At 65.1% G+C, this 57,501-nt stretch carries 52 protein-coding genes (2 of these 52 cut by a window edge); 29 read left to right on the top strand and 23 right to left on the bottom strand.

All coding sequences use genetic code 11. The annotated features are described in order from the left end of the window. Nucleotides 1-29: the beginning of a phosphopentomutase gene (locus tag NX782_RS14880; protein ID WP_258846256.1), read on the bottom strand. It extends 1,165 nt beyond the left edge of the window; the window shows 29 of its 1,194 coding nt (coding positions 1-29); it begins with the start codon at nt 27-29; its stop codon lies beyond the left edge, outside the window. A gap of 109 nt (nt 30-138) precedes the next feature. After that, nucleotides 139-975: a xanthosine phosphorylase gene (xapA, locus tag NX782_RS14885; RefSeq protein WP_258846257.1), complete on the bottom strand. Its 837-nt coding sequence runs from the start codon at nt 973-975 to the stop codon at nt 139-141. Nucleotides 976-1,287: 312 nt separating this feature from the next. Between xapA and NX782_RS14890 the strand changes: the two genes are divergently transcribed. The 3 genes from NX782_RS14890 to NX782_RS14900 are packed head-to-tail and all read left to right on the top strand — an operon-like array spanning nt 1,288 to nt 4,225. Beyond that, complete coding sequence (locus NX782_RS14890) at nt 1,288-2,400, top strand: carbohydrate kinase (RefSeq protein ID WP_258846258.1); 1,113 nt, start codon at nt 1,288-1,290, stop codon at nt 2,398-2,400. Nucleotides 2,401-2,403: 3 nt separating this feature from the next. After that, nucleotides 2,404-3,315: a pseudouridine-5'-phosphate glycosidase gene (locus NX782_RS14895; RefSeq protein WP_258846259.1), complete on the top strand. Its 912-nt coding sequence runs from the start codon at nt 2,404-2,406 to the stop codon at nt 3,313-3,315. 7 nt (nt 3,316-3,322) lie between these two features. After that, nucleotides 3,323-4,225 carry a LysR family transcriptional regulator gene (locus tag NX782_RS14900; RefSeq protein ID WP_258846260.1) on the top strand — a complete coding sequence of 301 codons (903 nt, stop codon included), beginning with the start codon at nt 3,323-3,325 and terminating at the stop codon, nt 4,223-4,225. A 2-nt stretch (nt 4,226-4,227) separates the two neighbouring features. Here the strand turns inward: NX782_RS14900 and NX782_RS14905 are convergent, their stop codons facing one another. Continuing rightward, nucleotides 4,228-4,650 carry a PACE efflux transporter gene (locus NX782_RS14905; RefSeq protein WP_258846261.1) on the bottom strand — a complete coding sequence of 141 codons (423 nt, stop codon included), beginning with the start codon at nt 4,648-4,650 and terminating at the stop codon, nt 4,228-4,230. An 86-nt stretch (nt 4,651-4,736) separates the two neighbouring features. Between NX782_RS14905 and NX782_RS14910 the strand changes: the two genes are divergently transcribed. From NX782_RS14910 to NX782_RS14920, 3 genes are all read left to right on the top strand, one after another. Further along, the gene (locus tag NX782_RS14910; protein WP_258846262.1) at nt 4,737-5,630 is read left to right on the top strand and encodes a LysR family transcriptional regulator; all 894 of its coding nucleotides are present in this window, start codon (nt 4,737-4,739) and stop codon (nt 5,628-5,630) included. A 98-nt stretch (nt 5,631-5,728) separates the two neighbouring features. Further along, nucleotides 5,729-6,316 carry a hypothetical protein gene (locus tag NX782_RS14915; protein ID WP_258846263.1) on the top strand — a complete coding sequence of 196 codons (588 nt, stop codon included), beginning with the start codon at nt 5,729-5,731 and terminating at the stop codon, nt 6,314-6,316. After that, nucleotides 6,313-6,576 (top strand): hypothetical protein, encoded by a 264-nt coding sequence (locus tag NX782_RS14920; RefSeq protein ID WP_258846264.1) that lies wholly within the window; start codon nt 6,313-6,315, stop codon nt 6,574-6,576. The genes NX782_RS14915 and NX782_RS14920 overlap by 4 nt, the downstream gene beginning before the upstream one ends. 3 nt (nt 6,577-6,579) lie before the next feature. Here NX782_RS14920 and pcp read toward each other — a convergent pair whose 3' ends face one another. Genes pcp through NX782_RS14935 form a run of 3 tightly spaced genes read right to left on the bottom strand, consistent with a single transcriptional unit; the run spans nt 6,580 to nt 8,916 of the window. Beyond that, nucleotides 6,580-7,245 (bottom strand): pyroglutamyl-peptidase I, encoded by a 666-nt coding sequence (gene pcp, locus NX782_RS14925; RefSeq protein ID WP_258846265.1) that lies wholly within the window; start codon nt 7,243-7,245, stop codon nt 6,580-6,582. A gap of 4 nt (nt 7,246-7,249) precedes the next feature. Next, nucleotides 7,250-8,206, bottom strand: coding sequence for a DUF979 domain-containing protein (locus NX782_RS14930; protein ID WP_258846266.1), 957 nt, complete (start codon nt 8,204-8,206; stop codon nt 7,250-7,252). Next, complete coding sequence (locus tag NX782_RS14935; protein WP_258846267.1) at nt 8,203-8,916, bottom strand: DUF969 domain-containing protein; 714 nt, start codon at nt 8,914-8,916, stop codon at nt 8,203-8,205. The genes NX782_RS14930 and NX782_RS14935 overlap by 4 nt, the downstream gene beginning before the upstream one ends. 215 nt (nt 8,917-9,131) lie before the next feature. Here NX782_RS14935 and NX782_RS14940 point away from each other — a divergent pair, with 215 nt between their 5' ends. Then, nucleotides 9,132-10,283 carry an NHL repeat-containing protein gene (locus NX782_RS14940; protein WP_258846268.1) on the top strand — a complete coding sequence of 384 codons (1,152 nt, stop codon included), beginning with the start codon at nt 9,132-9,134 and terminating at the stop codon, nt 10,281-10,283. A gap of 22 nt (nt 10,284-10,305) precedes the next feature. Here the strand turns inward: NX782_RS14940 and NX782_RS14945 are convergent, their stop codons facing one another. After that, nucleotides 10,306-10,608 (bottom strand): YciI-like protein, encoded by a 303-nt coding sequence (locus NX782_RS14945; RefSeq protein ID WP_258846269.1) that lies wholly within the window; start codon nt 10,606-10,608, stop codon nt 10,306-10,308. A 66-nt stretch (nt 10,609-10,674) separates the two neighbouring features. Here NX782_RS14945 and NX782_RS14950 point away from each other — a divergent pair, with 66 nt between their 5' ends. The 7 genes from NX782_RS14950 (at nt 10,675) to NX782_RS14980 (ending at nt 17,988) form a co-directional block, all read left to right on the top strand. Beyond that, nucleotides 10,675-10,974 carry a PAAR domain-containing protein gene (locus NX782_RS14950; RefSeq protein WP_258846270.1) on the top strand — a complete coding sequence of 100 codons (300 nt, stop codon included), beginning with the start codon at nt 10,675-10,677 and terminating at the stop codon, nt 10,972-10,974. Nucleotides 10,975-11,087: 113 nt separating this feature from the next. Next, nucleotides 11,088-11,636, top strand: a complete 549-nt coding sequence (locus NX782_RS14955) for a DUF2231 domain-containing protein (RefSeq protein ID WP_258846271.1) — start codon at nt 11,088-11,090, stop codon at nt 11,634-11,636. Between the two features lie 172 nt (nt 11,637-11,808). Then, nucleotides 11,809-12,828, top strand: coding sequence for an alpha/beta hydrolase (locus NX782_RS14960; protein ID WP_258846272.1), 1,020 nt, complete (start codon nt 11,809-11,811; stop codon nt 12,826-12,828). Nucleotides 12,829-13,176: 348 nt separating this feature from the next. Continuing rightward, complete coding sequence (locus NX782_RS14965) at nt 13,177-14,178, top strand: BMP family lipoprotein (RefSeq protein ID WP_258846273.1); 1,002 nt, start codon at nt 13,177-13,179, stop codon at nt 14,176-14,178. Between the two features lie 226 nt (nt 14,179-14,404). Continuing rightward, on the top strand, nt 14,405-15,934 hold the full coding sequence (locus NX782_RS14970; protein ID WP_258846274.1) for an ABC transporter ATP-binding protein: 1,530 nt from the start codon (nt 14,405-14,407) through the stop codon (nt 15,932-15,934). Nucleotide 15,935: 1 nt separating this feature from the next. Then, the gene (locus NX782_RS14975) at nt 15,936-17,021 is read left to right on the top strand and encodes an ABC transporter permease (RefSeq protein ID WP_258846275.1); all 1,086 of its coding nucleotides are present in this window, start codon (nt 15,936-15,938) and stop codon (nt 17,019-17,021) included. Nucleotide 17,022: 1 nt separating this feature from the next. Then, a complete protein-coding gene (locus tag NX782_RS14980) occupies nt 17,023-17,988 on the top strand; it encodes an ABC transporter permease (protein WP_258846276.1) in 966 nt (321 codons plus the stop codon). A 69-nt stretch (nt 17,989-18,057) separates the two neighbouring features. On the opposite strand, the gene NX782_RS14985 is transcribed toward NX782_RS14980, so the two are convergent. The 10 genes from NX782_RS14985 to puuE form a co-directional block, all read right to left on the bottom strand. Then, the gene (locus tag NX782_RS14985) at nt 18,058-18,918 is read right to left on the bottom strand and encodes a MipA/OmpV family protein (protein WP_258846277.1); all 861 of its coding nucleotides are present in this window, start codon (nt 18,916-18,918) and stop codon (nt 18,058-18,060) included. 127 nt (nt 18,919-19,045) lie between these two features. Then, entirely contained in the window at nt 19,046-20,107 is a 1,062-nt protein-coding gene (locus NX782_RS14990) for a S1/P1 nuclease (protein WP_258846278.1), read from the bottom strand. Nucleotides 20,108-20,140: 33 nt separating this feature from the next. Further along, nucleotides 20,141-21,841 carry a bifunctional metallophosphatase/5'-nucleotidase gene (locus NX782_RS14995; protein ID WP_258846280.1) on the bottom strand — a complete coding sequence of 567 codons (1,701 nt, stop codon included), beginning with the start codon at nt 21,839-21,841 and terminating at the stop codon, nt 20,141-20,143. 149 nt (nt 21,842-21,990) lie between these two features. Next, a complete protein-coding gene (locus NX782_RS15000; RefSeq protein WP_258846282.1) occupies nt 21,991-25,395 on the bottom strand; it encodes a TonB-dependent receptor in 3,405 nt (1,134 codons plus the stop codon). Nucleotides 25,396-25,978: 583 nt separating this feature from the next. Next, nucleotides 25,979-27,472, bottom strand: a complete 1,494-nt coding sequence (locus tag NX782_RS15005) for an adenosine deaminase family protein (protein ID WP_258846283.1) — start codon at nt 27,470-27,472, stop codon at nt 25,979-25,981. Nucleotides 27,473-27,503: 31 nt separating this feature from the next. Next, nucleotides 27,504-28,814, bottom strand: a complete 1,311-nt coding sequence (gene guaD / locus NX782_RS15010; RefSeq protein ID WP_258846284.1) for a guanine deaminase — start codon at nt 28,812-28,814, stop codon at nt 27,504-27,506. Then, a complete protein-coding gene (gene xdhC, locus NX782_RS15015; RefSeq protein ID WP_258846285.1) occupies nt 28,815-29,846 on the bottom strand; it encodes a xanthine dehydrogenase accessory protein XdhC in 1,032 nt (343 codons plus the stop codon). It abuts the gene before it with no gap. A 1-nt stretch (nt 29,847) separates the two neighbouring features. Then, nucleotides 29,848-32,187 (bottom strand): xanthine dehydrogenase molybdopterin binding subunit, encoded by a 2,340-nt coding sequence (gene xdhB / locus NX782_RS15020; RefSeq protein ID WP_258846286.1) that lies wholly within the window; start codon nt 32,185-32,187, stop codon nt 29,848-29,850. Between the two features lie 12 nt (nt 32,188-32,199). Further along, on the bottom strand, nt 32,200-33,678 hold the full coding sequence (gene xdhA, locus NX782_RS15025; RefSeq protein ID WP_258846287.1) for a xanthine dehydrogenase small subunit: 1,479 nt from the start codon (nt 33,676-33,678) through the stop codon (nt 32,200-32,202). A 145-nt stretch (nt 33,679-33,823) separates the two neighbouring features. Next, the gene (gene puuE, locus NX782_RS15030) at nt 33,824-34,777 is read right to left on the bottom strand and encodes an allantoinase PuuE (protein WP_258846288.1); all 954 of its coding nucleotides are present in this window, start codon (nt 34,775-34,777) and stop codon (nt 33,824-33,826) included. 120 nt (nt 34,778-34,897) lie between these two features. Here puuE and uraH point away from each other — a divergent pair, with 120 nt between their 5' ends. The 9 genes from uraH to NX782_RS15075 all read left to right on the top strand — a co-directional run bounded on the left by uraH (nt 34,898) and on the right by NX782_RS15075 (nt 46,377). Beyond that, on the top strand, nt 34,898-35,251 hold the full coding sequence (gene uraH / locus NX782_RS15035; protein ID WP_258846289.1) for a hydroxyisourate hydrolase: 354 nt from the start codon (nt 34,898-34,900) through the stop codon (nt 35,249-35,251). Nucleotides 35,252-35,276: 25 nt separating this feature from the next. Then, nucleotides 35,277-35,834, top strand: a complete 558-nt coding sequence (locus NX782_RS15040) for an ATP-dependent Clp protease proteolytic subunit (protein ID WP_258846290.1) — start codon at nt 35,277-35,279, stop codon at nt 35,832-35,834. A 239-nt stretch (nt 35,835-36,073) separates the two neighbouring features. Beyond that, complete coding sequence (locus tag NX782_RS15045; protein ID WP_258846291.1) at nt 36,074-37,318, top strand: hypothetical protein; 1,245 nt, start codon at nt 36,074-36,076, stop codon at nt 37,316-37,318. Between the two features lie 18 nt (nt 37,319-37,336). Beyond that, nucleotides 37,337-37,756 carry a hypothetical protein gene (locus tag NX782_RS15050; RefSeq protein WP_258846292.1) on the top strand — a complete coding sequence of 140 codons (420 nt, stop codon included), beginning with the start codon at nt 37,337-37,339 and terminating at the stop codon, nt 37,754-37,756. 90 nt (nt 37,757-37,846) lie between these two features. Then, a complete protein-coding gene (locus tag NX782_RS15055) occupies nt 37,847-39,424 on the top strand; it encodes a methyl-accepting chemotaxis protein (protein WP_258846293.1) in 1,578 nt (525 codons plus the stop codon). A gap of 179 nt (nt 39,425-39,603) precedes the next feature. Continuing rightward, nucleotides 39,604-40,917 carry an HlyC/CorC family transporter gene (locus NX782_RS15060; protein ID WP_258846294.1) on the top strand — a complete coding sequence of 438 codons (1,314 nt, stop codon included), beginning with the start codon at nt 39,604-39,606 and terminating at the stop codon, nt 40,915-40,917. Nucleotides 40,918-41,186: 269 nt separating this feature from the next. Further along, nucleotides 41,187-42,920: a type IV-A pilus assembly ATPase PilB gene (gene pilB / locus NX782_RS15065; RefSeq protein WP_258846295.1), complete on the top strand. Its 1,734-nt coding sequence runs from the start codon at nt 41,187-41,189 to the stop codon at nt 42,918-42,920. Nucleotides 42,921-42,939: 19 nt separating this feature from the next. Beyond that, complete coding sequence (locus NX782_RS15070; protein WP_258846296.1) at nt 42,940-44,175, top strand: type II secretion system F family protein; 1,236 nt, start codon at nt 42,940-42,942, stop codon at nt 44,173-44,175. Nucleotides 44,176-44,385: 210 nt separating this feature from the next. Continuing rightward, nucleotides 44,386-46,377, top strand: a complete 1,992-nt coding sequence (locus NX782_RS15075; protein WP_258846297.1) for an acyltransferase family protein — start codon at nt 44,386-44,388, stop codon at nt 46,375-46,377. Here the strand turns inward: NX782_RS15075 and NX782_RS15080 are convergent. Continuing rightward, nucleotides 46,322-49,072 (bottom strand): bifunctional diguanylate cyclase/phosphodiesterase, encoded by a 2,751-nt coding sequence (locus NX782_RS15080; protein WP_258846298.1) that lies wholly within the window; start codon nt 49,070-49,072, stop codon nt 46,322-46,324. The two genes, NX782_RS15075 and NX782_RS15080, sit on opposite strands and share 56 nt — an antisense overlap. Nucleotides 49,073-49,278: 206 nt before the next feature. Between NX782_RS15080 and NX782_RS15085 the strand changes: the two genes are divergently transcribed. The 6 genes from NX782_RS15085 (at nt 49,279) to NX782_RS15110 (ending at nt 53,268) form a co-directional block, all read left to right on the top strand. Continuing rightward, entirely contained in the window at nt 49,279-50,151 is an 873-nt protein-coding gene (locus NX782_RS15085) for a prepilin peptidase (protein WP_308632966.1), read from the top strand. Next, nucleotides 50,152-50,802 (top strand): dephospho-CoA kinase, encoded by a 651-nt coding sequence (gene coaE / locus NX782_RS15090; RefSeq protein WP_258846299.1) that lies wholly within the window; start codon nt 50,152-50,154, stop codon nt 50,800-50,802. It begins immediately after the preceding gene. 62 nt (nt 50,803-50,864) lie between these two features. Beyond that, complete coding sequence (gene zapD / locus NX782_RS15095; RefSeq protein WP_258846300.1) at nt 50,865-51,620, top strand: cell division protein ZapD; 756 nt, start codon at nt 50,865-50,867, stop codon at nt 51,618-51,620. 8 nt (nt 51,621-51,628) lie between these two features. Continuing rightward, nucleotides 51,629-51,811, top strand: coding sequence for a DNA gyrase inhibitor YacG (yacG, locus tag NX782_RS15100; RefSeq protein ID WP_258846301.1), 183 nt, complete (start codon nt 51,629-51,631; stop codon nt 51,809-51,811). 22 nt (nt 51,812-51,833) lie between these two features. Next, nucleotides 51,834-52,214: a tautomerase family protein gene (locus tag NX782_RS15105; RefSeq protein WP_258846302.1), complete on the top strand. Its 381-nt coding sequence runs from the start codon at nt 51,834-51,836 to the stop codon at nt 52,212-52,214. Between the two features lie 64 nt (nt 52,215-52,278). Beyond that, nucleotides 52,279-53,268 (top strand): aldo/keto reductase, encoded by a 990-nt coding sequence (locus NX782_RS15110; RefSeq protein ID WP_258846303.1) that lies wholly within the window; start codon nt 52,279-52,281, stop codon nt 53,266-53,268. Nucleotides 53,269-53,284: 16 nt separating this feature from the next. Here NX782_RS15110 and NX782_RS15115 read toward each other — a convergent pair whose 3' ends face one another. From NX782_RS15115 to NX782_RS15135, 5 genes are all read right to left on the bottom strand, one after another. Beyond that, entirely contained in the window at nt 53,285-54,307 is a 1,023-nt protein-coding gene (locus tag NX782_RS15115) for a S41 family peptidase (RefSeq protein ID WP_258846304.1), read from the bottom strand. Between the two features lie 78 nt (nt 54,308-54,385). Further along, the gene (locus NX782_RS15120) at nt 54,386-54,799 is read right to left on the bottom strand and encodes an NUDIX domain-containing protein (protein WP_258846305.1); all 414 of its coding nucleotides are present in this window, start codon (nt 54,797-54,799) and stop codon (nt 54,386-54,388) included. A gap of 79 nt (nt 54,800-54,878) precedes the next feature. Further along, nucleotides 54,879-55,454, bottom strand: a complete 576-nt coding sequence (locus NX782_RS15125) for an invasion associated locus B family protein (protein ID WP_258846306.1) — start codon at nt 55,452-55,454, stop codon at nt 54,879-54,881. After that, nucleotides 55,451-56,644 (bottom strand): nidogen-like domain-containing protein, encoded by a 1,194-nt coding sequence (locus NX782_RS15130; RefSeq protein WP_258846307.1) that lies wholly within the window; start codon nt 56,642-56,644, stop codon nt 55,451-55,453. Before NX782_RS15130 ends, NX782_RS15125 begins: the two co-directional genes overlap by 4 nt. Before the next feature lie 195 nt (nt 56,645-56,839). After that, on the bottom strand, nt 56,840-57,501 hold the 3' portion of the coding sequence (locus NX782_RS15135) for an ATP-binding protein (RefSeq protein ID WP_258846308.1). 250 nt of this gene lie beyond the right edge of the window; the window shows 662 of its 912 coding nt (coding positions 251-912); the start codon falls outside the window, past its right edge; its stop codon occupies nt 56,840-56,842.

Raw genomic sequence — 57,501 nt, forward strand, 5'->3', positions numbered from 1 at the left:
TCAAGCAGGAGGATGAATGCGCGTGACATATAAATAATCTCTCTTTCTGCCGTCGTTCCCGCGAAGGCGGGAACCCAAGTTCGTAGAGCAGTCGAAACGCACGCAAACTTGGGTCCCCGCCTTCGCGGGGACGACGTATTAGACGTTAATGGTCGTACCCAGGCGCTCAATAAATGCATGCATCAGCGCGACCAGGTCCTTGGCCGCGATGGCCGCGTACTTCAGGGTCTGCTCGTGCGACAGCGGGAACGGGGTCAGGCCTTCGGCCAGGTTGGTGATGGCGGACATGCCGGCGACCTTCAGGCCGCAGTGGCGGGCGGCGATCACTTCCGGCACCACCGACATACCGACCATGTCGGCGCCCATGGTACGGAAAGCGCGGATCTCGGCCGCGGTTTCGAAGTGCGGACCCGGGGTCGACAGGTAGACGCCTTCGTGCACGGTGATGCCCTTCTCGGCGGCCACGGATTTCACCAGTTCGCGGGTTTCCGCGTCATAGGCGTTGGCCATGCTGAAGAAGCGCGGGCCGAAGCGGTCGTCGTTCGGGCCGGCCATCGGGCTGCCCGGCAGCAGGTTGATATGGTCGGCCAGCACGACGATGCTGCCGGCGTCGACTTCCGGACGCAGCGAACCGGCGGCATTGGTGACGAACAGCAGTTCGCAGCCGATCAGCTTCAGGGTACGGACCGCGGACGTCATCACGCTGGCGCCGTAGCCTTCATAGAAGTGGCCGCGGCCCTTCATGCAGGCGACCGGCACGCCGGCCAGGGTGCCCAGCACCAGTTCGCCGGCGTGGCCGTGCACGGTGCTGATCGGGAAGCCAGGCAGGTCGGCGTAGCTGATCGCCACCGCGTCCGTCATCTGCTCGGCCAGCACGCCGAGACCGGAGCCGAGGATGAGCGCCACACGCGGCGTGAAACCGGGCTTGCGGGCACGGATGACGTCGGCGGCTTCGAATGGGGTGTTGCTGAGCATGAATGGCTTCCTTGTGAATTGCTGGATTGAGGTGTCTTGCTGGATGGACCGGAGAGGAACTAGCTGCAGGTGTTGCACGGAAAGCGGGAGTCCGGTGCACCAAATTAGTCAAACTATGCATTATCGTGGATTGGTATGGCAAATACCAAATTTTTGCTCGATTTATATGGAGAAGGTATAAATAAGCTATCCTGAATATTCGCTTGCAGATACATCGTGCAGCAGTCTCAGCGAAAGAGCGAAATGCTTGCATTGACGCTCCACAAACAAGTGTTTAACATCACAAACAATTGTTTAAACCCCTTCCCTACCGTGACCGAGCACTCAAAAAAACAACAGCTGCTTGAGCTGATCCGCGCGAATCCCTTCATTTCGCAGCAGGAGCTGGCAACCAGCCTGGGCTTGTCGCGCTCGGCCGTCGCCGGCTATATCGCCGGCCTGATCCGCGAGCGCAAGCTGCTCGGGCGCGCCTATGTGCTGCCCGATCGCCGTCCCGTGACCTGCATCGGCGCGGCCAACCTCGACCGCAAGCTGCGCTCGCTGGCCGGCATCGCCCTGCACACCTCGAACCCGGCCAGCCAGAGCGAATCCTTCGGCGGCGTCGCGCGCAACATCGCCGAGAACCTCGCGCGCCTGGGCACGCCTGTTGCTTTATTAACTGCAACTGGCAAGGACAGCTCGGGCGCCGCCCTGCTCGCGCATGCGCAGAGCCTGGGCATCGATACCGGCGGCACGCTGCAACTGCCCGACCTGGCCAGCGGCACCTACACGGCGGTGCTGGACCAGGATGGCGAGATGGTGGTGGCGCTGGCCGACATGGCCCTGTACGACCGCCTCGACCCGGCCTTCATCGCTAGCAGCCAGACCCGGATCGCGACCAGCGCGCTGGTGGTGGCGGACCTCAACCTGCCGCTGGACACGGTGGATGCCGTGGTCGCGCAGGCGCGCCGCGCGGAAGTGCCGCTGGTGCTGGTGGCGGTGTCGGAGCCGAAGATGGCGCGCCTGCCGCAGGATCTGTCCGGCGTGCGCCTGCTGATCCTGAACCGCGGCGAACTCGCGGCGCGGGTCGGGCGCGAGCTGGCCAGCGAGACGGCGCTGGACGCGGCGATCGCCGAAGTGCGGGCCCAGGGCGCGCGCGACCTGATCGTCACGCGCGGCGCCGAGGGGGTGATGTACACGCGCGGCGGCGCCGGCGAGGACCAGATCGTGCGCCTGTACGCGCACGGCGCGGAGGTGGTCGACGTCACCGGCGCCGGCGATGCCTTCGCGGCGGCCGTGTGCTGGTCGCTGATGCAGGATGGCGATGACCTCGAACTGGCCTGCCGGCGCGGGCTGAAACTCTCGGCGCTGACGCTCGGCGTGCCGGAAACCGTGCACCCGCGGCTCGCCCCGGACACACTCATGAACACGAACACCCAGGACTGAACCATGCAAAGCTTCCTCCAGTTTTCCCCCGAAGTACAGGCCGCCCGCGCCGCCGGCAAGCCGATCGTCGCGCTCGAGTCGACCATCATCTCGCACGGCATGCCCTACCCGCAGAACGTGCAGACCGCGCGCGAAGTCGAGCAGGTGATCCGCGATGCCGGCGCGGTGCCGGCCACCATCGCCATCATCGACGGCCGCATCTGCATCGGTCTGGCCGACGAACAGCTCGAGCTGCTGGGCCAGTCGAAGGACGCGATCAAGGTCAGCCGCCGCGACCTGGCCTACGTGCTGTCGCAAAAGAAGCTCGGCGCCACGACGGTGGCCGCCACCATGATCTGCGCGAAGCTGGCCGGCATCGAAGTCTTCGTCACCGGCGGCATCGGCGGCGTGCACCGCGGCGCCGAGACCAGCTTCGACATCTCGGCCGACCTGCAGGAACTGGCGCAGACCGGCGTCGCCGTCGTCTGCGCCGGCGTGAAATCGATCCTCGACATCGGCCTGACGCTCGAATACCTCGAGACCCACGGCGTGCCGGTGGTGAGCGTGGGCCAGGCCGCCTTCCCCGCCTTTTTCACGCGCGACAGCGGTTTCAAGGCCGACTTCCAGCTCGACACCCCGGAAGAGCAGGCACGCTTCATCCGCACCAAGTGGCAGCTCGGCCTGGAGGGCGGCGTGGTGGTCAGCAACCCGGTGCCGGAAGCATCCGCGATGCAGAGCGAAGAGATCGACGCCATCATCGCCCAGGCCCTGGGCGAAGCCGACGCACAGGGCGTGAAGGGCAAGCTGGTCACACCCTTCCTGCTGGCGCGCATCAAGGAACTGACGGGCGGGCGCAGCCTCGTGACCAACATCGCGCTGGTCAAGCACAACGCCCTGGTCGGCGCCAGGCTGGCCGTGGCACTCAACGCTGAATGACACGCCCATGTCGATCGACCTGAAGCAGCTCAAATACTTCCTCGCGGTGGCCGAAGAAAAAAGCTTCAGCCGTGCCGCCGAGCGCCTGCACATCTCGCAGCCGCCGCTGTCGCAGCAGATCATGAAGCTGGAGAGCGAACTGGGGGTGCGCCTGTTCGCGCGCACCACGCGCAGCTTCGAACTGACGGTGGCCGGCAAGGCCTTCATGCAGGAGGCCACCGAGCTGCTGGCCCGCATGCGGATGGCGGTCGACACCATCCGCCAGATCGACCGCGGCGAGGTCGGACGTCTGCGCGTGGGCATCGTCGGTTCGGCGATGTGGGGCCCGATCCCCGGCCTGCTGGAGCAGTTCCAGAGCCAGTTCCCGCGCGTGACCTGGACCATCCACGAACTCGGCCCGGACGAGCAGTGGGACGCGCTGCGCGGCAAGCAGATCGACGTCGGCTTCTGGCGCGAACCCAAGCGCGACGAGGACGATCTGAAACACGCGAACCTGCGCCAGGACCTCTGCTTCCAGGAGAACTACTGCGTGGCGGTGAACGCCCAGCACCCGTTGGCACGCAAGGACAGCATCGACCTGACGGACATCGCCGGCGAGCCGCTGCTGACCCTGCACCTCGACCAGTCGGCCGAGCCGCGCTACCTGGTCCAGTGCTGCGTGAACGCCGGCTTCCAGCCGACCATCTTCCAGGAAGCGGCCGAGCCCCAGACCCTGCTGGCGATGGTGGGCGCGGGCCTGGGCGTGGCCCTGATGCCGGAAACCACCGGCCGCATCGGCTGGCCCGGCGTGCGCTTCCTGCCGATCAAGGGCAATCCGCCGTCGGCGAACCTGTACATCACCTATCCGATCCAGGACGATGCGCCGGTGGTGCGGGCGTTTTTGAAAATCGTGAATCCGGAAGGCGAGTAAGCTTACTGAAGCGCGGACTTCGGCAGGCCGAACGCGAGGTCGAACGCCCAGTTGTAGCAGAAGCTGTAGATGAGGAAGAAGACAATGAAACCTGCGTTGAGCATGCACGCCTGCAGCAGGGAGACCTCGAGCCACCAGGCGAACAGCGGTATGCCTATCAGCAGCAGGACACTTTCGTAGCCGAGCGCATGTGCAATGCGCCGCGCCAGGCTGCGTCCGCGCACCCGCTGGCGCGCCTCCCATGCCTCGAACAGCGTGTTGTAGATGAAGTTCCAAGTCATCGCGATCGCCGACGAGACGAGCGCCAGCGCGCTCGCGTGGAGGGCGCCCTGGCCAGACACCCACACCATCGCCGCGGTGATACAGGCGACCGCAATCGCCTCGTACAGCGTCACGAAGACGATTTTCCGTTTCAGGCCTTGCATGTTTCCTCCCTTGAACTCGATGGCGCTAGTCTATGCAGGGTTTACTCGTGTATAAAGTCAGCTCCTTTGAGTTTTTCTGATAGATCGTGCCCTTCTCGAGCGACAGTGTCCGGGTTTTCCTCGCCGTGCTGGATCACGGCTCCTTCTCTGCCGCCGCACGTGCGCTGGGACGGGTGCCGTCGGCCGTCAGCCTCGTGATCGCGCAACTGGAGGCCGAGCTCGATCTGCCGCTGTTCGACCGCAGCACGCGCGAACCGCGGCCGACGGACGCGGCGCGCGCCCTGGAGCCGCGGGCGCGCCATGTGGCGAGCCAGTTGCGCCAGCTCGAGGCCGACGCGCTGTCGCTGCATCGCGGGCTCGAGCGCCGCCTGCGGATATCCATCGTTCCCGAACTGGTCTCCGGCCCGTGGACCGCGCCCCTGGCCGTGCTTGCGCAGGAATTCCCTTCGCTGGAAGTGGAGGTGCTCTCGGCGCCGCAAGCCGACGCCCTGCGTCTGCTGCACGAGGGCGCCATCGACCTGGCGATGGTCTTCGAGCGCGAACGCCTGGACGAGCGCGAGACGTTCGAAGAGGTCGGCAGCGACGTGATGGTCGCCATCCTGGCGCCCGGTTTTGCGGCGCCGTTCAAGGGAACCGGCACCTTGCGCGTCGAAGACCTGCTCGACCTGCGGCAAATCGCGATGACGAGCCGGCACGGCAGCCACCACGATTCCCGCCTCATCCTGTCGCGCCATGTGTGGCGCACCGACAGCCCGCTCGCCACGCTCAACCTGGTCGAGGCCGGCCTTGGCTGGGCATTGCTGCCGCGCGCCATGGTGCAGGCGGCGATCAAGGCGGGGACGGTGCGCGAAATCGACTTCGGCAATGCCAGCAATCCCTTGAAGCTGCTGGTCGATATCGTGTGGTCGCGCGAACGTCCGCAGGGACTCGGCGCACGCCGCTTCATCGCATTGATGAAAGAGGCCGGCCGCCGCGCCTAGCGCGCTCTTACTGTCGTGGTCCGATTCCAACACGGTGCTTGTGCGGCAGCGCGTCGGGCGGCGTTTTGGTCTAGGCTTTCCTGAACAGGGAGCCGATCATGTTCAAACGTGTTCTTGCGGCCTGCGCCGCCATCTGCACCAGCGTGGCCTTGCCGGCCGTGGCCCAGGACTTCTGGCAATTCAGCTATACCGGGTTTCGCATCCAGGATACCGGGCGCTTCGAACCGGGGATCAGCTTCGACGGCGCCTTCCGCGGCAGCGATGCCGACCATGATGGCAGGCTCGAACTCGGCGAACTCGACACCTTCTGGTGGAACGGCTACAGCTATTTCGAAAATCCCTACAGCCGTTGCAACGGGGCTTACTGTTCGCTCAAGGACTTCCGCTATGAACTCGGCAGCGGCCAGCTCTACTTCGACGCCGAATGGAGCTATTCGGACGAAGCGGCGTACAGCAGCACCAAGACCCTCGCTGGCCTGAGCCATACCTTTCATGGCGAAACCGGCTTCCGCCCACCCTTCAACATCTCCACCACGGTCTACCTGTGGACCGACCAGACCCGGTTTGCGATCTCGCCGCCGCCGGTGGACGAGCCGCCGATGCTGGCCTTGCTGCCTGCCGGGCTGCTGTTTGGCGCCGCATTGTTTAGAATGCGTGCCCGATCACCTTTGAAAGCACCACGATGAAACGAACCGACCTGGCCAAGGCCGATGCCAAAAAACTGTTGAACCAGGCGGGCCCACGCGCCCTCCCCTCCGGCACGGCCGGCGCGCAGCTGCCCGACCGCCGCGAACAGCGCGAGCGCGACCGGGCGCTCGGCCTGGTGCCCTTCGCAGTCAAGCTCAATGCTGACCTGGTCAAGCAGTTGCAAGCCCTGGCGCAGGAACGCGGGGGCGATATGAATGCGCTGGTGGCAGAGCTGCTGCAAAAAGGCCTGGCCGAATAAAGCTCAATGCGTGGCGCCGCCGGCGAGCGCCACGTCGACCTCCACCGCCAGCGCCACCTCCACCGCCACCCGCAATCCCGCCACGATCTCGTCCAGCGCCATCGAAGGCGTCGGCTGCACTGGATAAGCCGCCGCCTGCTCCGGCAGGAAAGGCACGTGGATGAAGCCCGCTTTTACCGCCTTCCCGTGCGAGCGCAGGTGGTGCATCAGCGCATAGAACACATGGTTGCAGACAAACGTGCCGGCGGTCTGCGACACGCCGGCCTTGATGCCTTGCGCGCGGATCGCCGCCGCCATGGCCTTGATCGGCAGGGTCGTGAAATAGGCCGCCGGGCCGCTTGCCACGATGGGCACGTCCACCGGCTGCTGCGCGGCGTTGTCGGGGATGCGGGCGTCGTCGACGTTGATGGCGATGCGCTCGATCGAGAGCTCGGGACGGCCGCCGGCCTGGCCCACGGCGATGACGAGGTCCGGCTGGAGCTCGTCGACGGCGGCGAGCAGCGTCTCGATGGAGCGACCGAACACGCAGGGCAGCTCGCGCGCCACCACCTGGAAAGGGATACCCGACTGCGCACCGGACCAGCCGTCCAGCAAACGCACGGCCTCCCACGAAGGATTGGTGGCGGCGCCGTCGAAAGGTTCGAAGCCGGTCAGGAGGACGGTTTTCATCAGCTTATCGATACATCAGGAAGTACAGCAGGACGATATTCGCCAGCAGCAGCGGCAGCGCGGTCGGCAGCTGGGCCTTGATCACGGCGTTCTTGTCCGGCAGCTCGAGCAGGGCCGCCGGCACGATGTTGAAGTTGGCGGCCATCGGCGTCATCAGGGTGCCGCAATAGGCGCTGAACATGCCGATCGCCGCCATCACGGCCGGATTCGCATGATACACCCCGACCAGCACCGGAATCCCGATGCCGCCGGCGATGACCGGAAAGGCGGCGAAGCCGTTGCCCATCACGACCGTGAACAGCGCCATGCCGATGCAGAAGGCGGCGCAGGCGACCAGGCGCGAATCCATCGGAATGTACGAGGTCGTGATGTGGGCCACCGCCTTGCCGACGCCGGCCTCGGAAAACAGCAGCCCGAGCACGGCCAGCATGTGCGGCAGCACCACCGCCCAGCTCATCGCGTCGATCAGGCGGCGCGCCTCGCGCACGCCCTGCAGCGGCGTGGCGCGCGTGAGCCAGCAGGCCAGCAGCAAAGCCACGATGGAGCCGCAGCCCATGCTCACCAGGGTCAGGTTCTTCGCGTCCAATAAGGGGGCGGCATCGATGCGCACGTCCTTCAGCAGCGTCGAGCCGATCATGGTCACGACCGGGATCGCCAGCGCCGGCACCAGCAGCTTGTGGCCCAGCCTCGACGCACTGGCGCGCCGCGCCTCTTCCGTCGGCAGCTCGGCCTTGCCGCCCTTGACCAGGCCACTGCCCGCCACCAGCGCCATCGCAACCATCAGCAGGCCGGTCGCCGCGGGCGGCATCCGCGCGCCGGCCAGGTAGAGCAGCGCGTACAGGCCCCAGAACAGCGCGCTCGTGAAACGGCGCGGATTGCTGCGGTCGCGCAGGTTCATGATGGCGGTGGCCGCGAACAGCAGGCCGACCAGGATGTAGAAATCGTCGAGCGCGAGGATCATCGTGCACCGCCGTTCGCGGCACCGCGCAGGATGCGGGCGTCGAGCCGGCGCAGGTTCCAGGCGTGGATCACGAAGGCCGTCACCGCGGTCGGGATGCCCCATAGCGCCATGTGCAGCGGATCGACTTCCAGGCCCTCGGCGCGCAGGATGGTCTGCATCAGCACGATGGCGCCGAAGGCCACGAACACGTCTTCGCCGAAGAACAGGCCGACGTTGTCGGTGGCTGCGCTCATCGCGCGGATGCGCTGGCGCATCGCTTCGTCGAGGCTGCGATTTTTCTCCCGATAGCGTGCCTCGGCGGCGGCTTCGGCCATCGGCGCCACCAGCGGCCGCACCATGTTCGGATGCCCACCCAGGCTGGTCAGGCCGAAGGCGGCGGCCAGCTCGCGCACCAGCAGATAAACCGTCAGCAGGCGCCCGGTGGTGGCAGAGCGGATCTTTGCGATGCTGGCCTGGGCATGTTCCTTCAGCCCGGCGCGCTCGAGCAGGCCGATCGCCGCCAGCGGCAGCAGCAGGATCAGCGGCAGGTTGCGCGTCTTGACGAAGGCCGTGCCGAGCGATTCCAGCAGGTGGATCGGCGACAGGCTGCCGGCGATCCCGGTCACCGCGCAGGCGGCGATCACGACCAGCACCGGATTCGCGCGCAGCAGAAATCCGGCAACGACGACGGCAATGCCGAGCAGCGGCCACAGGTTGACGGCAGTGTGCATGGGTCCCCAGCTGAGTTTTGTTAGCGCGGAGATATTACCTCAGCACGAAGACGACGCAGCGAATGGATGAGAGATACAGTCGCAATCCACCGTAGCGTGGCTTTTGGGTCAGAGAAACGGCCCCTGCATGGACACGCCATTTCCGCTTTGCGTGCGCGCATGCCGGATCGGTACACGACGACTATGCTCGATGGGTCAACCACGGGAGACCTGTCATGAAATCGCTCTTGCGCTGCGCGGCACTACTCGCTGCGCTCGGCCTCGCCAGCTGCGGCGGCGACGTCGGCATCGGCATCGGCGTCGTGTGGCACGACGGCCCCGATTACCCCTGGCCCAACCATCCGGACTGGCCCAGCTGGCCCGACCGGCCGCAGGGCGCCACCGGCCTCTTCCCCATCGCCGGGGACGTCTGCGACGTCTGCTCGGGCTCGAAGGACGGCACCGGCGCGGCGGCGCGCTTCAACGCGCCGGAAGGCATCGCCGCCGACACGGCCGGCAACCTGTACGTGGCGGAGCCCACCAGCGCGACCATCCGCAAGGTCTCGCCGCAGGGCGTGGTCACGACCCTGGCCGGCGCGCTGGGCGCGGTCGGCTACGCGGACGGCAAGGGCAGCGCCGCGCGCTTCAACCAGCCGTCCCGGCTCAGCACCGACACCCAGGGCAACGTCTACCTGACCGATACCGGCAACTCGGTGGTGCGCCGGATCGCCGCGGACGGTACGGTCGGCACGGTAGCCGGCAACGGCACCTGCGGCAGCGTCGACGGGCGCGCGACCGGCGCCCAGTTCTGCAATCCGAAAGGCATCGTGCTGGACCGCCGCGGCAACCTCTGGATCGCGGACACCGGCAACCACACGGTGCGCCGCATCGACGGCGCCGGGAACGTCACCACGGTGGCGGGTTCGCCGGGCGTGTGCGGCAGCGCGGACGGCCGCGGCGGCACGGCGCGCTTCTGCAACCCGCAGGATGTCGGCGTGGACGAATGGGATAACTTGTACGTGGTCGATACCGGCAACTCGACCATCCGGATGATCAACCCCAAGGGAGAGGTCAGCACGCTGGCGGGCCAGGCCGGCCAGTGCGGGGCGACTGACGGCAGCGCGACCGTGTCGCGGCTGTGCGCACCCAGCGCCATCGCGGTCGAGGGCAACGATCTGTATGTCGCGGACACCGGCAACGCCACCATCCGCAGGATCAACCTCGACAACGTGACCAGCACCGTGGCGGGCGTCGCCGGCCGTCAGGGCATCGTTCTGGGCGCCCTGCCCGGCGGCCTGGATCGGCCGGCAGGCGTGGCGCGCGCGCCGGACGGCTCGTTTGCGCTCACGACCCACAATCTGGTCGTGAAGCTGCTGCCGGCAAAGTAGGATTTTCCGGCTTGGGTCCGGATTATTCCGGGCGCACCGGCGTGGTCGCGTCCTTGCCCACCACCGTGGTCCATGGACGCACGATCCAGCTCTGGACCAGACCTTCGGTCACGTAGGGATCGGCCTTGGCGAAGCGCTCGGCCACTTCCGGCGAGTCGCCCTTGAACAGCAGGACAGCGTAGTCGGCTGGTTCGGCCAGGGCGCCGGCGATCACGATCTCGCCGCGCTGCTCGGCCTCCCAGGCCAGTTTCAGGTGTTCGTTGCGGAATTCGCCGCGGCGGGCCAGGTAATCGGGGGCCAGTTCGTACATCAGCAGGTAGTGCACATCGTCTCCAATAAGGTACGGAAGGGATCAAAATGATTGACCATCTTAACCGATACCATGGCCCCCATGAAACGCCACCTCATTACCCTGGGCGCCCGCACGACTGCCAACGGCGTCGTCACCTCGGCCTCGAGCCGCATAACGATCGATGGCGCCCGTGTCGCCCTCGAAGGCGATGAAGTCAGCTGCCATGCCTGCGGCAGCACCGGTCTTATCCGCTGTACGGGGCCGCGCACGCCCGAGCGCTTCAACGGCCGGCTGGTTGCGCTGGAAAACGATGAGTGCGTGTGCAACTGCGCCACACCGCCCAGGCTGCTGCCGAGCCAGCACCTGCGCTACCAGAACGTCGACGACAGCAGCCGCTGAACAAAAGAGCGCATGACGATGCCCGTCTAGCGTGCGAGTCGTACGGACGGCTTGTGCCACACTGCCCACTCCCCTCGACAGTCCGCACAAGCTCCCATCTCACGGAGGAACACATGCCCAAATCGACCTTTGCCGGCCATCCGCTGCATCCGATGCTGATCGTTGCGCCCGCCGCCCTGATTCCCTTCGGCTTCATCCTGGACGCGATGGCGCGCTCCACCGACAACGACGACTACGCGAACGCCGGGTTCTACAGTCTGACGGGCGGCCTGATCGGCGGGCTGGCGGCGGGCGTCGCCGGTGCCATGGACTACATGGCGATCGAGTCGGAAACCGAGGTCAAGCGCACGGCGAATGTGCACGCGATCCTGAACGGCGGCGCGCTGGCGCTGACGGCGGCGAATGTCGCCATGCGCCGCAACGAATACAAGCATGGCGGCAGCGGCGCCACCCTGGCCATGGGCGCGCTGGCGGCGCTGGGCGTGTTCGTGTCGGGCTGGTTCGGCAGCAAGATGGTCTACGAACAGGGCATGCGCGTAAAAGGCGTCAGCCCGGTCGAGGACAAGCCCGAGCTCAAGACCCTGCCCGCCGACGCGCGCGTCGAGCAGGCGCTGCACAAGGCAGAACTGTATGCGCCGTCCGCCGGCCCGACCATGCATTGAGCAATGAACGGGTGGCCTGCAGCCTCGCCTCAGTCATGGTATTGTTGCGTTATGGCAACGTTGCGCAGGTAATTAACACGCTTCCATGGCTTTGTACCTCAGCGCACAGAACGTTTCACGATGGCAGAGGTAGACTGAAAGCATGGACACTCGGAAAAAAGTAGCGGCGGGAATGGCTGGCTTTGCCAGCATGCTGTGGCTGGGCCTCACGGCCGCGGTCGCGGCCAACCAGCGACGCCTGGTGTTCAATCCGACCGTCGAGCGCGAAGTGAAGAGCCCGCGCAGCAGCGGTCACCGCACCCGTCCGGTGGTGCTGCGCGCCGCCGACGGCACCCGCCTGTGCGGCTGGCTGATGACGCCCAAGATTCCGGGTCCGCATCCGGCCGTCATCTATTTCGGCGGCCGCTCCGAGGAAGTGTCGTGGGTGGTGCGCGATGCCGGCAAGCTGTTCCCCAACATGACCGTGCTGGCGGTGAATTACCGCGGCTACGGCGAATCCCATGGCGACCCGGCCGAGATCCGCATGGTCGAAGATGGCTGCATGCTGTTCGACTGGATGCGTGCGCGCGCCCACGTCGATCCGCAACGCATCGCGGTGGTCGGCCGCAGCCTGGGTTCCGGTGTGGCGGTGCAGGTCGCGAAGGAGCGTCCGGCGCATTCGGTGGTCCTGATCACGCCCTACGATTCGATCCTGGCGATCGCCAAGCGCAAGTTCCGCGTAATGCCGATCGAGTACATGCTGCGCCACCGCTTCGAGTCGATCAAATACGCGCCGGCGCTGAAGGCCCCGACCTATGTGTTGCGCGCCGCCTTCGACGACGTGGTGCCGCACTCGCATACCGACCAGCTGGTCGCCAAGCTGGCCCAGCTGTGCGGCGACGACATCGTGCCCGAGTCGGACCACATGAATATCCCTTACCTGGAAGACACGCAGAGCCGCATCGCGAACTTCCTGACCGCCCAGTTCGGCAAATCGCTGGCCGAAGCCGCTGCGGCCGGCAGCCCGGCCTCCGAACAGGTACAGGCGCAGGTGCAGATCGAAGCCCAGGTCCAGGCCATCGCCGCTGCCGCCGGCGTGATTTCCGCACCGGCCATCGCTGCCGCCGCTATCGATGCGGCGCCCGTCCTGCTGCCGCCGCCCGGCGCAGCCATCCTTCCTGCAACGGCCGAACTCCCGGTCTCCGGCAAATAGAGCACTCACTCTAGCTTTAGCCTTTTTGTTATTACGCACAGGCTAACAGCTGTGGTTTTCTGTTAGAAACACCTGAAAAGGTGCACTATTTATATTTCAACTAAATAAATTGCGAAGTAAAATCGTATTTGCCACGAATAAACGGGCTGATGCATAGTTTGCAAAGCTGAAGGTCTCCGGATTGCGCCCTTGCGCCCGGCTTCGACCGATACAAATCGTAACGACAGGATATATCTAGATTTGACAAAATCCGCTGGCACAGGGCCGCGGATTGCTGGTCCTTGCTTTGCCGCTTCCCATCGCAGCCCTTGCGCCGGGTACAATATCAGGATTCCAGGAGCCATTTACATGAAATTCAAGCAACTCAGTATGACGATCGCGGCGCTGTGCGTCGCCGGTAGCGCCGCCGCGGCAGCGGGTGCACCGAAGCTGGGCATCGTCTACGACGCCGGCGGCAAGTTCGACAAGTCGTTCAACCAGTCGGCAGCCGAAGGCATTGAGCGCTTCAAGAAACAAAACGGCATCAACGTCTTCGAAGCCCAGGCCAGCAGCGATACCCAGGCCGAGCAGGTGCTGCGCGGCCTCGCCCGCAAGAAGCTGGACCTGATCATCTCGGTCGGTTTCTCGCAGACCCAGGCTGTGCAGAAGATCGCCGCCGAATTCCCGGCCGTGCACTTCGTGCTGATCGACGGTAACGCCACCGGCAAGAACGTCAACTCGATCCTGTTCAAGGAACAGGAAGGCTCCTACCTGGCCGGCGTGGCCGCCGCAATGGCAGCCAAGTCGGGCAAGATCGGCTTCGTCGGCGGCATGGACATCCCGCTGATCCGCGCCTTCGCCTGCGGCTACAGCCAGGGCGCCAAGGCCATCAATCCGAAGATCGACGTGCAGCAGAACATGGTCGGCACCACCGCCGCCGCCTGGAACGACCCGGCCAAGGGTGGCGAACTGGCGCGTGCGCAGTTCGACCGCGGCGCCGACGTGGTGTTCGCCGTGGCCGGCGGTTCGGGCCTGGGCGTGATCCAGATGGCCAAGACCAAGGGCAAGCTGGCGATCGGCGTCGACTCCAACCAGAACGACATCCAGCCGGGTTCGGTACTGACCTCGATGGTCAAGAACGTCGGCAACGCCGCCTACGATGCGCTGATGCAGGCCAAGGCCGGCCAGTTCTCTTCCGGCGTGACCTACAAGGGCCTGAAGGAAGGCGGCGTCGACTGGGCACTGGACAAGAACAACCGCGCCATCGTCCCCGCAGCCATGGAAAAACGCGTGAACCAGGCCAAGGCCGACATCATCAGCGGCAAGATCAAGGTCGTTGATTACCGCGCTGCCGGCTCGTGCCCACAATAAAGGTATTCCCATAACGTAAAAGGACCCTGCAAAACCGTAGCGAGCGGCAGCAGTTTCGGTTGAGAAGCGCAGCTGTACTTACGGTACAGCGAGCATCGCAGACCGAAAATGCAACGCGCAGTAGGTTTGGCAGGGTCCCACCACAAGCGCGCCGCGCCGGTTTCCCCGGCGCGGCGCGTTTTTGAATAATGCACTCCGTCTTTACTTACTCTGACTACAGATCGCTATGCAGCCAGCCGTAGAATTTCGCAACATTAGCAAAGCCTTCGGGGCGGTGCAGGCGAATGCAGACGTCAGCTTCTCGATTGCCAAAGGTTCGATCCACGGCGTGATCGGTGAAAATGGCGCCGGCAAGTCGACCCTGATGAGCATCCTGTACGGCTATTACAACGCCGACAAGGGCCAGGTCCTGATCGATGGCCAGGCGCAGGACATCCGCACCAGCCACGAAGCCATCGCACTGGGCATCGGCATGGTGCACCAGCACTTCATGCTGGTCGAGAACATGACCGTGCTCGACAACGTCATGCTGGGCAACGAAGGCGGCTTCAAGCTGGCTGCCAAGCGCGGCGCCGTCGAAGCGAAGCTGCGCGAGATCTGCGAGCGTTATCGCCTCGACGTCGATCCGCTGGCCACCGTCCACGATCTGTCGGTCGGCGCCCAGCAGCGCGTCGAGATCCTCAAGCAGATCTACCGCAGCGCCAACATCCTGATCCTGGACGAGCCCACCGCCGTCCTGACCGCCCAGGAAACCGCGTCGCTGTTCGAAATCCTGCGTCTGTTCAAGGAACAGGGCAAGACCATCATCCTGATCACCCACAAGCTGCAGGAGATCAAGGACATCACCGACGAGGTGACGGTCATGCGCGCCGGCCGCGTGGTCGGCGCCGTGAAAACCGCGGAGACCACGAAGGAACAGCTGGCCAACATGATGGTCGGCCGCCCGATCCAGAGCGAGCTGCCGCGCGCGCCCTACAAGCCGGGCGCCGAGGTGCTGAAGGTCTCGAATGTGCAGCTGAAGGACGCCAACGGCGTGGCCCTGCTGTCCGACATCGACTTCACCCTGCGCGCCGGCGAAGTCGTGGCGATCGCCGGCGTGTCCGGCAACGGCCAGAGCGAGCTGCTCGAGATCCTGTCCGGCATGCGCCTGCCGAGCGCCGGTAAAGTGGAGTTTCTCGGCAAGGACCTGCCTTTCGCCGGCCGTTCGAATGCCGACGGCCTGCCCGCCACCTTCCGCGAACTGGGCATCGGCCACGTGCCGGAAGACCGCCTGCGCGACGGCGTGATCAAGGATTTCTCGGTCATGCAGAACACCGTGTTCGGCTACCAGGACCACGTCAAGAACCGCTGGGGCCTGTTCGACTTCAGGAAGATCGCTCAGCGCTGCGCCGGCCTGATGCAGGCTTTCGACGTGCGTCCGAACAATCCGGACCTGCGTATCGGCCTGCTCTCGGGCGGCAACCAGCAGAAGGTCGTGATCGCGCGCGAAGTCGCGGCCAAGCCGAAGATGATGCTGGTCGGGCAGCCGACCCGCGGCGTCGACATCGGCACCATCGAGAGCATCCACACCCAGCTGCTGCGCCTGCGCGACGAGGGCGTGGCGATCCTGCTCTCCTCCGTGGAACTGGAAGAAGTGCGCGCCCTGGCCGACCGCATCCTGGTGATGTCGGGCGGGCGCATCACCGGCATCCTGCCGATCGAAGAATTCGACACCACCCGCATCGGCCTGCTGATGGGCGGCCTGCACAAGTCATAACATGAAGACCACTGAACTCCCACGCTGGGCCACGGGTTTCGTCCTGCCCATCCTGAACCTGCTGTCGGCGCTGCTGGTCGCGGCGCTCGTCATCCACCTGCTGGGCGAGAGCCCGCTGGAATCGATGCAGATCCTGATCAACAGCGCGATCGTCAATCCGGAAGGACTGGCCTACACGCTGTTCTACGCCTCGACCTTCATCTTCACCGGTCTGGCGGTATCGATCGCGATGCAGGCGGGCCTGTTCAACATCGGTGCCGAAGGTCAGATGTATGTCGGCGGCCTCGGTATCACGCTGGCCATGCTGGCGTTCGATGCCAGCATGCCGGCCTGGGCCCTGATCCCGATCGGCATGATCGGCGCGGCCCTGTTCGGCGGCCTGTGGGCCTTCCTGCCGGGCTACCTGCAGGCCAAGCGCGGCAGCCACGTGGTGGTCACGACCATCATGTTCAACTTCATCGCCGCCAGCCTGATGAACTTCCTGATCGTGAAGTACATGATCCCGGAAGGCGAGCAGAATCCGGCTTCGCGCGTGTTCTCCGACGCCGCCGCGATGCCGCTGCTGAACGCCTGGTTCCCGGTCCTGGGCGACACCCCGCTCAACATCAGCTTCCTGATCGCGATCGTGGCTCTGGTGATCTACGGCGTGGCCGTGTGGCGTTCCTCGTGGGGCTACAAGCTGCGCGCGACCGGTTTGAACCAGCACGCGGCGCACTACGCCGGCGTGAAGATCAGCCGCACCATCATCGTCACCATGCTGGTCTCGGGCGCGCTGGCCGGCCTGGCCGCGGTCAACTCGGTGCTCGGCTCGACGCACTACCTGTCGCTGAACTTCCCGGCCGGCGCCGGCTTCGTCGGCATCGCGATCGCGCTGATGGGCCGCCAGCACCCGATCGGCATCTTCCTGTCGTCGGTGCTGTTCGGCGCCCTGATCCAGGGCGGCTTCGACCTCTCGCTGGAAAAACCGAACATTCCGCAAGAGACCTTCATCTTCATTCAAGGCCTGATCATCCTGTTCTGCGGCGCGATGGAAAACTTCTACGGGCCGGCCGTTCTGAAACTGATCAACCTCGGTAAGGGTAAATAAAATGGAAGACCTTCATCTCGCCAGCATCGTCGTCTCGACGATCCGCAATGCGCCGGTGCTGATGTTCGCCGCGATGGCCGGCCTGTTCGCCGAACGCAGCGGCGTGGTCGATATCGGCCTGGAAGGCAAGATCCTGGCCTCGGCCTTCGTTTCCGCCGCGGTCGCCTACACGACCCAGAATCCGTGGTACGGCATCCTGGCCGGCGTGCTTGTGTCGAGCGCGCTGGCCATGGTCCAGGCTTTCGTCGCCATCACGCAGAAGGGCAACCAGCTGGTGTGCGGCATCGCCATCAACATCGCGATGAGCGGCCTGACCTTCGTGCTGGCCCAGTTCTTCTTCCAGCAGGGCGGCCGCACGCCGGACCTGGGCGCCGCGCGCCTGACCGACGTGGTCTTCCCCGGCACCGCGGCCATGGACAACATCCCGGTGATCGGCTGGCTGTACGGCCACGTGATCGGCGGCCAGTCGATCCTGGTCTACCTGGCGTTCCTGCTGGTGCCGATCGTGCACTGGGTGATCTACCACAGCCGCTTCGGCCTGCGCCTGCGCGCCTGCGGCGAGAACCCGCACGCGGCCGATGCCGCCGGCGTCTCGGTCGAGCGCACCCGCTACCTGGCCATGTTCGTGGCCGGCGTGCTGTGCTCGTTCTCCGGCGCCTACCTGGCCATCGTCCAGAGCGGCTTCTTCCTGCGCGACATGTCGGCCGGCGCCGGCTACCTGGCCCTGACCGCCCTGGTGTTCGGCAACTGGCGCCCGATCTTCACGGTGCTGGGCTGCCTGATGTTCGGCCTGTTCGGTGCGATCCAGATCCAGCTCGAAGGCGTCGACCTGCCGGTGGTCGGCCGCATCCCGGGCTCGCTGATCCAGATGATCCCTTACGTCGTCACGGTGGTCGTGCTGGCCGGTCTGATGGCGAAGTCGGTGGCGCCGAAAGCCATCGGCAAACCTTTCGTCAAGTCCCGCTAAAGCGACCGTGGGCACGGGGAGCCCACCCTACCGGATGCGTAGGGTGGGCTCCCGAGCCCACGCTGACACTTACTCCGCCCCGCGTGCTCGCGCCTGCGAGCGTGCAAAAGTCCACACCAATCCCACGAACGCCGACGTCCCGCTGGACTTGCGCATCAGCGGACTGTCTTCGTTGGCCGCGCCCGAATACACCTCGTAACGCAGTGCGGTGAACAGGCGCAGGTCCGGGTTCAGGCGCAGCGTGCCCCCTACCCCAGTGCGCACCAGCATCAGGCCGGCATCGGCGTGGTAGGCCGGACGCTCCGCCGTCGCGTACTGCGGTTCCACCTCATAGAAATAGCGGTTCACGCGGCGGTCGCCGAACACGGCGCCGAGCTGGGCTTCCAGCGTCCAGCGCGCGCCTTCGCCGCGGTTTTCCCATACCACGCGCGGCTCCATCGTCCAGCCCTGGCGGCGCAGGCCGCCGCGGGCTTCGATCACGGCGCGCAGCGGCAGGTCGAAGCGCACCCTCCCCTGCTCGCCCAGGTCGGCAAACTTGTACTTCACGCGCGGCCCGAATTCCAGCAGCGTGCCCAGGTCCGGCATGCCGCGCCGTGCCTCGACGTCATCCGAATGCGCCGGCAGCGAACCCGAGAAGCCAATGTCGAATTCCACCTTGTCGGTGTTCAGCAGGCGCGCACCGACGCCGTTCTGGTCGGCGCGGAAGACCTTGCCCCTGTAGATCAGGAAAGGCAGGACCAGGCCACGGTTCGAGCGGTCCGACGCGCCCGGATAGGCCGGGGTGCTGAAACCGGCGGCGCCGATCCCGGCTTCCCACAGCGGGAGATTGCGCTCGACCGGTTCGACGCGGTCGGCGGGCTTCGATTGGGCGGCGGCGAGCGTGGGCAGGAGGGAGGCGGCCGCGAGGGCCAGGAGGCAGGATGTGCGCATGAATGGATGCAAAGATAAGATTGTCGACATTCTAACGGCACAAAACAAAAACCGCCGCGCACCCTGCGGTACGCGGCGGTTTTGAGCGGCGTTCGCGTGGGCACCCTGTGCCCACGCGAACAATTACTTACTGGTAAATCGCCTGCAGCAACTGCGCCAGATGATACCCACCCTTGATCAGCTGTTCCTTGGCAATCTGCGAGCTCGGCACCGGATAGTTCTGCGGCACTTCCAGGCTCCAGGTGTAATAGGTCTCGCCCTTCTTGCTGGTCTGCGGCGTGATCTTGCCGACGCTGACCCCGTCGAAGGCGCGCTTCGACACGGCCAGCGCATCGTCGGCCCACTGGTAGGGCCAGGTCGCCAAGTCGCCGGTCGGCGCGGCGATGGCCGGCTTGCTGTCGATTGCGGCCTGCGCGAACTTTTCCGGGGTCTTGGTCTGGATGCGGCGGAAGGCGTAGTTGACGGTGGTGCTGTCCCAGTAGGAGTGGAAAGGCTTGGTCAGCGCCTTCGGCACGCCTTCCTTCAGCGGCTTCGCTTCTTCCGGCGGGATCACGTTCGACAGCTTGGCCACCAGGCCGGTGAGCTTTTCGTCGTCCATGATGAAGTTGTTGCCGCCGCGCGAATCGAAGATCGCGGTTTCGTCGATCTCGGCCTTGGTCTTCGGCACCACGAACTTGCCTTCCTTGTTCACGAAGGCGGCGCCCACGTGCAGCGGCTGGTGGATATCGCCGGTCATGTGGGTGATCAGGATCAGCGCCTGGCGCTTGGTGAACTTGTGCGGGTTGGTGGCCGGGGTGTCCTTGCCCTGCAGGACGGCGATCGCCTGCTTCAGGGTCTGCACGATGTCGTCGTCGAAGGTGCCGGCGGCGCCGTCATGGTAGTGGTCGAGCTGGAACGGCACGTCGGTGTAGTGGTACTCGCTGTGCTTCGGGTTCGCGTTCACGTATTCGATCATGTCCGGGCTCTGCGGGCCGCAATAGGTGCCCTTCACGCAGTCCGGCCAGCTCGAGATCGATTCCAGGGTTTCGCCCGGATTCAGGATGGATTTGACCTGCTGTTCGGCCTTGCTGCCCTTGATCAGCTTGTCGGCGATGGCACCTACCGCGCTGTGGCCGTCCTTGCCCCAGGCGAGTGCGTCGGTCGAGGCGAAGGCGCCTGCCAGCGCGAGTACACAAGCGAGTTTTTTCATGTTCGTTCCTTGTTGCGTTTCAAAATTCCAGGGTCAGCGCACTTTCTGGATGCGCGGCTGGGGCGCGGCCAGCGAGCTTGCGCCGATATCGGGGTTCTGCTTCAGGTAGGCGATCAGGGCGTCGAGGTCGCGCATGCCGAGGTCCTTGCGATTGACACCCTGGGCCAGGGCCGGGAAGTTGTCGCCGCCTTCGGCCAGGAAGTTGTTGGCCACGATGCGGTAGGTTTTATTCTCCTCGACCGGCTTGCCGTCCACCTTCAGGCTGCCCGGCACCAGGCGCTGGCCCACCGGACGGGTGCTGTCCCAGGCATACGACAAGCCGCGCGAGACTTGAAGCATGTACTGGCTGTTCCCCGGACGGTCCCACTGCTGCTCGAGCATCGCGCGCAGTTGCGCGCCCGTGATGTCCAGCACCACCAGCGTGTTACCGAAGGGGAGCACGGCCTGGGCCTGGCCGAAGCTGACCACGCCATTGCTGCCCGCTTCCAGGTCCTTGCGGATGCCGCCCGGGTTCATGAAGCCGAGCTGCACGCCCTGGTCGCGGGTGGCGGCGACGACCGCATCGGCGATCAAGTTGCCCAGCGGCGATTCGCCCGACTCGCTCTCCTTGCGCGGCACGCCGGCGGCGCCGATGCGCGCAACCGGCTTGGCCAGTTCCGCGGTGCTGCGCGCGCGCACGTCGTTCAGGTAGGCACTCAATTGCGCATCCGGGGTGAAAGCGCCCGGCGCCATCACCACATTGCGCACCTGGATGTCGTCGACGCGGCCGCTGGCGCCGTCGACCGTCATCTTGATCCGCGAGAGCACGTGACCGGCATAGTCGGCCTGGGTCACGACGCGGCCGTCGACCTTGCACAGGTAACCCTTGTGCGAATGGCCGGTGATGACCAGGCGGATCGCCGGGTCGAGCTTTTTCACGATGCCGACGATCGGTCCCTGCAGGCCGTCGCAGTAAGTCTTGTCGAAGGCTTCGCCGGTGTGGCCGCCTTCGTGGATCAGGACCACGAACACCTGCGCACCCTGGGCGCGCATGGCGGGCATCATCTTGTTGATCGATTCCGCCTCGTCGAGGAAGGACAGGCCCTTGACGGCCGAAGCCACCGCCACCGAGGGCGTGTCCTTCAGCACCGCGCCGACCAGGCCGACCTTGACGCCCTTGACGTCGACGACGCGCCAGCCCGGCACCAGGTTCTTGCCGGTCTGCGCGTCGACCACGTTGGCCGCCAGGTAGCTGAAACCGGCGCCGCGGAAGTCCTTCGTCAGCTGGCAGGCCTTGCTCGGGCGCGGCGACTCGCAGCCGCCGTGCTGCTGGCGCAGCAGCTCTTCCCTGCCCTGGTCGAACTCGTGGTTGCCCAGCGAGCTCGCGACCAGTCCCATGCGGTTCATGGCCTCGATCGCCGGTTCGTCCGCGAACATCGAGGACATCGCCGGGCTGGCGCCGATCAGGTCGCCGGCGGCGACGAACAGCAGGTCCTTGTCTTCCTTGCGGAAGGCATCCAGCGCGCCTTTCAACAGGTCGATGCCGCCGGCCTGGATGGTCTGCTTCTTATCGCTGCCCGCAGGCGCGTAGCTGTACTTGCTCGGCTCGAGATTGCCGTGGAAATCGTTGAGGGCGACGAGATTGAGCTCGACGGGGCCGCGCGGCGCCGATGCGGGCGCGCTCGCGCAACCCGCCAGCACCAGGCCGGACGCCAGCACGGTGAGGCCGGCGCGGACAGGACGGGAAACGGTCATGAAGTAGTAAACCTTATCTTGTTGCGACAAACTAAGCCGGGAATTATTGCATGTAATCCAGCCGTCGCGGGGTCTTTACAGACGAAAAAACGGCCGGTGTCGCCACCGGCCGTTTCGATCGTGCTACCTACGAAATCAGGTCGTCAGACTTAGAAATCGTAGTGCAGGGTGACCTGGGCTGCCCACTGCGATTCGCCCTTGTTCTGGCGAATGTTGTAGTTGTCCACGGTGCTGCGCACGGCGTAGACGTAACGACCCTGTGCATCCAGACCAGCGTAGTCGACGAAGCCGCGCGACTGGCCGCCTTGCGACGAGAACCCGATCTCGTTGATGTGACCCCACTTCTTGTTCAGCAGGTTGCCGACGTTGAAGATGTCGAGGTCGATACGGCCCTTGTTGCGAGCGAACAGGCCCGGGATTTCCTGGCTGATCTTCATGTCGAAGCTGTTGGTCCACGGCGAGAAGTCGCTGTAGCGGCCCACGACGCCACCGGCGGCGTTCTTCAGCGCCTTGTTGGCGTTGACGACGTCCCAGAAGCGCTGCTCGTTGGCGTGGTTGGTGGCGGTATCGCCTGCGAACACGACTTCACCCGAACCGAAAGCCTTCGGGATGTACATCAGGTCGTTGTTGTTGATACCGTCGCCGTTCAGGTCGTTCTTGTAGGTCCAGCTGAACGGCTTGCCGGTACGGCCTTCGTAGAACAGGCCGAAGCGGGTCTTGTAGCCGGCCAGGAAGGCACGCTCGAAGCTGATGTTGCCGTTGATACGGTTCTTCACCAGGTAAGCCGAGTTGGCCGCCACGTCTTCGTTCGGGTTGAACGAGGCACGTGCGCCGTAGTTCGAGCTCGAGGTCGACGAGGTCAGGTTCGACACTTCGGTCGCGTAGGTGTGGGTAGCCGACACCGTGAAGCCGAAGCCCTTGGTCATCGGGTACTTCAGCGAGACGGTTTCGACACGGCTCTCGCCCTTGTCGGTGCTAGTCGCCATCAGGACGTTGCCGAAGGACGCGTTGCTCTGTGCCTTGTTGGTGTTGGTGCAACCGGACGCGGTGCTGACCGAGTTGTTACCCACGTTCCAGCAGCGAGCCAGCAGGCCGCCGGTGGCGCCGTAGTACAGCTCACGACCGTCGGTGCCGATCGCACCCGGCCTGCCCAGGTTCAGGTTCTGGTAGGTCAGGCCGTCCTTGACTTTCAGGTACAGTGCCTCGACGCCTGCAACCATGCCGTACCACGGCAGTTCGGTTTCGAACGCCAGGTTGGCTTTCCAGGTCGACGGCTGGCGCAGACCCGGATCCAGCAGGTCGACGTTGGCGGTCGGGGTCGAGCCGGTCACGGACTTCTGGGCGTCCACGTTCGGGCTGAAGGTGCCGTCCACGCTCGGGCAGCGGCTTGCGGCCGAACCGGAGCACTGGACCGTACGGGTGGCGATACCGGCGTTCTGGTACGGGTTGGCCAGCCACACGCTCATGGCGGCGCCCTGGAACAGGCCGGCGCCACCGCGCACTTGCATCATGCGCTGGGTGTTGAAGCGGTAGTTGAAGCCGAAGCGCGGCTGGAACAGGCGGGTGCCGTCCGGGGTCGCGGTGTTGTCACGGCCGAAACCGCCGGTCTGGCGGCCGCCGTTGACGCCGGCGACGGTGGCTGCAGCCACGGCGGCGTTGGCCGGCGGACGCTTGTCCAGACCGACTTCGTCGACGCGCACGCCGAAGTTGACGGTCAGGTTACGGTTGACGGTCCAGGTGTCCTGCAGGAACAGGCCGGTGTTCTCCATCGAGAACTGGGCGATCGCGTCGTTCAGGGTGTAGCCTGGCGCAGCGGACTGCAGGGTGTACGAGGTCGGACGGCCGCGGCTGAAGTTCTCCAACACGGCCTTTTCGATCTGGGCCAGCGAAGCGCTGCCGCAGTTGATCGAACCGAACGAGTAGGTGAAGTTGTTATCGCAGGCGAAGGTGTAGTTACCGTACACGTTCTGCAGGAACGCGTTGTAGATCTTGTTCTTCTGGTAGTCGGCACCGAACTTGATCTCATGGTCGCCAACGGTCCAGTTCGCGCCGCCGTAGTAGTCGGCGGTGCGGGTACCCAGCACGTTCTGCTGACGCGAGTTTTCGGTACCGGCATTCACGAAGCGGTTGCCGGTGCCGGTGCCGCTCGGGGCGTCCGACGGCAGCGGGCCGCTGAACTGGAAGCCCAGGGTCGGCAGACGGGCGTTGTTCTTCGGCACCGAGTCGTAGTCACGCTTGGAGGCCTTGAACTCGGTCGAGAAGGTCGGGGTCCAGTCCGAGAAGACTTGCGCAACGTAGGTCTGGATCTTCTTTTCCTGGTTGTACAGGTAGGAATTCAACGCAATGCCGCTGTTCGAGAAGCCCGGGTAGATCGGTTCCGACTGCGAGGTGCGTTGGATACGCAGGTTGGCGCGGTGGTTGTCGCTGATGTTCCAGTCGACCTTGAACATCTGCTCGCGCGAGCTCAGTTCGCTGCCGCCCGCCACGGTGTTGCCCAGGTCCAGGCCGTAGACGCTCTTGGCGGTGTCGCGGATGCGGTCGATCTCGTTGCGGGTGATGCCGACGGTGCTGCCGGTGCCCGAACCGATGTAGCCGAAGTCCGGTGCTGCGCGGCTCGAGCTGGTTTCTTCGCTCAGGGCGTAGAAGAACAGCTTGTCCTGGATGATCGGACCGCTGGCCCAGACACCCTTGGTGGTTTCGGTGAAGCTCGGCGCGTCGCTGTAGGTATCGGCCGAGACGTTGTAGCGCTTGCCGACCAGGTTGTCGTCACGGTAGACGTAGTAGACGCCGCCCTTCCAGTTGTTGGTACCGGACTTGGTGACCGCGTTGATGTTACCGCCGGTGTAGCCCTTCTGGGTCACGTCGTAGTTGGCGACGTTGACCTGCACCGATTGGATGGCTTCGATCGAGATCGGCTGGCGCGCGGTCGGGGTGCCGCTGGCTTCCAGGCCGAAGGTGTCGTTGATGGCGACGCCGTCGACGGTCATCGAGTTGAAGCGCGAGTTGGTGCCGGCGACGGACATCTCGCCACGCTCCTTGTCGGTCTGCGACACGCGGGGGTCGGCACGTGCGAAGTCCTGCAGGCTGCGGTTGATCGAAGCCTGGGTCTGCAGCTCGGCGTTGCTGATCGAGGTGCCGGCGCCCATGTTCGAGCGGTTGAAGATTTCGGCACGTGCGCGGTTGCCGGCAACGGTCACGGTCTGCATCGGCGCGCCGATGGTGGCGTCGACGGCAGCGGTTTCCGCCAGTTCCAGGTAGACGCCTTCACGTTTTTCGGTGACGCCGTTCTTCGTGATAATGATCGTGTACGGACCGCCGGTACGCAGGCCGCGTGCGATGTAGCGACCTTGCGCGTCGGTGGTGACGGTGCTGACCGAACCCGATTCGGTGTGGATGATTTGCACCGAGGCGCCGGCGGCAGGCGCGCCGTCCGGGCTGGTGATGCGACCGCCAACTGCCGAAGTCGTGTTCTGAGCAAGCGCTGGTGCGCCCGCCAGAGCAATCGACAACGCCAGCGCCAGCTTGGTCAGCTGGATCCGTTTTTGATAGATCATTGGATTAACCCCAAAAAGACTAATAGTTATATAAGGGAACGTCGTTCCCTCTCTCACAGTACTGCAACCCTAAGACCGACCGCTCATCGCCGTCGTCTGTACATTCCGTCCATCAAGCGCAAAACAGAGCACGCGATTCTAGTGGTCAATTATTTCTCGGCCGTGACAACCGAATTTGGCAGCTTCGTCTTGAAATTGGTTAATAAAAGACCAATATGCATGAAGCTGGAAACACTGACAAATACGTTTTCTGTTAGAAATTTATAGCCTGCACGTCTAAGTTGCTTAAAAAGCAGGCAAAAATCTCCATATAACGCTACTTTCCCCTGGGAAAAGCGTACGGCGGGATTATAAGGGAGGCATTCTGTAGAAAAATCGTTTCGCTTGTTTTTTGGGCAAAGCCTTCTAGATTCCGCAAAATTTGTAGCGAGTTGACCACAGAGATAGCATAAACATATACTTTTTTGAGGGGGTTAAGCCCGTAAACGGCGTCGTTCCCGCGGAAGCGGGAACCCATGCTGAGCGTCTCGGCCAACTCAGCATGGATTCCCGCCTGCGCGGGAACGACGTGGTATTTCGGGTTTTAGTGCTTGACCGCAGCCTTGCCCAGGCCCGCAATCTCCGCCTCGAACTTGGCAAAACGCACGTCCAGCTGCTTCTTCAGGCGCGCCTTGCCGGCGGCGTCCAGGAAGGAATAACGGATGCTGTTATACGAAGCCTGCTTGAGTTCGGCGTAGTTCGGTTTGTAGCGGCTGGCGAACAGCACGTACTCGCCGGCCAGGTTATGCCGGGTCACGCCGGCGTCGTCGGTCGATATCACGTAGGGCACGCCGTACTTGCGGTACAGGGTGACCGGGTGGTTCTCCCCTTTCACGCCATTGATGAAGGCGTTCGAGGTCAGGTTGATCTCGACCGGGATGTCCTTCTCGCGCATGCGCTGCATGATGGCCACGATGTTGGTCTCGTGGGCCAGGTCGATGCCGTGGCCGATGCGGTCGGCGCCGGCCAGGTTCACGGCTTCGTCGATGTGGTACTGCAGGTCTTCCGGCGGCACGTCGCCCAGTGCCAGTTCGCCGGCGTGCAGGGCCACCTTGACGTCCGGGTAGACCGACTTCAGGAAGCGGAACATCTTCATGTGCAGCGTGTAGTCGCGCATCGAGACCATCTGGCTTTCCTGGCCGACGATGTTGACGCCCACGATCTTGCTGCCCTGTTTTGCCGCCTTGAAGCCGGCCAGCATCGAGGAGAACACCTGCGACGGATTCAGCAGGCGCAGCACATAGGTCTGGTAGCGCATGGTGAAGCGCTCGTCGTCGATGCCGGCGGCGGCTTCGTCGATCTTCTTCACGAAGTCGGCGATGGCGCCGTTGAACTTCTGGTCCTGCTCCAGCTGGCCCATCCAGGCGCGCATCTGGGCTTCGAAGGCCTTGTCGTCGCGCGCGTTCTGCCAGGCTTGCGCATCGAAATCCTTGTTGACGACGAAGGGCGACATCTTGAACATGGTCTCGATGTAGGCCACGTTCTCGCGGATGGCGCGTTCCTTGATCTCGACCAGGCCCTCGTGGAAGTTGGCGTTCGAGACCGGACCGAAGTAGCCGAAGGTCTGGAAAAACTGGCGGTCCGGCGGCGCCTGCAGCGCGCCGTGGTTATAAAAATCCTTGCTCGACCAGCGCTGCAGCAGCTCGCGGTAGGTGAAGTCGTCGGCGTAGACGTCCGCGGTGCCGAGGCAATTGCGTTCTTTTGCCGGCTTGGCGCGCTCGGCCTCGACCAGTGCCTTGTCGGTCTCGATCTTGTAGGTCTGCTTGTTGACGCAGTAGCCCTGCTTGTCGAGGAAGTCGACATAGGTCTCGGCGTAGATCGCGCCCGAGTAGTGATGGTGCAGGTCGCCGCCCTTGGGCATCTGGGTGAAGAACATGGTCAGCTCGGCCGTCTTCGGCTCGCTGCCCGCAATCAGGGCGGCGTAATGACGGGCGGTGGCGGCTTCGTTGGCGTTCTGCGCGGCTGGGCGGGCGCCGGCCTGGTTGGCCGTTGCGGCAAGGGCCAGGCTCAGAGCCGCGGCGAGGAGAGTCTTCTGCATAGGTGCTTTCGGTCGGTCTACGGTCGGAACGTCAGGGCAGCGTCCGCTCATGGACCAGCCGGCCGGCCGCGTAGGTAGCGCGGATGGCACGGTCGTCGCCCAGCAGGGCCAGCGCAAACAGGGTTTCCTCGAGCGTGTTGCTGTGCGCGGTGCGGCGCGCCAGCAGCGGCGTGGACTTGGGATCGAGGACGATGAAATCGGCTTCAAGCCCCGGCACGAAATTGCCGATCGTGCCCTCGAGCTGCATGCTGCGCGCGGCGCCCAGCGTGGCGAGGTAGAACATGCGCAGGGCCGGGAGGTAGCTGCCTTTCAGTCGCGCAACTTTATACGCTTCATTCATGGTTTGCAACATCGAGAACGAAGTGCCCGCCCCCACGTCGGTGCCCAGCGAGACCAGCGCCCCGGCATTGTCGGCGCGCGCGATATCGAACAGGCCGCTGCCCAGGAACAGGTTCGAGGTCGGGCAATGCGAGATCGCCGAGCCGGTTTCCGCCATGCGCGCGAAGTCGGCGTCGTCCAGCCAGATGCAGTGGCCGTACATGGCGCGCTCGCGCATCAGGCCGTAGTGGTCGTACACGTCCAGGTAGCTGCGGCGCTGCGGGAACAGTTCGCCCACCCAGCGGCACTCGTCCTGGTTTTCCGAGACGTGGGTCTGGATGAAGGTGTCCGGATAGGCCTTGGCCAGCTCGCCGGTGGCGGCCAGTTGGGCTTCGGTCGAGGTCGGAGCGAAGCGCGGGGTGATCGCGTACATGTTGCGCCCCTTGTTATGCCACTTCCGGATCAGCGCCTCGCTCTCGCGCAGGTCGGCGGTGTCCTGCAGGAAGTCCGGACAGTGGCGGTCCATCAGCACCTTGCCGCCGCCCATGCGCAGGTTGCGCGCGCTGCTCGCCTCGAACAGCGCATCGACCGATTCCTTGTGCACCGTGCAGTAGACCAGGGCCGTGGTGGTGCCGTTCCTGAGCAGCTCGTCGAGGAAGAAATCGGCGGTGGCGCGGCCATGCGCGGGATCGCCGAACTGGCGCTCGGTCGGGAAGGTGAAGTTCTCCAGCCACGGCAGCAGGCCCGGCGCCGGCGAGGCGATCATGTCGGTCTGCGGGAAGTGCAGATGGGTGTCGATGAAGCCCGGCACGATGATCTTGCCGCGGTAGTCGACGATCTCGACCCCGGCCGGCAGCGTGGACGCCAGCTGCGCATGATCGCCGGCCGCCTTGACGCGGCCATTCTCGATAACCAGCAGGCCATCGGCATGCCAGGCGTAAGCGTCTTCCGCAAAGGCCGGATCGGCGTGAAAATGCAGCAGGCTCGCTCGGTAGGCCTGCAGGTTCTGGGTGTCGATCGACATTTAGATGGTTTCCCTTGAAGCCAGGTTGGCGGTGCGGGCTTCCCACACCATCAATAGTTGCGCGGCCACGGCGACGGCGATCACGGCGGGCTGCTTGCCTTCGATGCCGGGCACGCCGATCGGGCAGACCATGGACGCCAGGCGCGCCTGGGCGATCCCGCGGTCGCGCAAGCGATGTTCGAACTGCTTGCGTTTGGTGTGCGATCCGATCAAGCCGAACCAGTCGGTTTCAAAACTGGGACGTTTCAGGATCGCTTCGGCCAGGCGCTGGTCGAGCGCGTGGCTGTGGGTCATGACGAGAAAACTGGTGCCCGGCGCCGCTCGTTCCGCCAGCACCTCCGGGGTGTCGGTGGCTTCGACCGTGACATTCGCCGGCACCTGGGCGGGGAACAGGTCTTCGCGCTCGTCGACCCAGGTCACGCGGCAAGGCAGCTCGGCCAGGGCGCGCACGATGGCCGCCCCTACGTGGCCGGCACCGAACAGCATCAGGTGCGCTTGCGGCGCTGCGACTTTGTCCACCAGCCAGCGCCGGCCGTCGGGCTCGCGCATTATATGCGTAAACTGCGGCGCGCCGTGCCCGCGTGTAAAGCCTGGCCTTGCACTGCCCTGAAGGCATTGGCCGGCGGCGTCGAACAGGGCCAGGTCGGGTGCGCCGTCCAGCGCGACCAGGCGCCAGCTGTCTTCGTTCGACCGTGCCGCCAGCAGCGCCGCGTGGTCACGGTCCAGCAGCTCGAAGGCCAGCTGCACCACGCCGCCGCAGCATTGGCCCAGGCTGGGGCCGAGCGGAAAGCGCTCCAGGCGGCGGGTCTCGCCATTTGCCAGCATCGCGCGCGCAGTCTCGACGCCGCGCAGCTCCAGATGGCCGCCGCCGACCGTGCCCCACTGGCGGGTCGCATCGACCAGCATGCGGGCGCCGGGTTCGCGCGGCACCGAGCCTTCGCTTGCGGCGACGGTGACCAGCACCGCGGGGCGCGCGCCGGGCGCGGCACCGGGCCCGGCATCGGATGCCGCAGCTTGCAGCCAGTCTTCCATCTCAGGCGCCCGGCGTGACTGCCGCTTCGACGGCGGCAACGGCGTTCAGGATGGCTTCGCAGGTCGCCGGCGCGTTGAGCGGCGGGTTGACCTTGTGTCCGCCCACGCTCGAAATCGCATCGCGGATCGCGAAGAAGACCGAGAACGGCAGCAGCAGCGGCGGCTCGCCCACGGCCTTCGAGCGGTGGATCGAATCCTCGACGTTGCGGTTCTCGAACAGGCGCACGCGGAAGTCTTCCGGGCAGTCCGAGACCGCCGGAATCTTGTAAGTCGACGGCGCATGGGTCATCAACTTGCCGCCGGCATTCCACCACAGCTCCTCGGTGGTCAGCCAGCCCATGCCCTGGATGAAGGCGCCTTCGACCTGGCCGATGTCCAGCGCCGGATTGAGCGACTTGCCGGCATCGTAGAGCGCGTCGGCGCGCAGCAGCTTCCATTCGCCGGTGAGCGTATCGACGACCACTTCGGCCACCGCCGCGCCGTAGGCGAAATAGGAGAACGGACGGCCGGTCATGGTCTTCGGATCCCAGGACAGGCCCGGGGTGGCGTAGTAGCCGTCCGACCACAGCTGGGTGCGCGCCAGGTAGGCCTTGGCCACCAGTTCGCCGAACGGAATTTTCTGGCCACCCACGAACACGGTGTCGGCGGCGAAGCGCACGTCTTCGATTGCGCCGCCGTGCTGCTTGACGGCGAAGGCGGCCAGGCGCTCGCGGATCTGGCGCGCCGCATCCTGGGCCGCCTTGCCGTTCAGGTCCGCGCCGGTGGAGGCCGCGGTGGCCGAGGTGTTGGCGACCTTGCTGGTGTTGGTGGCGGTGATGCGCACCCGGTCCAGGTTGACGCCCAGCTCGTGCGCGACCACCTGCATCACCTTGGTGTTGACGCCCTGCCCCATCTCGGTGCCGCCGTGGTTGACCAGGATGGAGCCGTCCACGTACACGTGCACCAGCGCGCCCGCCTGGTTCAGGTGGGTGACGTTGAAGGCGATGCCGAATTTTACGGGGGTCAGCGCCAGGCCCTTCTTCAGCACCGGGCTGGTCTTGTTGAAGGCGTCGATGGCGGCGCGGCGCGCACGGTATTCGCTGCTGCCTTCGAGTTCGTCGACCAGCTCGTGGATCACGTTGTCGACGATGACCTGGCCGTAGGGCGTGACGTTGTTTTCAGTCTTGCCGTAGAAGTTCAGCTTGCGGATGTCGAGCGCGTCGCGGCCGAGATTGCGCGCGATCTCGTCGAGCACGTATTCCATCGCGATCGCGCCCTGCGGGCCGCCGAAGCCGCGGAAGGCGGTGTTCGACTGCGTGTTGGTCTTGCCGCAGGCGGCGCGGATGTCGACGTCCGACAGGTAATAGGCATTGTCGAAGTGGCAGACGGCGCGCGTGGCCACCGGGCCTGACAGGTCGGCCGAGTAGCCGGCGCGCGAGACCATGTCCACCTTTGCCGCGACGATGCGGCCCTCGTCGTCGTAGCCGACTTCGTATTCGTAATGGAAGCAGTGGCGCTTGCCGGTGACCAGCATGTCGTCGTCGCGGTCCGCGCGCAGCTTGACGGCACGCCCAAGCAGCCTGGCCGAGATGCTTGCTGCCGCCGCCCACAGCGCCGACTGCGACTCCTTGCCGCCGAAGCCGCCGCCCATGCGCCGGCACTCGACCACCACATGGTGCGAGTGCAGGCCCAGCGCATGCGCGACCACGTGCTGCATCTCGCTCGGGTGCTGGGTCGAGCACTGCACCAGCATGCCGTCGTTTTCCTGCGGGATGGCGTAGGCGATCTGGCCTTCGAGGTAGAACTGTTCCTGGCCGCCGACGTGCAGCTCGCCTTTCACGGTATGCGGGGCGCGCTCGAAGGCGGACTTGACGTCGCCCCTGGCCAGGTGCATCGGCGGCAGCACGTACGACTGCGCCTTACGCGCGGCCTGCGGCGTCAGGATCGCCGGCAGCTCCTCATAGGTGACCACGCCCTTCTTTGCGGCGCGGCGTGCGTTGTCGTGGCTGTCCGCGACCACGATGAAGATCGGTTGGCCCACGTACTGGACCAGGCCATCGGCCAGGATCGGATCGTCGTGGATGATGGGGCCGCAATCGTTGGTGCCGGGGATATCCCTGGCCGTGTAGACCGCCACCACGCCGCGGCTGGCGCGCACCGCATCCAGATCGAGCGCGAGGATGTTGGCGTGCGCCTTGGCTGACAGCCCCAGCGCCGCGTGCAGCGTGCCGCGGACCTCGGCGATGTCGTCGGTGTAGTCGGCCTGGCCGAGCACGTGCAGACGTGCCGATTCATGGGCCTTCGAGACCCCGACCGCGGTCCACGCCGCCGTCTTCAGTTCCGGTGCGCTCATATCGTTCATGGTCCGGTCTCCTCAGGCGCTCGCTTGCGCAAATACGTTCACGGCTTCGGCCGGCAGCGGGTTCTCGGTCCGCGTCTCCAGCCAGAAGCGGCGCAGCAGGTTCTGCGCGCCCTGCATGCGGTAGGCGTTCGAGGCGCGCATGTCGGTCAAGGGCGCATAGTCCTGCGCCAGTGCGGCCATCGCCGCTTTCACCGCGGCTTCGTCCCAGGCGCGGCCCCGCAGGGCGGCTTCGGCCAGCGCGGCGCGTTTCGGGGTCGCGGCCATGCCGCCGAAGGCGATGCGGGCTTGCTGCACGATGCCGGCCTCGATCTGCAGGGCAAACGCGGCGCACACGGCCGAGATGTCCTGGTCGAAGCGCTTCGCCAGTTTATAGGTGCGGAAGGCGACGATTGGGCCCAAACCGGCGCGCGGCAGCGGAATCCGCAGCGCCTGCACGAATTCGCCTTGTTGGAGATCCTTCTGCTGGTAGCCGAGATAGAAGTCTTCCAGCGCCAGCGTCCGTTCGCCGTTCGGCCCGCGCAGCACGATGGCGGCGCCGAGCGCGATCAGCCAGGGCATCGAATCGCCGATCGGCGAACCATTGGCGACATTGCCGCCCAGGGTGCCGGCATTCCGGATCGGCAGCGAGGCGAAGCGCTGCCACAGCTCAGCCAGCTCCGGATAGCGCGCGCAGATGGCCGCATAGGCATCGTTCAGCGAAACGCCGGCGCCGATCTCCAGCATGCCATCCTGTTCGCGCACGGATTTCAATTCCTCGACGTGGCCGAGCCAGATGATGTCGGTCAGCTCGCGCATCTGCTTGGTGACCCACAGGCCGACGTCGGTCGAGCCGGCCAGCAGCACGGCTTGCGGATGGGCGGCACGCGCCGCCACCAGTTCGTCGACGGTGCGCGGGGCGTGGAAGGTCTGGCCTTGCGCGCTATAGACAGTACCGGCTTCGCGCTGCAGGCCGCGCAGGGTATTGGCCAGCGCTGCGCGGTCGAAGTCCACGCGCGGCAGTTCCGTCATGCGGCGGGCGGCATCGATGATCGGGCGGTAGCCGGTGCAGCGGCACAGGTTGCCGGACAGGGTGTCGTCGATCTCGCGGCGCGAGGGGCAGGCGCCGCCCTCGTTTTTGAGGTACATGCCCCACAGCGACATCGCAAAGCCCGGCGTGCAGAAGCCGCACTGCGAGCCATGGCATTCGACCAGGGCCTGCTGCACCGGGTGAAGCCGGTTGCCCTGGGCCAGGTCTTCGACGGTGAACAGGGCCTTGCCGTCCAGGGTCGGGGTGAACTGGATGCAGGCGTTCACCGCCTTCATCTCGAGCTGGCCGTTTTCCAGCGATCCGATCACCACGGTGCAGGCGCCGCAGTCGCCTTCGGCACAGCCTTCCTTGGTGCCAGTGCAATGCAGGTCTTCGCGCAGGTGCTGCAGCACGGTCTGCGTGGGGGAGACCTGACTGACTTCCTGGACGGCCCCGCGGTAAAAGAATCGGATCGGTGTTGACATTGTTGCCTCGGATTTAACCCAGCTTGCGAGATTAACACCGGAGGGGGTGGCAGCTATAAGCCTTCGATTATTTTGGATATAAGCAAAATCAAATACTACTTTTTGCTCGTCATTCCCGCGAAAGCGGGAATGACGCATTAGTAGTTCACTTTACAAAAGGGTGCACCGTTTCCCAGTGCCGCGCAATATCGATCCTTCGCGTAATCCAGACATGCTGGTGCGTCTGCACATAATCCAGGAAACGCGCCAGCGCCGCTGCCCTTGCCGGCCGCCCCACCAGCCGGCAGTGCAGGCCGATCGACAGCATCTTCGGCTGGTTCAGGCCGTTCGGATCGCCTTCCGCATACAGCACATCGAAGGCATCCTTCAGGTAATCGAAGAACTGGGTGCCCGAATTAAAACCCTGCATGGCGGCGAAGCGCATGTCGTTGGTGTCCAGCGTGTAGGGCACCACCAGATGCGGACGCACCGCATGCCAGCCATTCGCATCCGTGAACGAGACCTCGGTCCAGAACGGCAGATCGTCGCCGTAATGGTCGGCGTCGTAGACGAAGCCGCCGTGCTCCGCCACCAGGCGCCGGGTGTTGGGCGAATCGCGGCCGGTGTACCAGCCCAGCGGCGCCTCGCCGGTGAGATCGCGGATGATCTCGACCGCTTCCTTCATGTGCGCGCGCTCGGTGGCTTCGTCGACGTTCTGGTAGGAGATCCAGCGCAGGCCGTGGCAGGCGATCTCGTGGCCCAGCTCGCGGAAGGCGGCCACCGCCTCCGGGTGGCGCTTGAGCGCCATCGCGACGCCGAACACCGTCAGCGGCAGCTTGCGCTCCTCGAAAATGCGCAGCACGCGCCACAGTCCGGCGCGCGAACCGTATTCGTAGAGCGACTCCATGCTCATGTGGCGCATGGGGAAGGCTTGCGCCCCTATAATTTCGGAGAGAAAAGTCTCCGAAAACGGATCGCCATGCAGCACATTGTTCTCGCCGCCTTCCTCGTAGTTGAGCACGAACTGCAGGGCGACGCGCGCCTGGCCGGGCCATTGCGGATGGGGAGGCGTACGGCCGTAGCCGACCAGGTCACGCGGATAATTCTCGTAAGTGCTCATGGGTGCTCGCAGGATGATCGCTCGGGATGGTGAATATATTTCGCATCTTATATTGCAAGAAGCACAAAGGTATATCATCGTCCACATAGCCGAATTCATGCACGAGATATAGGAATGCCCATGGGAAAACTCAGCACCCACGTCCTCGACACCGCCCACGGCAAGCCTGGCGCCGGCGTCAGGGTGGAACTGTATGCGGTCGAGGGTTCGCAGCGCACCCTCATCAAGGAGGACTCAACGAATAGCGACGGCCGCTGCAACAGCCCGCTGCTCGAGGGCGACAACCTGCGCGCCGGCCGGTACGAACTGGTGTTCGCGGCCGGCGATTATTTCGCCAGCCAGGGCGTGGCGCTGCCTTCTCCCCGCTTCATCGACCGCGTGACGATCGCCTTCGGCGTGGCCGATCCCGGCCAGAACTACCACGTGCCGCTGGTGGTGACGCCCTGGTCGTATTCCACCTACCGGGGCAGCTGAACCGGCAAGCCAAAGGAGAAAGCGCATGAGTCTGCACGTCGTCCATTTCATCGGCCCGATCAACGCCACCTCGGCCTGCACCATCCGTAACCTGTGCCTGCAAGCCCTGCAAAGCGGCGCCAGCGAGATCGAACTGCACATGTCGACCGAAGGCGGCAACATGACGGCCGGCTTCGCCCTGTATTTCTTCCTCAAGTCGCTGCCCCTGCCCCTCACCACCTGGAACGTCGGCAGCGTCGAATCGGTCGGGGTCGCGATCTTCCTGGCCGGCCAGATGCGTTACGCCTGTCCCGGCACCCGTTTCCTGATCCACCCGCTGCACTGGGGCTTCGGCAACCTGGTGGCGGCGGATCACGCCCGCATCTCGGAGTGGCGCGACTGCCTCGACTTCGACGCCGAGCGCTACGCCGCCATCTTCGACGAAGCCACGCGCGGCGCCCGCCAGCCGCACGACATCCGCGGCTGTCTCACCGGCAGCTCGCGCATCTACACCGCCGACGAAGCTGTCGAGGCGGGCATCGTCCACGCCGCCCGCCAGGCCCGCTTGCCGGAAGCCGGCACCACCTCGCATTGGTGGAACTAGCCCGCGCCTCAAGTTCAATATCTTTTTGAAATTGGACAACGGCTGGTGTCTGATTGGCACCACAAAATGACATCCCGATAGTCATCTGACTATTGGCGAATATTTATTTTCCTTGCGGCAAAAAATCCTGTCTGGATACAATTGATTACAGGAAACCCGCCGTGGCCTAACCCTCGCCACAGATCATCCTCGAACAAGAACCATCCCCATCCGCAGTAGGAATTTTGCAGGCTTACCCCATGAACAAACGCATCATTGCGACTCTGCTCGCCTTGCCTCTGGCCGTCTCTACCGCTTACGCCCAGGATTCGTCCGGCGTGCGCATCAGCGGTTTCGGCACCGGCGCCCTCACCTGGACCAACAGCGACCAGGCCGAATTCAGCCGCCCGAACCAGGCAAGCGGCGCCAGGAAGAACGTCACCACCGGCGTCGATTCCAACCTCGGCCTGCAGGCCGACTACGCCATCAACAGCTGGCTGTCCGTCACCGGCCAGGGCCTGGTGCGCAAGGATGCCGAAGACGATTTCGGCGCCGAACTGTCCTGGGCCTTCGCCAAGGCCAGGATCAATGACGAGCTGAGCGTGCGCGTCGGCCGTATCGGCCTGCCGGTCTTCATGATCTCGGACTACCGCAACGTCGGCTATGCCAACACCTTCCTGCGTCCGCCGGGCGAACTGTACTCGCAGGTGCCGTTCAGCAGCATCACTGGCGCCGACGTCACCTGGCAGCACGGTTTCGGCGACACCAACGTCACCGCCCAGCTTGCCTATGGCGGCACCGAAAGCCAGTTGGTCGGCAACACCGTCGACGCACACCGCGTGAGCGCCCTGAACCTGGTGGCCGAGCACGGCCCGCTGACCCTGCGCTTCGGCCGCGCCGACGCCAGGCTGTCGCTGAACACCTCGACCTCGCTCAACACCCTGCTGGCAGGCCTGCGCAGCGCCGGCACCGGCTACCGCTTCCCGCAACTGAACCAGCTGGCCGACGAGCTGCAGCTGAACAAGAAGAAGGCCTCCTTCACCTCGGCCGGCCTGGGCCTGGACTGGAACGACATCGTGGTCCAGACCGAATACGCCAAGCGCAAGACCGACAGCTATGTCAACGACACCAGTGCCTGGTACGCGATGGCCGGCTACCGCTTCGGCAAGGTCCTGCCCTACTACATCCACTCGGAACTGAAGATCGACAGCGTCCCGACCAACAGCGTCCCGGCAGCCTGCCCGGCCGGCTACCCGGCGGCCTGCACCCCGACCATGGCGACCCTGCGCGGCGGCGTCGACACGCTGAAGAACACCGGCATCGGCCAGGGCGAACAGAGCACCGACACCATCGGCGTGCGCTGGGACTTCCACCGCTCGGTGGCCCTGAAGGCCCAGATCGACCGCGTGCGTCCGCAGAACGGCCATGGCCTGTTCCTGGCACCGCAGCCTGGCTTCAAGGGCCCGGTCACCGTCGGCGCCGTCGCCCTCGACTTCGTGTTCTAAAGCTTGAGAAAGAGACAGATGAAAGCACTGATCAAGATCGCAGTTCTCTCTTCCTTCGCAGCCGCCGCACTGGCATCGGCCCTGCCGGCCATGGCCGAAGTGGTGGTGGTGGTCAACCCGAAGGCCGCGGAAAGCAGCATGAGCAAGGAGCAGGTCGCCCAGTTCTTCCTGGGTAAATCGTCGTCGATGACCCCGGTCGACCAGCCGGAAAGCGCCCCGATCCGCGGCGAGTTCTACAAGAAGGTCACCGACAAGGACGCCTCGCAGGTCAAGGCCCTGTGGTCCAAGCTGGTATTCACCGGCAAGGCCACGATGCCGAAGGAAGTCGGCGACAGCGCCGCCGTCAAGAAGGCGGTGGCGGCCGATCCGAAGGCCATCGGCTACATCGAGAAGAGCGCAGTCGACGGCTCGGTCAAGGTGATCTACACCGCCCCGTAAGGCGACCCCATCACCGTTGGGAGTTCCGTCCGCACCCGGTCTGCCGGGGCCGGACGGCTTCTTCGTTCACATTTCAGGAGATACGGCAGCATGAGCATCAAGCGCAGGATTTGGGCACTACCGGTCATCTCGACCATCATCTTCGGCCTGGGCGCGGCCGTCAGCGCGAGCATCGCGACCAGCGCCCTGAACTCCATCCACATGACCGAAAGCGTCGACTTTCCAGCCCTGGGCAGCTCGAAGGCGCTGGCGGCCGAAATCGAAGCGGTCACGAACGGCTTGCGCGACGCCGTCAGCGAAGGCGACAAGGCGCGTATCCAGCAGATCGGCGAGCAGGCCGGCAAGGTCCGCAGCCACCTGGCCGAAATCGGCAAGATCGAAGGCATGGCCGACACCGGCAAACGCCTGAGCAAAGAATTCGAGGATTACTATGCCCCGGCGCTGTCCGCCGCCAAGATCATGCTCGAACTCGAGCAGGGCGACGCCCAGGCCACCGTCGGCAAGATGCAGAGCGCACTGGGCGTGCTGAACACCGACCTCGCCAAGTTCGGCGAAGCGGCCCAGCAGCAGTTCAAGGACGGCATCGAACGCAGCGCCTCGAAAGTGCGCGGCGTGGTAACCGCGATCGTCATCACCGGCCTGATCGTGATCCTGGCCCTGGCCGCGGTCTCGTGGTTCGTGGTGCGCGCGATCTGGCAGCAACTCGGCGGCGAGCCGGAATATGCGCGCGAAATCGCCCGTGGCGTGGCCGCCGGCGACCTGTCGATGGAAATCCGGGTCGAGGACGGCGACAGCGCCAGCCTGCTGGTCGCGCTGAAGGAAATGCGCACCCGCCTGGCGACCATGGTGGCCGAGATCAAGACCTCGAGCGAGACCATCCAGATGGCCAGCGCCGAGATCGCCAGCGGCAACGCCGACCTGGCCAGCCGCACCGAATCGCAGGCCTCGAGCCTGGGCAACACGACCCGTGCGATGGAATCCCTGACCGACACCGTGCGCGCCAACGCCGCCAACGCCAATCAGGCCAACGAACTGGTGGTTTCGGCCACCAGCATCGCCACCCGCGGCGGCGAAGTGGTCGGCAACGTGGTGCAGACCATGGGCTCGATCAGCGAGTCGTCGAAGAAGATCGTGGACATCATCTCGGTCATCGACGGCATCGCCTTCCAGACCAACATCCTGGCGCTGAACGCGGCCGTCGAGGCGGCCCGCGCCGGCGAACAGGGCCGCGGCTTCGCGGTCGTGGCCGGCGAAGTGCGTACCCTGGCCCAGCGCTCGGCCGCCGCCGCCAAGGAGATCAAGGAACTGATCACCGCCTCGGTGTCGAAGGTCACCGCCGGCACCGCGCTGGTCGACGAAGCCGGCGCCACGATGGACCAGATCGTGAACTCGGTGCGCAAGGTGCACGATATCATGGCCGAGATCACCGAAGCCGGCCAGCGCCAGAGCGAAGGCATCGAACAGATCGGCCGCGCGATCGACGACATGGACCAGACCACGCAGCAGAACGCCGCCCTGGTCGAAGAAGCCTCGGCCGCCGCCGAGTCGCTGAGCGAGCAGACCGTGCAGCTGTCGAACGCCCTGGCCGTGTTCAAGCTCGACAACACGCCGACCCTGGCGGCATCGGCGGCCGCGCCTGCTGCCGGGAAGCACCTGGCGCTGCGCTGAAGGCTGAACACCGTCGTCCCCGGCTGAATACCGTCGTCCCCGCCTGAATACCGTCGTCCCCGCCTGAATACCGTCGTCCCCGCGCAGGCGGGGACGGCGGCCCCCGTATCTGGCCAAACTTGCAACCCGCCTTCCCTTCCCCTTAGAATCGATTCCTTCCCGACTCTTCCCAGTCAACTTTGGAATCCATACCCCTTTGGGCACTCGTCCTTGCCCTGGTCTTCCTGATTCTCTGCTCGGCCTTTTTCGCGATGGCGGAAACGGCCCTGATGGCAGCCAATAAATACCGCCTGCGCCACCTCGCCAGGCGCGGCCACCGCGGCGCCGTCACCACCCTGTGGCTGCTGGAGCGCACCGACAAGCTGTTGTCGCTGGTGCTGATCGCCAATACCCTGATCAATGCGATGGCCACCGCCCTGGTGACGGCGATCGCCATCATCTTCTTCGGCCAGGAAGAAAGCGTCATTACGATCGCCATCGCCACCGCCAGCGTGGCTTTCCTGCTGATCGTGTTCGCCGAGATCGCGCCCAAGGTGATCGGCGCCACCTACCCCGAACGCATCGCGCTGGGCACCAGCCTGGTCCTGCGGCCGCTGATGAAGCTGGCCAAGCCGGCGATCTGGTTCGTCAACCTGTTCGTGTCAAGCATCCTGCGCCCGCTCGGCATCCGCGCGCACAGCGGCGCCCAGCAGCAGCGCCTGTCGGCCGAGGAATTGCGCACCGTCGTGCTGGAAGGCGGCAACTTCATCCCGCAGAAGCACCAGAGCATCCTGCTCAACCTGTTCGACCTGGAAAAGATCTCGGTTGAGGACATCATGACGCCGCGCAGCCAGGTCGAAGCCCTGAACCTGGCCCTGCCGATCGCGGACATCATGGCCGAGCTGACGACCTCCTCCCACCGCAAGCTGCTCGTGTATGAGGGCGAGATCAACAAGGTGGTCGGCATCCTGACGGTGCGCAAGGCGGTGCGATTGCTGAACGAAGCGGGCGAACTGACGGTCGGGCACGTCCGCGCACTGCTCTCGCCGCCGTGTTTCATCCCGCAGGACACCGACGTCCTCGCCCAGCTCCAGTATTTCCAGGAACAGAAGGAAAGGCTGGGCATCATCGTCGACGAATATGGCGAGGTGCAGGGCCTGGTCACGCTCGAGGACATCATCGAGGAAATGATCGGCGACTTCACGACCTCGACCCCGGACGAGGTGCGTGCCGACGCCCTGGCCTGGAATGCCAGCGGCGAGTGCCTGCTGGAGGGCAGCACCCCGCTGCGCGACATCAACAAGAAGCTGGGACTGGACCTGCCGCTGGACGGACCGAAGACGCTCAACGGCTTGCTGCTCGAACAACTGCAGGAGATTCCGGAGTGTCCGATTGCGCTGAAGCTGGGCGGGGTCGTGATCGAAGTGGTGCAGGTGCAGAATCAGTCAATCAAGGTGGTGAAACTGTTAAGGCCGGTTGTTATCAAACGATGGAACCACGTCATCCCCGCGTAGGCGGGGATCCAAGTTTGCAGGCGTTTCGTTACTGCAAGCAAAACTTGGATTCCCGCCTTCGCGGGAATGACGGCACATTGCCACTGGAGCCAACATGTCACCGTTTCCCCACTTATCACCTCAGCAATACCATTTCGTCTACGTGGTATGCACGCCTCTATCCTCACCCCAATCTCTTTACAAATGTGATGCCTACGGGCATCATCCAAAGCAGCCACCGGGCATGAGCGTCCAGCCCGGCTCCTTGTCGCCACTCCGTCCCTGATCCTATGGCAGCAGTCCTCCCGAACCCGACCGCAGGCACCGCATTGCCCGGGTTGGCGCGCGCCCTGGTCCAGGCCGGGCGCCTGAGCCTGCCGCAGGCGGACGGCCTGCAGAAAAAGGCGGCCGCCGACAAGACCGGTTTCATCGATACCCTGCTGGGCGCCGGCCTCATCGATGCGCGCAGCCTGGCCGTGTTCTGCGCCGAGACCTTCGGCTACCCGCTGCTCGACCTCTCCACCCTCGGTATCGAAGCCCTGCCGGCCAACGCCATCGACGCCCGCCTGATGCAGGCCCAGCGCGTGGTGGCCCTGTCCAAGCGCGGCAATAAACTGTCGGTGGCGCTGTCCGATCCGACCAATTCCCAGGCCCTGGACCAGATCAAGTTCCAGAGCGAAGCCTCGGTCGAGCCGGTGATCGTCGCCCACGACGCCCTGCTGGCCCTGCTGGCCACGCTGACCAAGAACGCCGAGCAGAGCATCAGCGAGCTGGTCGGCGAAGGCGACGACATCGAATTCGCCGACGAGGAACCGCAGCAGCCTTCGCAAGCCGAAGCCGCCGCCGCCACCGAAGTCGAGGACGCGCCCATCGTGCGCTTCCTGAACAAGGTGCTGATGGATGCGATCACGCTGGGCGCCTCCGACATCCACTTCGAGCCCTACGAAAAGCAGTACCGGATCCGCATGCGCGTGGACGGCGTGCTGCGCGACCACCTGGCGCCGCCGCTGTCGATCCGCGACAAGCTGGTCTCGCGCATCAAGGTGCTGGCCAAGCTCGACATCTCCGAAAAGCGCGTGCCGCAGGACGGCCGCATGCGCCTGGTGCTGTCGGCAACCAAGACCATCGACTTCCGCGTCAGCACCCTGCCGACCCTGTTCGGCGAGAAGACCGTCATGCGTATCCTCGACGCCACCCAGGCGCAGATGGGCATCGACGCGCTCGGCTACGATCCGGACCAGAAGGCGCTGCTGATCGACGCCATCACCCGCCCCTACGGCATGGTGCTGGTGACGGGGCCGACCGGTTCCGGCAAGACGGTGTCTTTATATAGCTGCCTGAACCTGCTGAACAAACCGGGCATCAACATCTCGACCGCCGAAGACCCGGCCGAGATCAACCTGCCGGGCGTGAACCAGGTCAACGTCAACGAGAAGGCGGGCCTGACCTTCCCGGTCGCGCTGAAGGCCTTCCTGCGCCAGGACCCGGACATCATCATGGTCGGTGAGATCCGCGACCTGGAAACCGCCGACATCGCGATCAAGGCCGCCCAGACCGGCCACATGGTGTTCTCGACCCTGCACACCAACGATGCGCCGTCGACGCTGACGCGCCTGATGAACATGGGCGTGGCGCCCTTCAACATCGCCTCCTCCGTCATCCTGATCACGGCCCAGCGCCTGGCGCGCCGCCTGTGCGCCTGCAAGCAGCCGCTCGACATCGAGCGCGAGGTCTTGAGGTCCGCCGGCTTCCGCGACGCCGACCTCGACGGCGAATGGAAGCCCTACGGTCCGGTCGGCTGCGAGCGCTGCCTGGGCTCGGGCTACAAGGGCCGGGTCGGCATCTACCAGATCATGCCGATCTCCCCGGCGATCGAAGCCCTGATCCTGGCCAACGGCAACGCGATGGAAATCGCCGCCCAGGCCGAAAGCGAAGGCGTGAATTCGCTGCGCCGCTCCGGCCTGATGAAGGTGAAACAGGGGCTGACCAGTCTCGAAGAAGTCCTTGGCTGCACCAACGAGTAGTTTAGATACGGGAAAACACATGGCAACTTCGGCCCAAGTACGCAGCGCTGGCGGCGCCCAGATCAAGGAATCCGTCTACGCCTGGGAAGGCAAGGACAAGACCGGCAAGACCGTGCGCGGCGAAATGCGCGCCGGCGGCGAAACCGTCGTCAACGTGACCCTGCGCCGCCAGGGCATCGTGGTGGTCAAGGTCAAGAAGAAGGCCTACCGCAGCGGCAAGAAGATCACCGAAAAAGACCTGGGCCTGTTCACGCGCCAGCTGGCCACCATGATGAAGGCCGGCGTGCCGCTGCTGCAATCCTTCGACATCGTCGGCAAGGGCCATTCGAATCCGTCGATGTCCAAGCTGATCATGGACCTGCGCGCCGACATCGAGACCGGCACCAGCCTGAACAACGCCTTCCGCAAGTACCCGCTCTACTTCGACCCGCTGTTCTGCAACCTGGTCGGCGCCGGCGAACAGGCCGGTATCCTGGAAGACCTGCTGACGCGCCTGGCGATCTACAAGGAAAAGACGCTGGCGCTGAAAGCCAAGATCAAATCCGCCCTCACCTACCCGATCTCGATCCTGGCGATCGCCTTCATCGTCACCGCGGTGATCATGATCTGGGTGGTGCCGGCCTTCAAGGAAGTGTTCAGCAGCTTCGGCGCCGACCTGCCGACCCCGACCCTGGTGGTGATGGCGATGTCCGACTTCGTCGTCAAGTGGTGGTACATCATCTTCGGCTCGCTGTTCGGCGCGATCTACTTCTTCTTCCAGTCCTGGCGCCGCTCGCTGAAGATGCAGCAGGCGATGGACCGCCTGCTGCTGCGCCTGCCGGTCTTCGGCGAAGTGATCCGCAAGGCCACCATCGCGCGCTGGACCCGCACGCTGGCGACCATGTTCGCGGCCGGCGTGCCGCTGGTCGAAGCCCTCGACTCGGTCGGCGGCGCGGCCGGCAACGCGGTCTACCTCGACGCGACGCGCAAGATCCAGACCGAAGTCAGCACCGGTACCAGCCTGACGGTGGCGATGCAGAACGCCAATGTGTTCCCGAACATGGTGACCCAGATGGTCGCCATCGGCGAGGAATCGGGTGCGCTGGACAGCATGCTGGGCAAGGTCGCCGACTTCTATGAAGAGGAAGTCGACGAGGCCGTGAGTGCGCTGTCTTCGCTGATGGAGCCGATGATTATGGTGATCCTGGGTGTGCTGATTGGCGGTCTTGTTGTGGCGATGTATCTGCCTATCTTCAAGCTGGGGGCGGTGGTTTAATCCCGCTGCTGCTTGTTCCTGCCGGCGCCACCAGGCGCCGGCCACGGTGCCTGGCGCATCCAGGCGCGCGACCTGCAACGGGTCAAGCTGTACGTCACCTGCCCGCGCAAGAATACCCAGTTACCCACCAGGCTTGTCTAACCCCACCCTGGTAGATAACAATAGAAAATTGTCAGCAATAAATCTATTCTTGCACCGGGACCCAGCACCTTGAACTCCAACGCACCGGACGTCGTCGACGCGCCGAAGGACGCCGCACGCGCCGCGGCCACCCATCTTCCCTACCGCCGCGACATCGACGGCCTGCGCGCAATCGCCGTGCTGTCGGTGATCCTGTTTCACGCCTTCCCGGCCCTGCTGCCGGGCGGTTTCATCGGCGTCGACATTTTCTTCGTCATCTCCGGCTACCTGATTTCCGGCATCCTGCTGCGCGAGCTCCAGCTCGGCAAGTTCAGCATCGCCGCCTTCTACGCGCGCCGCGTCAAGCGCATCTTCCCTTCGCTGCTGGCGGTGATGATCGCCTGCCTCGTGTTCGGCTGGCTCGCGCTGTTCCCCGACGAATATGGGCAATTGGGCAAGCACGTGGGCGGCGGCGCCAGCTTCGCCGCCAACTTCTTCTATTGGGCCCAGGTCGGCTACTTCGATACCAGCGCCGACACCAAGCCGCTGCTGCACCTGTGGTCGCTGGGGATCGAGGAGCAGTTCTACATCGTGTGGCCGGCGGTGCTGGCGCTGGCCTGGCGCTGGCGCAGCAAGCTGCTGCTGGTGACCGCGCTGCTGGCGCTGCTGTCCTTCGCGCTGAACGCGGCCGGGATCAGCCACCACGCGACCGCCACCTTCTATTCGCCGCTGAGCCGCGCCTGGGAGCTGCTGGGTGGCGCGCTGCTGGCCTGTGTTGCCCATGGCCGCCCGAGCGCTGCGCCTGGCGGCTTCAAGGCGCACCTGATGGCCAGCGCCGCGCTGGCGCTGCTGGCCCTGGGCCTGGCCTTGATCACCCCGAAGCACTTCCCCGGCTGGTGGGCACTGATGCCGGTGGCGGCGGCCATGCTGCTGATCGAAGCCGGGCCGCAGGCCTGGTTCAACCGGTTCGTGCTGGGCAATCCGGTGATGGTCTGGATCGGCCTGATCAGCTATCCGCTCTATCTGTGGCATTGGCCGCTGCTGTCCTTCGCCCAGATCGTCGAAGGCCACCTGCCGGCGCCGCAGATCCGCGCCGCGGCGCTGGTGGCGGCGGTGCTGCTGGCGTGGCTGTCCTGGCGCCTGCTGGAGCGGCCGCTGCGCGGCCTGCGCGGCGCCCGCGCGCGGGCCGCGGTGACGCTGCTGTGCGTACTGATGGCGGGCACCGGCCTGGCCGGCGGCTACGTGTTCTGGCAGCAGGGACTGCCGCAGCGCGCGGCGATCCAGGAAAACCTGGCCAACCAGAAGGCCCTGGTCCTGGTCGAAGACAAGGCCAACGCCGCCGCCTGCAAGCAGCGCTACGGCTTCGACTCCGTCTACAAATACTGCCTGCAGGCCTGGCCCGAGCGCGAGCCGACCGTGGCGCTGCTCGGCGACAGCCATGCCTACCACGTGGTGGCCGGCCTCACCAACTACTACAAGAGCAAGGGCGAGAACCTGCTGATGCTCGGCACCCGCGTGCCCTACTGGGACCTGCCGGCCGGCGCCGACGACGAGTTCCAGAAAGCGACCCAGCCGATGCTGGAGCAGGCGCTGAACACGCCCTCGATCAAGACCGTCATCTTCGCCACCCACCAGCGGGTCGGCTTCGCGGACAACTTCAAGCCGATGGTGAACGCCGCGCGCGATACCTACCGCCGCTTCCTGGCCGCCGGCAAGCGCGTGATCGTCATCGAAGACGTGCCGATCCTGCCTTTCGACCCGCGCACCTGCATCAGGCGCCCCGGCGTGGCTTCCTCGGCCACGACCTCGCCCTGCGGCATCCCGCGCAGCGAATGGGACAAGCAGGTCGACCAGCACGAGCAGATCCGCCAGGAGACGGCGCGCATGTTCCCGCAGGTCGAATGGTTCCGCGCATCGAGCGCGCTGTGCGACGAGCGCTGGTGCAGCGCCATGATCGACGGGCGCCTGATGTACCGCGACACCAACCACCTCAGCTACGACGGCGACCTGCGCGTGGGCAGCTGGTTCAGCCGATGGGCCGAACAGCAGCCCCCTGCAGCGCGGCCAGGCGGGAATCCCTGAGCATCTGCTCGAACTCGCGCGCCGGCACCGGCCTGCTGAACAGGTAGCCCTGCACCTCGTCGCAGCCGCGGCTGCGCAGGTAGGCCAGCTGGGCCTCGGTCTCGACGCCTTCGGCGATCACGCGCAGGCCCAGGTCGTGGGACAGCGAGATGATCGCCGCCACCATCGCCGTGCTGTTGGTGTCGTTCTCGATGTCGCGCACGAAGGACTGGTCGATCTTCAGCACGTCGACCGGAAAGCGCTTCAGGTAGGACAGGCTCGAGTAGCCGGTGCCGAAGTCGTCGATCGAGAGCTGCACGCCCATCGCCTTCAGCTCGCGCATGGTGGCGATGGCGGCATCGACGTTTTCCATCATGAGGCTTTCGGTCAGCTCGATCTCGAGGCTGGTGGCCGGCAGCCCGGTCTCCAGCAGCACCGATTCGATCAGGCGCGGCAGCGAGGCGTCGTTGAACTGGCGCGATGACAGGTTGACGGCGATGCGCAATTCGCCCAGGCCGCTCCTGTGCCAGGCCGCGGCCTGGGCGCAGGCGGCGCGCAAGACCCAGGTGCCCAGCGGGACGATCAAGCCGGTCTCCTCGGCCAGCGAGATGAACCGGTCCGGACGCAACATGCCCATTTGCGGATGGCGCCAGCGTAGCAGCGCTTCCATGCCGATCACTTCGCCAGTCGCCAGCGCGATCTGCGGCTGGTAATACAGTTCGAACTCGCTGTAGCTCATGGCGTGGCGCATCGCATCGACCAGCGCCAGGCGCTCCACCGCCCTTTCGTTCATGCTGGGCAGGTAGAAGCGCACGGCGTTGCGCCCGGCTTCCTTGGCCCGGACCATGGCGATCTGGGCATGCTTGACGAGGGTCTCGGCATCGCAGCCGTCGCCGGGGAAGCCCGCGATCCCGGCGCTGCAAGTGATGAACAGGCGCTGGTCCTGTTCCGTGAAGGGCGCGGCGACCGCCGCCAGCACCTCGTTCACCATCGCGGCCGCCTGGCGCTCGTCGATGCGGCTTTCCAGCAGCAGCACGAATTCGTCGTCGCCGGTGCGCGCCACGGTGCCGGTGGGGCCGGCCAGCGCCAGGATGCGTTCGCCGGCCTGGCGCAGCAGGCGGTTGCCGGCCGCGTGGCCCAGGCTGTCGTTGACGTGCTTGAAGTGGTCGAGGTCGAGCGCCACCACCCATACCGGCCAGCCCTGCGGGCGCGCGAACGCGATCGCGCGCGCGATGCGGTCGGTCAGCAGCACCCGGTTCGGCAGGCCGGTCAGGGTGTCGTAGTGGGCGCGGTGTTCGAGTTCGGCTTCGTACTGGCGGGCCGTGGTGACGTCGTATTCGCTGATGACGAAATGGTCGGTCACGCCCTGCGCGTCCTTGACCGGGGCCAGGTAGATGTCGGCGAACCACCTCGCGCCGTCCTTGCGCGCGAGCTGCAGCACCACGTGGCTTTCGCGCCGCTCGCGCAGGGCATTGTGCAGTTCGTGGAGGGCCGGCTGCTCGTCGCCGTCGGGCGCCAGCATGTCGATCGGCTGGCCGATGACCTCCTCCGGGCGCAGGCCGTGCAGGCGCTGGAAGGCGGGATTGACGTGGATGATGGGTGTGCCCTCGGCCAGCGCGTCCACCAGGATGACCGCATTCGCGCTCGATTCGATGGCGCGCTGGGACAGCCGCAGCGCCTCGGACGTGCGGCGCAGGTCGGCGGTGCGCTCGTCCACCAGGGCCTGGATGTAGGCGACGCGGCGCGACCGTCCCTGCACATGGGCGGCGGCGGCGACGCTGAAGCCCAGGCCGGTCAGCAGGACAAGCACGGATCCGAGGTGGGCGATAGCGGGTTCGCGGGCACGCGAGCGCAATTCCCAGGCCTGCCCGGACACGGTGAAGCGCTGGGTGCGGTCGAACAGTACCGAGCCCACCAGCTTGCCGGGGAAAGCCGCTTCGCCGCCGTCGAGGCTGCCGAAGCGCCCCACCTCGCGCATCGTCGACTGCCCTTGCACCTGGCGGGACAGGGTGATTTCGACGCCGGGCGCCAGGTTGGCATGGCGCAGGTTCAGTTGAACGAGTTCGTAGACATCGATCAGGACTTCGCTCACGCCGCGCGCCGCGGCGCGCCTTTCGACAGATCCGGCACCGGGCGACAGCGGACCGTAGACCGGCAGCGTGATCACGATGCCGAGCCGGCCGACCGGCTCGACCATGGGTACCAGGCCGCTGGCCATCGCCTGGCCGGTGGCGATCGCGCGCTCGGCCAGTTCGCGGTGCGGCGCGAAGGACCAGATGTCGTAACCATGCGCGGAGGCATTGCGCTGCTGCGGCGCGATCATGTCGAGCACCAGGTACAGCGGACGTTCGCCGGCGCGCACGAAGCCGCCATCCTTCTTTTCCTTGATCTCGAAATCCGGCCATACCTTGCGCCGTGCGGCCTCGTAGGCTGCGCGCTCGGCGCCAAGCACGAAGCGGTGGGAGGTCAGCCCGTGCACATACGGGTAGGTGTCGATCAAGGGCTGGGTGAAGCGGATGAACTGGGCGTCGCTGACCTCGTCGCTCGAGCGGAACAACAGGTTGACCGCGCGCACGGCTTCGCCGGCCTCGTCGAAACTGCCTTTGATCAGGGCAATCCGTATTTCCTGGCGCCGTGCGAAGTCGTAGCCGCTGCGCGTGCGCTCCAGGCCGAGTACCGCCTGGTGCAGGAACAGGGTGATGACGATACCGCCCAACAGCGTCCCTACCGTTACAGGATGCAAGGACAACACGGGAAATGCTCGTTTCAACGACGACTTCATTATGCACATGGGCCTGGCGGTATCGAACCGCCATCTTGCCATGCCGGCGCCAATCTGTCGCGTGGCCGCGTCGGCAGTGTCCAGACTGTCGAAATCCCCCTACAATAGGTTGATTCACAGAAACCGCTTATCTGCTCCCTATGCAACCGGATCTTTTCCTCTTCGCCGCCCCGGGCACCATGGCCGCCGCCGTGGTCGCCGCCATCTTCGGCCTGCTGATCGGCAGCTTCCTGAATGTGGTCGTGCACCGCCTGCCGATCATGCGCCAGCGCGAGATCGACAACTACATCGCGGACAAAGAGGGCAAGCCGCTGCCCCACCCGGACCGCTACAACCTGATGGTGCCGAGGTCGGCCTGCCCGCATTGCGGCCACCAGATCGGGGCGCTGGAAAACATCCCCATCGTCAGCTGGCTGGTCCTGCGCGGCAAATGCAGCGCGTGCAAAGCGCCGATCTCGGCCCGCTATCCGATCGTCGAAGCGGTCAGCGGCATCCTGTCGGGACTGCTGATCTGGCATTTCGGCAGCGGCTGGACCGGTCTGGCGACGCTGGTCTTCACCTACCTCTTGATCGCGATGACGCTGATCGACATCGACCACAAGGAACTGCCGGACGACCTCACCTATCCGCTGCTGTGGCTGGGCCTGCTCATCAACCTGGACGGCAATTTCGTGCCGCTGCGCGAAGCGGTGCTCGGCGCCGCCGGCGGCTACCTGTTCCTGTGGGCGGTCGCGCGCACCTATGAACTGGTGCGCGGGCAGATCGGCATGGGCGACGGCGACTTCAAGCTGCTGGCCGCCCTCGGCGCCTGGTTCGGCTGGAAGATGCTGCCGGCACTGATCGTGCTGTCCTCCTTCGTTGGCGCCGCCATCGGCATCGCCATGATCGTGATCGGCCGGACCAAGAAGGGCCAGCACATCCCGTTCGGCCCCTACCTGGCCGGCGCTGGTATGATCGCCCTCTTCTACGGACCCGAACTGACGCGCCTGGCGATCGGGCTGGCGCAGCCTTGAATGAATAAACTGCGGGATAAACAAGGATTCACGGTCGGCCTCACCGGCGGCATCGGCTGCGGCAAGACCACCGTCGCCGACCTGTTCGCCGCGCGCGGCGCCGCGGTCATCGACACCGACCAGATCGCGCACGCGCTGACCGCACCCCAGGGTGCGGCGATGCCGGCCTTGATCGCCGAATTCGGCGCCGATTTCGCCACGCCGGACGGCGCCATGGACCGCGCGAAGATGCGCGCCCTGGTGTTTGCCGATCCCGGCGCGCGGGCCCGCCTGGAGGGCATCCTGCATCCGCGCATCCGCGAAGCCACCGCCGCGGCGGCCCTGATCGCCACCGGGCCTTACGTGATGTTCGTGGTGCCGCTGTTGATCGAATCCGGCACCTGGCGCGAGCGCGTGGCGCGGGTGCTGGCGATCGATTGTCCGGAAGAGGTGCAGGTGGCCCGCGTGATGGCGCGCAATGGCTTGCCCGAAGCCCAGGTACGCGCCATCATGGCGGCCCAGGTCTCGCGCGCCCAGCGCCGGCTGGCCGCCGACGACCTCATCCTCAACGACGCCGGCGTCGATGCGCTGCTGCCCCAGGTGGAACGCCTGCACGCCTTTTATCTTGACGAAGCGGCAAGATTAGCGAGCGATCCGAACGAGCGTTTGTAATTTTGCCCACGATGGTTCAGAATCACGTGGTCGCGCCAGCCTACGCCGAGAGGAATGCCACTTTGATCGTCTACGAATACCCATTCAACGAGCGGATTCGCACGTTGTTGCGGCTCGAGGACCTGTACGAGAAATTCAAGTTCTTTGTGAATCAGGAGCATCCTCTGCAGCACCACGTCGCCCTCGCGACGATCTTCGACATGCTGGAAGTGGCGGGCCGCGCGGACCTCAAGTCCGACCTGCTGCAGGAACTCGAACGCCAGAAGCAAAGCCTGCTGAGCTACCGCAGCAATCCGGCCGTCGCCGCCGACGCGCTCGACGCCGTGCTGGCCGAACTCGATACCATCAGCAACGCCCTCGTCAACGCCCAGGGCAAGACCGGCCAGAACGTGCGCGACAACGAATGGCTGATGAGCATCCGCGGCCGCACCGTGATGCCGGGCGGCGCCTGCGAATTCGACCTGCCTTCCTACTACGCCTGGCAGCATCGTTCTGCCGAGCAGCGCCATGCCGACATCGCGGCCTGGTTCGCGCCGCTGGCGCCGCTGTTCGACGCCCTGTCCCTGGTGCTGCGCCTGCTGCGCGACTCGGGCGGTCCGGTCAAGATGATCGCGGTGGCCGGCAGCTACCAGCAGATGCTGCAGGGGAAGGTCTACCAGATGCTGCGTCTGTCCATCGACGAGAACCTCGGTGCGATTCCGGAAATCTCGGCCAACAAGTACATGCTGTGGGTGCGCTTCACGAGCCAGGGCGGGGACCTGAAACCCAAGCCGCTCGAAGACGATGTACCATTCGAGCTCACCCTCTGTAACTTCTGAACCGAATCATGACCGTCGTCGCCTGCCCCACCTGCGGCAAGAAAGTGGAATGGACCCCCGCGAACAAGTTCCGCCCCTTCTGCTCCGAACGCTGCAAACAAATCGACCTTGGCGCCTGGGCCGAGGAAAAATACACGATCCCGGGCGCCGCGCCCAATGACGCCCAGGACGATCCGCTGGCCAACCAGTAAGCCTTTTTGAAGGGGATTCCGCATGCCGCTCGTCACCCTTACCGTCCGCAAGCCGAAAAGCCCCGAGTTCAAGGGCAAGGTGCTCGATGCCGTGCACGCCAGCCTGGTCTCGACCGGCGTGCCCGACACCGACAAGTTCCAGCGCGTGCTGGAACTCGACGCCGCCGACTTCCGCTTCGATGCTTCCTATCCCGACGTGGCCACCGCGCGCACCGACGATTTCGTGCTGATCGAGATCCTGTGGTCGGTCGGGCGCAGCGTGAAGGTCAAGAAGAAGCTGCTGGCCGAACTGATGGACCGCCTGCGCATGGCCGGGCTGGACCCGGAAAACGTGATGGTGGTGTTCAAGGAAACCAGCTGGGAAAACTGGGCGTTCGCGGGCGGCCGCATCCTGCACACTTGAAGCGCTGCCTGCGCGGTGGCGGACGGACTGCTATAGTCGTCCTTCACTTTGTCAGGAGCGCACGATGCAGAAACGAAAACTCGGCAATCTGGAAGTCTCCGCCCTCGGCCTGGGCTGCATGGGCATGACCCACGCCTACGGCCAGGCACCCACCAGGGCCGACATGATCTCGCTGCTGCGCAGCGCGGTCGAGCGCGGTGTCACCTTCTTCGATACGGCCGAAGTCTACGGCCCCTTCAACAACGAGGAACTGGTCGGCGAGGCGCTGGCGCCGCTGCGCGGGCAGGTCGTCATCGCCACCAAGTTCGGCTTCGCGCCCGACCCGAAGGGCGGGCCGCGCTGGAGCGAGCTGGACAGCCGCCCGGAACACATCCGCGCCGTCACCGAGGCTTCGCTCAAACGCCTGAAGACGGATGCGATCGACCTGCTCTATCAGCACCGCGTGGATCCGAACGTGCCGATCGAGGACGTGGCCGGCACGGTTGGCGAGCTGATCAAGGAAGGCAAGGTGAAGCACTTCGGCCTGTCCGAAGCCGGACCCGACACGATCCGCCGCGCCCACGCGGTGCAGCCGGTCACGGCGCTGCAGAGCGAATACTCGCTGTGGACGCGCGAACCGGAAGCCGAGATCCTGCCGCTGCTGGAAGAACTGGGCATCGGCTTCGTGCCCTTCAGCCCGCTTGGCCGCGGCTTCCTGACCGGCAAGATGGACGAGAGCACCCAGTTCGATAGCAAGGACTTCCGCAACAGCCTGCCGCGCTTCACCGCCGAAGCCAGGAAGGCGAACCAGGTGCTGGTCGATCTGCTGGGCCAGGTCGCGCAGCAGAAAGGCGCGACGCCGGCCCAGGTGGCGCTGGCCTGGCTGCTGGCGCAGAAACCCTGGATCGTGCCGATTCCGGGCACCACCAAGCTGCACCGACTGGACGAGAACCTGGGCGCCGTGGCGCTCCAGTTGACGCCGGAGGACCTGGCCGGCATCGATGCGGCGGCCGCGAACATCACGGTGCAGGGCGCCCGCTATCCGGAGCACTTGGCGCGTCAAGCCAAGGGCTGAGTGAGGCACGCAGGACTCAGGAGGCTGGGCCGAGTTCCTCGAGGCGCTTGCGGATGTCGGCCTGCACCCTCGGCTCCTGCTTGCGTGCGCGCAGTTTGTCGAGGATGAGAATCTGTGCTCGGGTCAATGCCTCCGCGGCAGGCACGGCCACATCGGGCGCCACGCCCACGCCTTCCCAATCCTTGAGCGTGACCGGATCGCGCGCCGTGGAGTTTGGCACCATCAGTGCAAGACGGGCATTGATCGGCTTGATGAGAGAAGGATGCGCGCCGCCGCGCGTCGTTTCCCCGACGATGATCGCGCGCTTCAGGCCTTTCAGGGCGAAGGCCAGCCCCTCGGCCGCCGAAAAGGTCTCCTTGCTGGTCAGGATATAGACTTCTTTGTCTGCACTAAAACGGCTGCCCGGCACGGCCGGCGACGTCCACTGCTGCTCGATGACATTCCCTTCGCGCGTGTAGAGATCGGCGATATGTGTCCGTTTATCGAAGAAATAACTCGCCAGCAGAGGCACCGCATCGGTGGTGCCGCCACCGTTCTCGCGCAGGTCGATGATGAGGGCATCCGTATTGGCCAGTAGCGTCATGGCCGCGCCGATAGCCGGTCCCGAATCGGCCGCGGGCGCGAAGAAGCGCGTCTTCAGGTAGCCGATATTGCCGGGCAGGCGCTCGACACGTTCGATTCCATAATTTTCTTCACGCATGCGTGCCTGCCGTTGCGCGAGGCTCGGCGCCGGCTTGGCATTCGTGGATCCCGGCGCCGGCTCCGCACTGTACAGCAAGCGCAGGTGCGGATCTTTGGTCACGTCTCGCATCATCGCCGTGACGCTCTCGGCAAAAGCTTCTTCGCTGTCCGACTTGCCGAAGTCGGCGCGACGCAAGACGGGTTCCAGCTTGCGGGCTTTTTCGGCATCGATATAGGAGGTGTTCAGTTCCTTGACGATGCTTTGGATGATGGCGGCCCGCTCGCCGACCGGGCCGGTCTCGGCGCGTGCCGGAAAGATGGAAAACAATGCGGAAAGCAGGATGACATGGCGATGCACGATACGCTCCATTCGCTGGGTTTGAACAAACTTGTCCGGCTTCAGCGAAGATAGCTTATCTAGACATTGATGTCTATATTAATTATGTGGATAGCGCACCCGGTCCAGCCACTCCAGCAGCGGAATGGTCGCCGGCAGTAAAGGGCTGACCGAATACCCGCCCTGCCACGCGAAGGCCTGGCCCTCCAGGCTTTGCGGCTCGCCTTCCCACTCGCGGCTGATGTAGAAGTACAGCCGCACATGCGCGTGTTCGTAGACGTGTTCGACGCAGCACCAGGGCTCGGCGCTGACGATGTGCACGCCCAGCTCCTCGACGAATTCGCGCTGCAGGGCGTGGAAGATGTCCTCGCCCTGCTCCACTTTCCCGCCCGGGAATTCCCAGTAGCCGGCATAGGGTTTGCCTTCGGGGCGCTGGCCGAGCAGCACGTCGCCGTTCTCGCGCATGAGGATGCCCACCGCGACATCGATGGGTTTGCTTTGTTTGCCCTGCATGGATGTGTCTGTCCGGGAAAATCCCGTATTGTACGCCAGGCCGCGCAGCGAACGGACGCTGCGGGCCTGGCCAGTCCAGCTAGCGTGCCGCCTGCCTGGCCGGATCGCGCGCCAGGTCCTGCTGTTGCTGGCGCAAGGCGGCCAGCGCGTCGCCGAATCCCTTCAGCGACAAGGGAAGCGTTACCTGCCGCCCATCCTTCTGGAGGTAGGCGAACTGGGCCAGCTTCCCTGCGCGCAGGCGCTTGAGCACGGGCGGCGTGAGGCGCCCCACCGCTTCGCAGCGGCGTGCGTCGCAGTCCGTGATCGCCAGGCGCATGTCCGGCAATGCGTCGACCTTGATGCCGATGCCGGCACGCGGTTCGGCTTGCGCCGAGAATCGCGCACGCAGGGTCGGCACCGCCGCCGAGTCGACGAAATCGACCGTCAGCCCGAGCACGACCTGGCGCTTGCGCGGATCGGCCATGACGAGCTGCGACACCATGCAGCGCTCGACCGCCCTACCCATGTCGCCGGCCGCGACGGCACAGGACATGCCCCAGTTGCCGTAGCGTTCACTGCGGGTCTGGCGCGGCGCATCCGGCGCCGACGGGCCGGCGCCGGCCGCGCCGGACGCCAGGGCAAGCGCCAGGCCGATGGCACGCAAGACCATCCTCATGCGCGCGCACCGCGCCGGCGGCGCCCTGCCAGCGACGCCAGCGCACCGGCGGCCAGCAGCATCATCGAGGTCGGCTCCGGCACCGTGCCGCCGGTGTCGGTCACGATCGGATCCTGGGTCATCGAGACCCTGCCGGCGCCGGTGAACTCCAGACCGGTGACAAAGGCCTGCGTGTTCGCAGGGTCGAGGCCGGCGCCGGCGTCGATGCCGAGCAGCTTGAAGCCGTTGACGCCGTTGGCGCCGAACTCGAACCACTGGCCCGGCATCGCGGTCCCCAGCAGGATGTCGTCGAGGCCGTAGATCTGGTAGCCGTCGGTGTCGCCGGCAATCACGGGGAACAGCGCGCGCAGGATGTTCGGACCCGAATTGACACGGTACTCATAGCCGACCGCGACTTCCGGATCGATGAACACCGGCGTTCCCAGCTGCACGTCGAAGTTGAACTGGAAGCCATCGTCGTTGACGATATCGGGCAGCAGCGGCGCGTCGGGGCTCGAACCGTCGGAGGTGGTGCCGTTGCGGATCGCCATCGTCCACAGGCCGGGCGCTTCCTGGCTGACGTTCGAGGTATTCGCCAGGTTCAGGATGTCGTTGCTGAAGGAGCCCGGCAAGACGAAGAAGTTGGTCTGGTTGCCCGCATCGTAGCCGGCCTGCGCCGGGGTGCCGCCGATACCGCCGGAGCCGCCGCTGGCGTCGCCGGTGGTCCACTCCAGGCGGTTATAACGGAATTCGATATCGAAATTGCCCGCGCCCGTGTCCGCCCGGTTAACCAGCGTCATCTGGAAGTCGTTCAGCTTGTCGTTGTGCCCGCTGTAGTAGCCGACATTATTCCAGGTGACGACCACGGTATCCTGGTTCGGCGCGGCCACGTAGACCGCGCCACCGCCCGGCTGGTTGCGGGTATCGACGTCGGCCCAGAACGGCGCGATGACGGGCAGGCTGGAATTCGGGAAAGGCTGGGGCGTAAAGGTGCCGAGCGCGTTGCCGAACGAGATATTGCCGTTGTTGTTGACGAAGAAGTGGCTGTAGCTGCCACCGAAGAAATTCACGCTGAATGGCAGGTTCAGCTGGTTGGAGGACTGATCGTCATTCGGAATCTGGCTCAGCTCGCCGTAGCCGGCGGGTCCGCCCAGGCCATTTCGCAATGGCACCGCATACGCGGACTGGAACACGACTAACCCGAGAACCATTGAAAATACGGCTTTTTTTGTCAGAGACATGTATTGCCCTTTCTGGTTGAGGTGGAAAAGCACCGTAACCGGAAGAGCAAAAGCTATGCCAACAAAAAGTCATTAGCAATATCAACGAGTTATAATTTACCCAACATCGAGCTGTAAATATATCTGACAAAAATCAATGCCAAGCTGATGCGCAGCGGGTAGTTATCAGCCGCTGACCGAGCCCGGCGCAACCGATTCCGGCAGCCTGCCTGCATAATCCTTGGCGAACTGCCAGGCCACCCGACCCGAACGCGAGCCGCGCTGCAAGGCCCAGCGCAGCGCGTCCGCGCGCGCTTCCTCGATCTGCTGCGGCGTGCAGCCGAAGCTGCGCAGCCAGTGCGCGACGATGTCGAGGTAATCGTCCTGCTTGAACGGATAGAAGGACAGCCACAGGCCGAAACGCTCGGACAGCGAGATCTTTTCCTCGACGGTTTCGCCGGGATGCAGATCGCCGTCGTCGCCGTGGCTGTAGCCGGCGTTATCCGACATCTTTTCCGGCATCAGGTGGCGCCGGTTCGAGGTCGCGTAGATCAGCACGTTGTCCGACTGCGCGGCCACGCTGCCGTCCAGCGCCACCTTCAGCGCCTTGTAACCGGCCTCGCCCTCTTCGAAACTGAGGTCGTCGCAAAAGATCACGAAACGCTCGGGGCGGCCGGCCACCAGGTCGACGATGTCCGGCAGGTCGGCCAGGTCGGCTTTATCGACTTCGATCAGGCGCAGGCCCTGGCTGGCGAAGCCGTTCAGGCAAGCCTTGATCAGCGAAGATTTGCCGGTGCCGCGCGCGCCGGTCAGCAGCACGTTGTTGGCCGGGCGGCGCTGCACGAACT

The sequence above is a fragment of the Massilia norwichensis genome (assembly GCF_024753245.1).
GTDB classification, from domain to species: domain Bacteria; phylum Pseudomonadota; class Gammaproteobacteria; order Burkholderiales; family Burkholderiaceae_D; genus Telluria; species Telluria norwichensis.

Coding starts and splice junctions, on each gene's coding strand:
- yacG (WP_258846301.1), top strand. CDS start 51,629: ATGACCGTCGTCGCCTGCCCCACCTGCGGCAAGAAAGTGGAATGGACC.
- NX782_RS14980 (WP_258846276.1), top strand. CDS start 17,023: ATGGAAGACCTTCATCTCGCCAGCATCGTCGTCTCGACGATCCGCAAT.
- xdhA (WP_258846287.1), bottom strand. CDS start 33,678: ATGTCAACACCGATCCGATTCTTTTACCGCGGGGCCGTCCAGGAAGTC.
- NX782_RS14935 (WP_258846267.1), bottom strand. CDS start 8,916: ATGCACACTGCCGTCAACCTGTGGCCGCTGCTCGGCATTGCCGTCGTC.
- pcp (WP_258846265.1), bottom strand. CDS start 7,245: ATGAAAACCGTCCTCCTGACCGGCTTCGAACCTTTCGACGGCGCCGCC.
- NX782_RS15045 (WP_258846291.1), top strand. CDS start 36,074: ATGAACAAACGCATCATTGCGACTCTGCTCGCCTTGCCTCTGGCCGTC.
- NX782_RS15125 (WP_258846306.1), bottom strand. CDS start 55,454: ATGAGGATGGTCTTGCGTGCCATCGGCCTGGCGCTTGCCCTGGCGTCC.
- NX782_RS15055 (WP_258846293.1), top strand. CDS start 37,847: ATGAGCATCAAGCGCAGGATTTGGGCACTACCGGTCATCTCGACCATC.
- NX782_RS14955 (WP_258846271.1), top strand. CDS start 11,088: ATGCCCAAATCGACCTTTGCCGGCCATCCGCTGCATCCGATGCTGATC.
- NX782_RS15130 (WP_258846307.1), bottom strand. CDS start 56,644: ATGGTTCTCGGGTTAGTCGTGTTCCAGTCCGCGTATGCGGTGCCATTG.
- NX782_RS14975 (WP_258846275.1), top strand. CDS start 15,936: ATGAAGACCACTGAACTCCCACGCTGGGCCACGGGTTTCGTCCTGCCC.
- NX782_RS14960 (WP_258846272.1), top strand. CDS start 11,809: ATGGCTGGCTTTGCCAGCATGCTGTGGCTGGGCCTCACGGCCGCGGTC.
- NX782_RS14965 (WP_258846273.1), top strand. CDS start 13,177: ATGAAATTCAAGCAACTCAGTATGACGATCGCGGCGCTGTGCGTCGCC.
- xdhC (WP_258846285.1), bottom strand. CDS start 29,846: ATGGAAGACTGGCTGCAAGCTGCGGCATCCGATGCCGGGCCCGGTGCC.
- guaD (WP_258846284.1), bottom strand. CDS start 28,814: ATGTCGATCGACACCCAGAACCTGCAGGCCTACCGAGCGAGCCTGCTG.
- pilB (WP_258846295.1), top strand. CDS start 41,187: ATGGCAGCAGTCCTCCCGAACCCGACCGCAGGCACCGCATTGCCCGGG.
- NX782_RS14900 (WP_258846260.1), top strand. CDS start 3,323: ATGTCGATCGACCTGAAGCAGCTCAAATACTTCCTCGCGGTGGCCGAA.
- xapA (WP_258846257.1), bottom strand. CDS start 975: ATGCTCAGCAACACCCCATTCGAAGCCGCCGACGTCATCCGTGCCCGC.
- NX782_RS15000 (WP_258846282.1), bottom strand. CDS start 25,395: ATGATCTATCAAAAACGGATCCAGCTGACCAAGCTGGCGCTGGCGTTG.
- NX782_RS14950 (WP_258846270.1), top strand. CDS start 10,675: ATGAAACGCCACCTCATTACCCTGGGCGCCCGCACGACTGCCAACGGC.
- NX782_RS14920 (WP_258846264.1), top strand. CDS start 6,313: ATGAAACGAACCGACCTGGCCAAGGCCGATGCCAAAAAACTGTTGAAC.
- NX782_RS14985 (WP_258846277.1), bottom strand. CDS start 18,918: ATGCGCACATCCTGCCTCCTGGCCCTCGCGGCCGCCTCCCTCCTGCCC.
- NX782_RS14990 (WP_258846278.1), bottom strand. CDS start 20,107: ATGAAAAAACTCGCTTGTGTACTCGCGCTGGCAGGCGCCTTCGCCTCG.
- NX782_RS14915 (WP_258846263.1), top strand. CDS start 5,729: ATGTTCAAACGTGTTCTTGCGGCCTGCGCCGCCATCTGCACCAGCGTG.
- NX782_RS15040 (WP_258846290.1), top strand. CDS start 35,277: ATGAGTCTGCACGTCGTCCATTTCATCGGCCCGATCAACGCCACCTCG.
- NX782_RS15120 (WP_258846305.1), bottom strand. CDS start 54,799: ATGCAGGGCAAACAAAGCAAACCCATCGATGTCGCGGTGGGCATCCTC.
- NX782_RS15050 (WP_258846292.1), top strand. CDS start 37,337: ATGAAAGCACTGATCAAGATCGCAGTTCTCTCTTCCTTCGCAGCCGCC.
- xdhB (WP_258846286.1), bottom strand. CDS start 32,187: ATGAACGATATGAGCGCACCGGAACTGAAGACGGCGGCGTGGACCGCG.
- uraH (WP_258846289.1), top strand. CDS start 34,898: ATGGGAAAACTCAGCACCCACGTCCTCGACACCGCCCACGGCAAGCCT.
- NX782_RS14905 (WP_258846261.1), bottom strand. CDS start 4,650: ATGCAAGGCCTGAAACGGAAAATCGTCTTCGTGACGCTGTACGAGGCG.
- NX782_RS15105 (WP_258846302.1), top strand. CDS start 51,834: ATGCCGCTCGTCACCCTTACCGTCCGCAAGCCGAAAAGCCCCGAGTTC.
- NX782_RS15110 (WP_258846303.1), top strand. CDS start 52,279: ATGCAGAAACGAAAACTCGGCAATCTGGAAGTCTCCGCCCTCGGCCTG.
- NX782_RS14940 (WP_258846268.1), top strand. CDS start 9,132: ATGAAATCGCTCTTGCGCTGCGCGGCACTACTCGCTGCGCTCGGCCTC.
- NX782_RS15070 (WP_258846296.1), top strand. CDS start 42,940: ATGGCAACTTCGGCCCAAGTACGCAGCGCTGGCGGCGCCCAGATCAAG.
- puuE (WP_258846288.1), bottom strand. CDS start 34,777: ATGAGCACTTACGAGAATTATCCGCGTGACCTGGTCGGCTACGGCCGT.
- NX782_RS14895 (WP_258846259.1), top strand. CDS start 2,404: ATGCAAAGCTTCCTCCAGTTTTCCCCCGAAGTACAGGCCGCCCGCGCC.
- NX782_RS14930 (WP_258846266.1), bottom strand. CDS start 8,206: ATGATCCTCGCGCTCGACGATTTCTACATCCTGGTCGGCCTGCTGTTC.
- NX782_RS14970 (WP_258846274.1), top strand. CDS start 14,405: ATGCAGCCAGCCGTAGAATTTCGCAACATTAGCAAAGCCTTCGGGGCG.
- NX782_RS15085 (WP_308632966.1), top strand. CDS start 49,279: ATGCAACCGGATCTTTTCCTCTTCGCCGCCCCGGGCACCATGGCCGCC.
- NX782_RS15005 (WP_258846283.1), bottom strand. CDS start 27,472: ATGCAGAAGACTCTCCTCGCCGCGGCTCTGAGCCTGGCCCTTGCCGCA.
- coaE (WP_258846299.1), top strand. CDS start 50,152: ATGAATAAACTGCGGGATAAACAAGGATTCACGGTCGGCCTCACCGGC.
- NX782_RS14995 (WP_258846280.1), bottom strand. CDS start 21,841: ATGACCGTTTCCCGTCCTGTCCGCGCCGGCCTCACCGTGCTGGCGTCC.